Origin of the sequence: Cupriavidus oxalaticus (assembly GCF_004768545.1) — a bacterium.
GTDB classification, from domain to species: Bacteria; Pseudomonadota; Gammaproteobacteria; order Burkholderiales; family Burkholderiaceae; genus Cupriavidus; species Cupriavidus oxalaticus_A.
In genome coordinates this window covers 3,418,187-3,474,637 of sequence record NZ_CP038635.1, presented here as the reverse complement: position 1 = coordinate 3,474,637, position 56,451 = coordinate 3,418,187, and the positions used below count along the sequence as shown (strand labels likewise).

The 56,451-nt window shown below is 65.6% G+C and carries 48 protein-coding genes, 6 tRNA genes and 3 rRNA genes (2 of these 57 only partly in view); 29 read left to right on the top strand and 28 right to left on the bottom strand.

The genetic code is table 11. The annotated features are described in order from the left end of the window. A protein-coding gene (locus tag E0W60_RS26925) for a hypothetical protein (RefSeq protein ID WP_371704901.1) crosses the window boundary here: on the bottom strand, positions 1-174 show its 5' portion. It extends 165 nt beyond the left edge of the window; the window shows 174 of its 339 coding nt (coding positions 1-174); the start codon lies at positions 172-174; its stop codon lies off the left edge, out of view. A gap of 281 nt (positions 175-455) precedes the next feature. Between E0W60_RS26925 and E0W60_RS26920 the strand changes: the two genes are divergently transcribed. After that, a complete protein-coding gene (locus tag E0W60_RS26920) occupies positions 456-1,340 on the top strand; it encodes a DODA-type extradiol aromatic ring-opening family dioxygenase (protein ID WP_135706094.1) in 885 nt (294 codons plus the stop codon). Positions 1,341-1,358: 18 nt separating this feature from the next. Here the strand turns inward: E0W60_RS26920 and E0W60_RS37085 are convergent, their stop codons facing one another. The 4 genes from E0W60_RS37085 to E0W60_RS26900 all read right to left on the bottom strand — a co-directional run bounded on the left by E0W60_RS37085 (position 1,359) and on the right by E0W60_RS26900 (position 3,932). Then, positions 1,359-1,499, bottom strand: coding sequence for a hypothetical protein (locus E0W60_RS37085; RefSeq protein ID WP_165971588.1), 141 nt, complete (start codon positions 1,497-1,499; stop codon positions 1,359-1,361). Between the two features lie 251 nt (positions 1,500-1,750). Further along, positions 1,751-3,046, bottom strand: coding sequence for an MFS transporter (locus tag E0W60_RS26910; RefSeq protein ID WP_133097753.1), 1,296 nt, complete (start codon positions 3,044-3,046; stop codon positions 1,751-1,753). Positions 3,047-3,154: 108 nt separating this feature from the next. After that, a complete protein-coding gene (locus E0W60_RS26905) occupies positions 3,155-3,574 on the bottom strand; it encodes a VOC family protein (RefSeq protein WP_133097752.1) in 420 nt (139 codons plus the stop codon). A 7-nt stretch (positions 3,575-3,581) separates the two neighbouring features. Further along, the gene (locus tag E0W60_RS26900; protein ID WP_133097751.1) at positions 3,582-3,932 is read right to left on the bottom strand and encodes a GFA family protein; all 351 of its coding nucleotides are present in this window, start codon (positions 3,930-3,932) and stop codon (positions 3,582-3,584) included. Positions 3,933-4,106: 174 nt separating this feature from the next. On the opposite strand from E0W60_RS26900, the gene E0W60_RS26895 reads away from it, so the two are divergent. After that, positions 4,107-4,718, top strand: a complete 612-nt coding sequence (locus E0W60_RS26895; protein WP_135706093.1) for an HD domain-containing protein — start codon at positions 4,107-4,109, stop codon at positions 4,716-4,718. 89 nt (positions 4,719-4,807) lie between these two features. On the opposite strand, the gene E0W60_RS26890 is transcribed toward E0W60_RS26895, so the two are convergent. Then, positions 4,808-8,401 (bottom strand): indolepyruvate ferredoxin oxidoreductase family protein, encoded by a 3,594-nt coding sequence (locus E0W60_RS26890; RefSeq protein ID WP_135706092.1) that lies wholly within the window; start codon positions 8,399-8,401, stop codon positions 4,808-4,810. 338 nt (positions 8,402-8,739) lie between these two features. Here E0W60_RS26890 and E0W60_RS26885 point away from each other — a divergent pair, with 338 nt between their 5' ends. Beyond that, entirely contained in the window at positions 8,740-10,023 is a 1,284-nt protein-coding gene (locus E0W60_RS26885) for an NYN domain-containing protein (protein WP_135706091.1), read from the top strand. A 95-nt stretch (positions 10,024-10,118) separates the two neighbouring features. Here the strand turns inward: E0W60_RS26885 and gspF are convergent, their stop codons facing one another. The 11 genes from gspF to gspG all read right to left on the bottom strand — a co-directional run bounded on the left by gspF (position 10,119) and on the right by gspG (position 21,656). Then, a complete protein-coding gene (gspF, locus tag E0W60_RS26880; protein ID WP_133097747.1) occupies positions 10,119-11,336 on the bottom strand; it encodes a type II secretion system inner membrane protein GspF in 1,218 nt (405 codons plus the stop codon). Between the two features lie 17 nt (positions 11,337-11,353). Then, complete coding sequence (gene gspE / locus E0W60_RS26875) at positions 11,354-12,895, bottom strand: type II secretion system ATPase GspE (protein WP_135706090.1); 1,542 nt, start codon at positions 12,893-12,895, stop codon at positions 11,354-11,356. 8 nt (positions 12,896-12,903) lie between these two features. Beyond that, the gene (gene gspD, locus E0W60_RS26870; protein WP_135706325.1) at positions 12,904-15,345 is read right to left on the bottom strand and encodes a type II secretion system secretin GspD; all 2,442 of its coding nucleotides are present in this window, start codon (positions 15,343-15,345) and stop codon (positions 12,904-12,906) included. 34 nt (positions 15,346-15,379) lie between these two features. Then, the gene (gene gspN, locus E0W60_RS26865; protein ID WP_133097745.1) at positions 15,380-16,234 is read right to left on the bottom strand and encodes a type II secretion system protein N; all 855 of its coding nucleotides are present in this window, start codon (positions 16,232-16,234) and stop codon (positions 15,380-15,382) included. Continuing rightward, complete coding sequence (locus E0W60_RS26860) at positions 16,234-16,842, bottom strand: type II secretion system protein M (RefSeq protein ID WP_133097744.1); 609 nt, start codon at positions 16,840-16,842, stop codon at positions 16,234-16,236. The genes gspN and E0W60_RS26860 overlap by 1 nt, the downstream gene beginning before the upstream one ends. A 19-nt stretch (positions 16,843-16,861) precedes the next feature. Beyond that, entirely contained in the window at positions 16,862-18,340 is a 1,479-nt protein-coding gene (gspL, locus tag E0W60_RS26855; protein ID WP_135706089.1) for a type II secretion system protein GspL, read from the bottom strand. 209 nt (positions 18,341-18,549) lie between these two features. Beyond that, a complete protein-coding gene (gspK, locus tag E0W60_RS26850) occupies positions 18,550-19,581 on the bottom strand; it encodes a type II secretion system minor pseudopilin GspK (protein WP_133097742.1) in 1,032 nt (343 codons plus the stop codon). Then, on the bottom strand, positions 19,578-20,285 hold the full coding sequence (locus E0W60_RS26845; RefSeq protein WP_133097741.1) for a PulJ/GspJ family protein: 708 nt from the start codon (positions 20,283-20,285) through the stop codon (positions 19,578-19,580). Before E0W60_RS26845 ends, gspK begins: the two co-directional genes overlap by 4 nt. Then, a complete protein-coding gene (gspI, locus tag E0W60_RS26840) occupies positions 20,263-20,667 on the bottom strand; it encodes a type II secretion system minor pseudopilin GspI (protein ID WP_133097740.1) in 405 nt (134 codons plus the stop codon). The genes E0W60_RS26845 and gspI overlap by 23 nt, the downstream gene beginning before the upstream one ends. Next, positions 20,664-21,161 carry a prepilin-type N-terminal cleavage/methylation domain-containing protein gene (locus tag E0W60_RS26835; protein WP_133097739.1) on the bottom strand — a complete coding sequence of 166 codons (498 nt, stop codon included), beginning with the start codon at positions 21,159-21,161 and terminating at the stop codon, positions 20,664-20,666. The genes gspI and E0W60_RS26835 overlap by 4 nt, the downstream gene beginning before the upstream one ends. Positions 21,162-21,188: 27 nt before the next feature. Continuing rightward, positions 21,189-21,656, bottom strand: coding sequence for a type II secretion system major pseudopilin GspG (gene gspG, locus E0W60_RS26830; RefSeq protein WP_135706088.1), 468 nt, complete (start codon positions 21,654-21,656; stop codon positions 21,189-21,191). A gap of 206 nt (positions 21,657-21,862) precedes the next feature. Here gspG and E0W60_RS26825 point away from each other — a divergent pair, with 206 nt between their 5' ends. From E0W60_RS26825 to E0W60_RS26805, 5 genes are all read left to right on the top strand, one after another. Next, on the top strand, positions 21,863-22,315 hold the full coding sequence (locus tag E0W60_RS26825; protein WP_133097737.1) for an RrF2 family transcriptional regulator: 453 nt from the start codon (positions 21,863-21,865) through the stop codon (positions 22,313-22,315). Between the two features lie 94 nt (positions 22,316-22,409). Further along, complete coding sequence (locus E0W60_RS26820) at positions 22,410-23,630, top strand: globin domain-containing protein (protein WP_135706087.1); 1,221 nt, start codon at positions 22,410-22,412, stop codon at positions 23,628-23,630. Between the two features lie 88 nt (positions 23,631-23,718). Then, complete coding sequence (locus E0W60_RS26815; RefSeq protein ID WP_135706086.1) at positions 23,719-24,450, top strand: type II secretion system protein N; 732 nt, start codon at positions 23,719-23,721, stop codon at positions 24,448-24,450. Between the two features lie 154 nt (positions 24,451-24,604). Further along, positions 24,605-25,201, top strand: coding sequence for an EF-hand domain-containing protein (locus tag E0W60_RS26810; RefSeq protein WP_135706085.1), 597 nt, complete (start codon positions 24,605-24,607; stop codon positions 25,199-25,201). 418 nt (positions 25,202-25,619) lie between these two features. Then, entirely contained in the window at positions 25,620-26,114 is a 495-nt protein-coding gene (locus tag E0W60_RS26805; RefSeq protein ID WP_010813460.1) for an Lrp/AsnC family transcriptional regulator, read from the top strand. Between the two features lie 83 nt (positions 26,115-26,197). On the opposite strand, the gene E0W60_RS26800 is transcribed toward E0W60_RS26805, so the two are convergent. Beyond that, entirely contained in the window at positions 26,198-26,896 is a 699-nt protein-coding gene (locus tag E0W60_RS26800) for a GNAT family N-acetyltransferase (protein WP_133097733.1), read from the bottom strand. 333 nt (positions 26,897-27,229) lie between these two features. Here E0W60_RS26800 and E0W60_RS26795 point away from each other — a divergent pair, with 333 nt between their 5' ends. Together E0W60_RS26795 and kefC are read left to right on the top strand one after the other, a co-directional pair. Next, the gene (locus E0W60_RS26795) at positions 27,230-27,784 is read left to right on the top strand and encodes an NAD(P)H-dependent oxidoreductase (protein WP_135706084.1); all 555 of its coding nucleotides are present in this window, start codon (positions 27,230-27,232) and stop codon (positions 27,782-27,784) included. Next, on the top strand, positions 27,781-29,595 hold the full coding sequence (kefC, locus tag E0W60_RS26790) for a glutathione-regulated potassium-efflux system protein KefC (RefSeq protein WP_135706083.1): 1,815 nt from the start codon (positions 27,781-27,783) through the stop codon (positions 29,593-29,595). Before E0W60_RS26795 ends, kefC begins: the two co-directional genes overlap by 4 nt. A 36-nt stretch (positions 29,596-29,631) precedes the next feature. Here kefC and E0W60_RS26785 read toward each other — a convergent pair whose 3' ends face one another. The 7 genes from E0W60_RS26785 to paaA form a co-directional block, all read right to left on the bottom strand. Further along, entirely contained in the window at positions 29,632-30,249 is a 618-nt protein-coding gene (locus tag E0W60_RS26785; RefSeq protein ID WP_133097731.1) for a TetR/AcrR family transcriptional regulator, read from the bottom strand. Between the two features lie 11 nt (positions 30,250-30,260). Next, positions 30,261-31,055: a DUF1835 domain-containing protein gene (locus E0W60_RS26780; RefSeq protein ID WP_133097730.1), complete on the bottom strand. Its 795-nt coding sequence runs from the start codon at positions 31,053-31,055 to the stop codon at positions 30,261-30,263. 252 nt (positions 31,056-31,307) lie between these two features. After that, positions 31,308-32,396: a 1,2-phenylacetyl-CoA epoxidase subunit PaaE gene (gene paaE, locus E0W60_RS26775; protein ID WP_133097729.1), complete on the bottom strand. Its 1,089-nt coding sequence runs from the start codon at positions 32,394-32,396 to the stop codon at positions 31,308-31,310. Between the two features lie 27 nt (positions 32,397-32,423). Beyond that, positions 32,424-32,984 (bottom strand): 1,2-phenylacetyl-CoA epoxidase subunit PaaD, encoded by a 561-nt coding sequence (paaD, locus tag E0W60_RS26770; RefSeq protein WP_133097728.1) that lies wholly within the window; start codon positions 32,982-32,984, stop codon positions 32,424-32,426. Between the two features lie 31 nt (positions 32,985-33,015). Continuing rightward, a complete protein-coding gene (gene paaC, locus E0W60_RS26765; protein ID WP_133097727.1) occupies positions 33,016-33,858 on the bottom strand; it encodes a 1,2-phenylacetyl-CoA epoxidase subunit PaaC in 843 nt (280 codons plus the stop codon). A 12-nt stretch (positions 33,859-33,870) separates the two neighbouring features. Beyond that, on the bottom strand, positions 33,871-34,158 hold the full coding sequence (paaB, locus tag E0W60_RS26760) for a 1,2-phenylacetyl-CoA epoxidase subunit PaaB (RefSeq protein WP_022536879.1): 288 nt from the start codon (positions 34,156-34,158) through the stop codon (positions 33,871-33,873). A 52-nt stretch (positions 34,159-34,210) separates the two neighbouring features. After that, positions 34,211-35,236, bottom strand: a complete 1,026-nt coding sequence (gene paaA, locus E0W60_RS26755; RefSeq protein ID WP_135706082.1) for a 1,2-phenylacetyl-CoA epoxidase subunit PaaA — start codon at positions 35,234-35,236, stop codon at positions 34,211-34,213. A 227-nt stretch (positions 35,237-35,463) separates the two neighbouring features. On the opposite strand from paaA, the gene E0W60_RS26750 reads away from it, so the two are divergent. Beyond that, positions 35,464-35,934: a universal stress protein gene (locus tag E0W60_RS26750; RefSeq protein ID WP_135706081.1), complete on the top strand. Its 471-nt coding sequence runs from the start codon at positions 35,464-35,466 to the stop codon at positions 35,932-35,934. Between the two features lie 66 nt (positions 35,935-36,000). On the opposite strand, the gene E0W60_RS26745 is transcribed toward E0W60_RS26750, so the two are convergent. From E0W60_RS26745 to E0W60_RS26735, 3 genes are all read right to left on the bottom strand, one after another. Beyond that, the gene (locus E0W60_RS26745; RefSeq protein ID WP_029046679.1) at positions 36,001-36,279 is read right to left on the bottom strand and encodes a DUF1488 domain-containing protein; all 279 of its coding nucleotides are present in this window, start codon (positions 36,277-36,279) and stop codon (positions 36,001-36,003) included. Positions 36,280-36,753: 474 nt separating this feature from the next. Next, a complete protein-coding gene (locus tag E0W60_RS26740) occupies positions 36,754-37,998 on the bottom strand; it encodes a nucleoside recognition domain-containing protein (protein ID WP_135706080.1) in 1,245 nt (414 codons plus the stop codon). A 55-nt stretch (positions 37,999-38,053) separates the two neighbouring features. Next, positions 38,054-38,440: a DUF488 domain-containing protein gene (locus E0W60_RS26735; RefSeq protein WP_133097723.1), complete on the bottom strand. Its 387-nt coding sequence runs from the start codon at positions 38,438-38,440 to the stop codon at positions 38,054-38,056. A gap of 632 nt (positions 38,441-39,072) precedes the next feature. Between E0W60_RS26735 and E0W60_RS26730 the strand changes: the two genes are divergently transcribed. From E0W60_RS26730 to rpoC, 18 genes are all read left to right on the top strand, one after another. Then, positions 39,073-40,604: ribosomal RNA gene (locus tag E0W60_RS26730) — 16S ribosomal RNA — on the top strand. Positions 40,605-40,666: 62 nt separating this feature from the next. Next, positions 40,667-40,743: transfer RNA gene (locus E0W60_RS26725), tRNA-Ile, on the top strand. A gap of 11 nt (positions 40,744-40,754) precedes the next feature. Further along, positions 40,755-40,830 (top strand) — tRNA-Ala (locus tag E0W60_RS26720). A 306-nt stretch (positions 40,831-41,136) separates the two neighbouring features. Continuing rightward, positions 41,137-44,015, top strand: a 23S ribosomal RNA gene (locus E0W60_RS26715). Positions 44,016-44,130: 115 nt separating this feature from the next. Next, positions 44,131-44,244 (top strand): 5S ribosomal RNA (gene rrf / locus E0W60_RS26710). The 16S, 23S and 5S rRNA genes sit together here with 5 tRNA genes alongside, the layout of an rRNA operon. Before the next feature lie 294 nt (positions 44,245-44,538). After that, positions 44,539-44,624 (top strand) — tRNA-Tyr (locus E0W60_RS26705). Between the two features lie 51 nt (positions 44,625-44,675). Then, positions 44,676-44,749 (top strand) — tRNA-Gly (locus E0W60_RS26700). Between the two features lie 39 nt (positions 44,750-44,788). After that, positions 44,789-44,863: transfer RNA gene (locus tag E0W60_RS26695), tRNA-Thr, on the top strand. Positions 44,864-44,909: 46 nt separating this feature from the next. After that, on the top strand, positions 44,910-46,100 hold the full coding sequence (gene tuf / locus E0W60_RS26690; RefSeq protein WP_133098639.1) for an elongation factor Tu: 1,191 nt from the start codon (positions 44,910-44,912) through the stop codon (positions 46,098-46,100). Positions 46,101-46,183: 83 nt separating this feature from the next. Continuing rightward, a tRNA-Trp gene (locus E0W60_RS26685) sits at positions 46,184-46,259 on the top strand. 59 nt (positions 46,260-46,318) lie between these two features. After that, entirely contained in the window at positions 46,319-46,699 is a 381-nt protein-coding gene (secE, locus tag E0W60_RS26680; RefSeq protein ID WP_135706079.1) for a preprotein translocase subunit SecE, read from the top strand. A 10-nt stretch (positions 46,700-46,709) separates the two neighbouring features. After that, positions 46,710-47,291: a transcription termination/antitermination protein NusG gene (gene nusG / locus E0W60_RS26675; protein ID WP_010810468.1), complete on the top strand. Its 582-nt coding sequence runs from the start codon at positions 46,710-46,712 to the stop codon at positions 47,289-47,291. A 162-nt stretch (positions 47,292-47,453) separates the two neighbouring features. Then, the gene (gene rplK / locus E0W60_RS26670; protein ID WP_010810467.1) at positions 47,454-47,885 is read left to right on the top strand and encodes a 50S ribosomal protein L11; all 432 of its coding nucleotides are present in this window, start codon (positions 47,454-47,456) and stop codon (positions 47,883-47,885) included. After that, positions 47,886-48,581: a 50S ribosomal protein L1 gene (gene rplA, locus E0W60_RS26665; protein WP_029049799.1), complete on the top strand. Its 696-nt coding sequence runs from the start codon at positions 47,886-47,888 to the stop codon at positions 48,579-48,581. 407 nt (positions 48,582-48,988) lie between these two features. Further along, on the top strand, positions 48,989-49,510 hold the full coding sequence (gene rplJ / locus E0W60_RS26660; protein ID WP_115660927.1) for a 50S ribosomal protein L10: 522 nt from the start codon (positions 48,989-48,991) through the stop codon (positions 49,508-49,510). Between the two features lie 69 nt (positions 49,511-49,579). Further along, positions 49,580-49,954 carry a 50S ribosomal protein L7/L12 gene (rplL, locus tag E0W60_RS26655; RefSeq protein ID WP_010810464.1) on the top strand — a complete coding sequence of 125 codons (375 nt, stop codon included), beginning with the start codon at positions 49,580-49,582 and terminating at the stop codon, positions 49,952-49,954. Between the two features lie 428 nt (positions 49,955-50,382). Further along, complete coding sequence (gene rpoB / locus E0W60_RS26650) at positions 50,383-54,489, top strand: DNA-directed RNA polymerase subunit beta (protein WP_133098469.1); 4,107 nt, start codon at positions 50,383-50,385, stop codon at positions 54,487-54,489. A 115-nt stretch (positions 54,490-54,604) separates the two neighbouring features. Further along, positions 54,605-56,451: the start of a DNA-directed RNA polymerase subunit beta' gene (gene rpoC, locus E0W60_RS26645; RefSeq protein WP_135706078.1), read on the top strand. Its footprint extends 2,401 nt past the window's final position; only the first 1,847 of its 4,248 coding nucleotides appear in the window; its start codon is at positions 54,605-54,607; the stop codon falls past the right edge of the window.

Here is a 56,451-nt window from a genome sequence, read left to right as displayed (position 1 = left end):
GTTCAGCCACTCGCCGGCATCCGGCTGGCCAGCGAGCGACCACAGCCACTGCGCCGGCAGCCTGGCCGCGATCCACAGCGCGACCGCCGGTGCGCTGCCGTAGACGCCCGGCTGCCACCAATGGGTGGGAAGGGGAAGGCGCCAGCCGGGGCGGCGCAGCGGGTTCGGTACCACGATGTCTCCGGCCACCCGGCACGCTTGGCGTGCTGGCGGCGTCATGCGTTGGCCGAGGGCTTGCCCGGGTACGGCACTTGCCCTCGGCTGCATCATAGGGTGCAGTGCGCGGCGGCGTCCCGGCACGCCTGCGGCGGTGTGTGGCCCAGCCCACGTGGCGCGCGCCGGTTCAGTTTTTTTGCATGAAAGATGCGCAAAAGCGGGGCGTGCCAGGGGCCGATCTTTGCCAAACTCAATAGCAAGCACACAGATCAATGAGCAGAACAATGAGACCCGACGCCATGCTTCCCGCACTGTTTATCTCGCACGGTTCGCCCATGCTCGCCGTCGACCCCGGTCCCACCGGTGCGGCCTTCGATGCACTTGGCGAGCGCCTGCGGGCGCTGCCGCCACGCGCGGTGCTGGTGGTATCGGCGCACTGGATCTACAGCACGCTGGCGGTGAGCAGCCGCGAGCGCCAGGAAGCCTGGCACGACTTCGGCGGCTTCCCGCGCGACCTGTACGCGCTGCGCTACGATGCCCCGGGCTCGCCGGCGCTGGCCGCGCGCGTCAAGGCGCTGGTCGAGGCCGCGGCCATTCCCGGCGCCGGGTTTGTCGGCGAGGACGACGAACGGCCGCTCGACCACGGCGCCTGGATGCCGATGCGGCACTTTTTCCCGGATGCCGACGTACCGGTGGTGCAACTGGCGCTGAATCCTTACCTGCCGCCCGCCCTCCAGATCGAGATCGGCCGTGCGCTGGCGCCGCTGCGCGAGGAAGGCGTGCTGGTGCTGGCTTCGGGCAGCTTTACGCACAACCTGCAGGAAGTGTTCGGCAGCGGCGGCCGCCTTGAACAGCACGGGCCGCAGGCCGAGCCCTATGTCGAGGCCTTCCGCGGCTGGATGGGCGACGCGCTGGACGAGGCGCTGGCCACCGGCGACACCGGCCGCATTGCCAACTACCGCGCCGAGGCCCCGTACGCCCGCCGCGCGCACCCGACCGACGAGCACCTGCTGCCGTTCTACGTGGCGCTGGGCGCGGCGCTGGGGCCGCGGAGCGCAGCGGCGGGTACGCCGCCGGCCAGCGTGGCCCGGGTGGCAGACGAGGTTACCTACGGCGTGCTGGCGATGGACAGCTTTGTGTTCGAGGGGATCGGCGCCGGCACGCCGCTGCGCGCGGCCGCCTGAGCTGGCTTCAGCCGCGGCTCAGCGGCCATCCTTGCGCGGCGGCAGGTAGCGCCGCGCCGAGCGCGCGCCCGCCAGCGCGATCCAGCCCATGGTGAGCGCCACCACGGCCAGCCCCATGCGCAGGTCGGCCAGGTGCGCCACGCCGCCGATCAGCACCATGCAGCGCCGACATCACCAGGCGCGGGCGGCTGGCCTCCACCGTGGCGGCTTGCGCGTTCATGGCCACGTCGAAGCCGGCATTGGCCATGCCGAACGCCACCAGCGCGGGCAGCAGCCACCAGAACGAAGGCATGGCCAGGATCGCCACCGTGGCCAGCGGACATCGTGATGCGGGGGGGCGCGGCCGGCGCGTCGGCCCGGCCGCAAAAGCCCCTATTGTCGTGCATCCGCGCGACCGGGGCATGGCAGCGCTACGGCGCGGCACCCGCCACGCGCAACAGGCCGCGCCGGTGCAGTGCGTAGCCGAACGCCAGCAGCGCGCCCAGCGCCAGCGCCAGCATGACCCACAGCATCAGCCAGTAGCCGCCCGCGGCCCGCCATAGCAGCGCGCCCAGCCACGGCGCGGCGGCCTGCATCAGCAGCACCGGCGTCATCATCAGGCCGTTCAGCGTGGCGTAGTGGTGGCGCGAGATCAGCTCGGGCATGGCCATCGCGCGCAGCATCGTGTTGACGCCGTTGGCGCAGCCATACAGCACCGCGGCCACCATCAGCCAGGCGCCATGGCCCAGCGCGAAGCAAAGCAGTCCAGCGCTCATCAGCAGATAGACCGGCAGCGACAGCCGCACCGGGTGGCGCACTGCCGCGCGCATCATCAGCATGCGGCCCGCAACCTGCGCCGGGCCGATCAGCGCCGCCACCACCAGTTGCTGCGACACCGGCAGGCCCTTCTCGGTCAGCATCGGGATCAGGTGCGCGCCCAGCAGCGAGGCCACCACCGCGGTCGCGGTGAAGGCCAGCACCACGGCCCAGAACACCGGCTGGCGCAGCGTGGTGCGCGCGATGCCGGTGCTGCCCGCGTCGGCGCCTGCGGTCGGCGTGCCGCTGTAGGTGGGATGCATGGCGTAGCGCATGCGCGCGTGCAACGGCGCGCAGACCAGCAGGTTAAGCACTGCAAAGCCGACCAGCGTGGGCCGCCAGCCGGCATGCAGCACCAGCCATTGCGCCAGCGGCACGAAGATCGTGCTGGCAAAGCCGGCCATCAGCGTGACGATCATGATCGGCTTCTGGTACTGGTCGCCATAGGCCTGGCGCAGCACCACGAAGGCCGGCTCGTACAGCGTGGTGGCCATGGCCAGCCCGATCGGCACCCACATCAGCAGGAACATCGCGGGGGAGGGCGACCACGCCCACAGCAGCAGCCCCAGGCCGGCCAGCACCGAACCGGCACCCATCACCCTGCGCGCGGGTGCGCGGTCCAGCAACCGGCCCACCGCGAACGAGCACATCGCCCACACCAGCAGCCCCAGCGAATAGCCGCCTGCGAGGAATGGCCTGGACCAGCCAGTGCTGCGGATCATCGGCTCGATGAAGACGGTGAAGGCAAAAAACAGCGTGCCCCAGGAGATGGTCTCGGTCAGGCCGAGGATCCAGACCAGCCGGCGTGGCGGCGTGGCCGGTTGCGCGGGGCCGGCGCGTGCCGGGCTGGCGTCTGCGGGAGAATCGGTACTGGCGGCGTCCGTGTCGGAGCTGGCTTCTAGCGATGTCATGGCGGGCCCCGGCGAGGGGTGACGCCATGGCTGGCGGCGCGCGGGACCAGCGGGAAATTGTAGCGATCCTGCGCGCACCCCGCGCATCGGCACGACCTTTGCGGCGCTTTACTGTGCGGTCACCGGCGCAGGCGGACCCTTCAGTTCCACCACGTTGCCGTCCGGGTCGCTGACATAGAGCGACGGGCCCTTGCCTTCGGCCCCGAAGCGCTGCGCGACCTCGCTGGCCTCTACGCCGTGCCCGGACAGCCACGCGCGCAGCGCGGGCTCGTCAAACGGCTCGATGCGCAGGCAGAAATGGTCGAGGTTGCGGCCCTCGGCGCCAGGGCCCGCGCCGCCGGCACGGCCCAGCGGGCCGTCCAGCGAGACCAGGTCGATCAGCGCGCTGCCCGCGCGCAGCTGCGTCAGGCCGAAGTCGGGCTGCTCGCGCTCGACGCTGCAGCCCAGCACGTCTACATAGAACCGTCGCAGCGCGTCGGCATCGGCGGTACGCAGCACCAGGTGGTCGAGATCGAGAATGCGGAACATGGCGGTCTCAGTGGTGCAGGCCGTCGTAATCGATGACCTTCAGGCTGTCCAGGTCGACATTGTCCAGGCAACGCACGTTCACCGCCGCCATCGGCTTGCCGTCCTTGTCCTGGCCATCGGCATAAGGGCCGCAGCCGCACACCGGGCAGAAGCGGTGCGCGATCTTCATGGTGTTGAAGCGGTACGTCGACGCATTGCTCTCCGGCGTATCCAGCTTGAAGGTGGCGCGTGGCACGAACCATAACAGGTGGCCGCGCCGCCGGCAGATCGAGCAATTGCAGCGGATCACGCTCGGGATGCTTTCGGCCTCGACCTCGAAAGCAATGTTGCCGCAGTGGCAGCTTCCGTGGAACGTCATGTCGTCTCCTTGATCGTCAGTCTGTTGCTGCCGGGAACCGGTGGTGCGCCGCAATATGCCGGCACATTGTTAGCTTTTTGACAGTGTAGCGCCGCTGCGGGTGCCACAATGCCGGCACAACATGACGAGCGGATGTGCGGCCCTCGCACACCCTCCCCACAAAAGGAGACCAGCATGAGCGACACCTACGCGCCCGCGCGCGCGAGCTTCAGCCATATGGAACACGGCACCCGCGAGGACTGGGCCGCGATTTCCGCCGAGTTCATGCCGTATGCGCGGGCGCTGCCCGACCGCGTGCTGGCGCACCTGCGGCTGCTCGATGGCGATTGCGGCGGCTTCCCGGTGGACCGGCTCACGCATTCGCTGCAGACCGCGACGCTGGCGCACCGGGACGGGCAGGACGAGGAATACGTGGTCTGCGCGCTGCTCCACGATATCGGCGATACGCTCGGCAGCTTCAACCATCCCGATATCGCGGCGGCGATCCTGAGGCCCTTTGTCAGCGCAGAGAACCTGTGGATGGTGGAAAAGCATGGCGTGTTCCAGGGCTATTACTTCTTCCATCACCTCGGGCTCGACCGCAACCTGCGCGAGCAGTATCGCAACCAGCCGGAGCTGTTCGAGCGCACTGCCGAGTTCTGCCGCAAGTACGATGCGGCGGCGTTCATGACGGATTACGACACGCTGCCGTTGTCGTTCTTCGAGCCGATGGTGCGTCGGGTGTTGTCGCAGCCGAAAAACTCGATGTATGTGAAGCCGGGGGAAAAGGAGCTGGCGCGGCCGTAGGGCACATTGCGCCTCGTTGACCGATCGTATTTTCCTCTCCCCTCACGGGGAGAGGGGACGAACAGCGCGGAGATTTAAAGGCTCTTGCCTTACGCTGCCCGCTGCGCCGTTTCCGGATGCCTGAACTGCTCCAGCAGTTTTTGCCAGCGCCCACGCACCGCCTTCAGGTTGTTTTCCTTCACGTGCCCGAAGCCCCGGATATCATCCGGCAGGTTGGCCAGCGTCACCGCGGTGTCATAGTTGGCGGCATTCAGTCCCGCCACCAGCTCATCCAGCAAGGCACGGTATTCGCCGATCAGCGCGCGCTCGGTACGGCGTTCCCCGGTCTTGCCAAAGACATCGAACATGCCGCCGCGCAGGCCCTTCATCTTCGCCAGCACGCGGAACAGCGTCATCGTCGACGGACCGAATCTGCGCTTGACCAGATGACCCTTGTCGTCGCGCTTGGCCGTCGTCGGCGGCGCCAGCCAGAAGTTGAGCTGGTAGTCCTTGCCCGGTTCGCCTTCGAACTGCGCGCGCAGCTTGTCGAGGAAGACGGGATCGGTATAGAGCCGCGCCACCTCGTACTCGTCCTTGTACGCCATCAGCTTGGCCAGGTTGCGCGCCGCGGCCTCGGTCAGCGGCAGCGGCTTGCCGCCGCCTGCCAGCGCGCTTTCGGCCGCGCGCACGCGGTCGATGGCTTCGCGGTAGGTGCGCGCGTAGGCGGCGTCCTGGTAGGCCGTCAGGTGTTCCATGCGGCGCGCGACCAGCTTCTCCAGCATCGCGCCGGTCGAGCTTGGCAGCTTGACCACTTCCGCGCCTTCGGCAGTGTTCTGCAGCTTGCCGGTCAGCGACAGCACGTGCTCCGGGTCGTGCGCCATATGGCGGCCCCAGTCGAACGCGGCCTTGTTCTTCTCGACGGCCACGCCGTTGAGTTCGATCGCGCGCTCCAGTGCCTGCAGCGTCAGCGGGATCCAGCCCTTTTGCCACGCGTAGCCGAGCACCAGCGGGTTGGTGTAGATGGCATCGCCCAGCAGCGCCACGGCCAGGCCGCTGGCGTTGATGAAGTCGCACTTCTCGCCGACGGCGTTGCGCACGTCCTGTTCGGCCGACACGCCCGGGAACTGCCACTTGGGGTTCTTGATGAACTCGGCGGTGGGCGTCTGCGCGGTATTGACCACGGCGCGCGTGCGGCCTGCCTGGGTCTTGGAGATGACTTCGTCGGTGGCCGAAACGATGGCATCGCAGCCGATCACCAGGTCGGCTTCTCCCATCGCGATGCGCGTCGCGTGCAGGTCATCGGGGCGCGCGGCCAGCTGCACGTGCGATAGCACCGCGCCGCCTTTCTGCGCCAGGCCCGCCATGTCGAGCACGGTCACGCCCTTGTTTTCCAGGTGCGCCGCCATCCCCAGCAGGCCGCCGATGGTCACCACGCCGGTACCGCCCACGCCCGTCACCAGGATGCCGTAGGCACGGCGGATCGGCGGCAGCTCCGGCGCAGGCAGCGCGGGCAGGCTCTCCATCGACACGCCATGCTGCTCGGGCTTGCGCACCTGCGCACCTTCGGCCGAGACAAAGCTCGGGCAGAAGCCGTTCAGGCACGAGAAGTCCTTGTTGCACGACGACTGGTTGATCTGGCGCTTGGTGCCGAAATCCGTCTCCAGCGGCTCCACTGACAGGCAGTTCGACTTGACCGAGCAATCGCCGCAGCCTTCGCACACCGCGTCATTGATGAAGACGCGGCGTGCCGGGTCTTCCATCGTGCCGCGCTTGCGGCGGCGGCGCTTTTCGGTGGCGCAGGTCTGGTCGTAGATCAGGATGGTGCAGCCCGGCACTTCGCGCAGCTCGCGCTGCACGCTGTCGAGCTGGTCACGGTGATGGATGTCGATGCCCTGGGGCAGCTTGATCGCCGCGTTGTACTTCTCCGGCTGGTCGCTGACGATGACGATCTTCTTCGCGCCCTCGCTGTGCACCTGCCAGGCGATGTCCTGCACCGACAGCTGCCCGTCGACCGGCTGGCCGCCGGTCATCGCCACCGCGTCGTTGTACAGGATCTTGTAGGTGATGTTGACGCCCGCGGCGATCGACGCGCGGATCGCCAGCAGCCCGGAATGGAAGTAGGTGCCGTCGCCCAGGTTGGCGAACACATGCTTGTCGCCCGCGAACGGCGCCTGGCCGATCCACGCCACGCCTTCGCCGCCCATCTGGCTGAAGGTGCTGGTATTGCGGTCCATCCACACCGTCATGTAGTGGCAGCCGATGCCGGCCAGCGCGCGCGAGCCCTCCGGCACGTTGGTGGAGGTGTTGTGCGGGCAGCCCGAGCAGAACCACGGCTTGCGTTCCGCCGTCACGCGCGGGGTAGCCAACGCCTTTTCCTTGGCCTCGATGATGGCCAGCCGCGCGGTGATGCGCGCGCGCACGTCCATCGGCAGCTCGAACTTGTCCAGCCGCGTGGCGATGGCCTTGGCGATGATCGCGGGCGACAGTTCATAGTGCGCCGGCAGCAGCCAGTTGCTTTGCGGGATCGACCATTCGCCGCCGGCGTTGTCCTTCTCGTCGAACTTGCCGTAGACCCTGGGGCGCACGTCGTCGCGCCAGTTGTACAGCTCTTCCTTGAGCGCGTACTCCATGATCTGGCGCTTTTCTTCGACCACCAGGATTTCCTGCAGGCCCTCGGCAAACGCGCGCGCGCCATGCGCTTCCAGCGGCCAGACGCAGCCGACCTTGTACAGGCGGATGCCGATCTGCGCGCAGGTGGCATCGTCCAGCCCCAGGTCGGCCAGCGCCTGGCGCGTATCCAGGTAGGCCTTGCCGCCGGTCATGATGCCGAAGCGCGCGTGCGGCGAATCGATCTCGATGCGGTCCAGCTTGTTGGCCCGCACATAGGCCAGGCCCGCGTACCACTTGTAGTCGAGCAGGCGCGCTTCCTGTTCCAGCGGCGGATCGGGCCAGCGGATATTCAGGCCGCCCGGCGGCATGATGAAGTCGTCCGGCAGCGCGATCTGCACGCGGTGCGGGTCCAGCTCCACCGAGGCCGACGATTCCACCACGTCGGTCACGCACTTCATCGCCACCCACAGGCCGGAATAGCGGCTCATGGCCCAGCCGTGCAGGCCGTAGTCGAGATATTCCTGCACGTTAGACGGATACAGCACCGGCAGGCCGCAGGCCTTGAAGATGTGCTCGGACTGGTGCGCCAGTGTCGACGACTTGGCCGAATGGTCGTCACCCGCCAGCACCAGCACGCCGCCGTGCTTCGACGAGCCGGCCGAGTTGGCGTGCTTGAACACGTCGCCGGTGCGGTCCACGCCCGGCCCCTTGCCGTACCACATGCCGAATACGCCATCGAATTTGGCGTCGGGGTACATATTGACCTGCTGCGAGCCCCACACCGAGGTCGCGGCGAGATCCTCGTTCAGCCCCGCCTGGAACACGATGTTGTGCGCGGCCAGGTGCTTCTTGGCCTTCCATAGCGACTGGTCCAGCGCGCCCAGCGGCGACCCCCGGTAGCCGGAGATAAAACCGGCGGTGTTCAGCCCGGCGGCGCGATCGCGCTCCTGCTGCAGCATGGGCAGGCGTACCAGCGCCTGCGTGCCGCTGATGTAGATGCGGCCACGCTCCAGCGTGTATTTGTCGTCGAGGGAAACATTAGCGAGCGCGCGGTGGATGGCGTCGCTGACCGGCGGGGTCAGGGGGGCATTCATAGGTGCTCCTCTATGGGGCGTGTTGTCGGGATCACCGACACCTGCAGTTGTGGGCAGTCGCCTCGCGGCCTCTTGTGGAAGCGTTGGGCGGCTGTGTCTCTGCGCGGCATGGTAGCACCGCCGTGCGGTCGGCGGTACCTTGCAGCGCAGCACGAAACGTGCCCATGGCAACGGTGATTTCCCGTATGGACGGGGCTTCGCGTGTACACTGCGTTGCATCGAGAACGCCGGCGATGCCGCCCGCGATCCTCGACGCACCACATCTGCCGCGCCAGCCTGGTGCAACCTGATTTTCGATTGCCCGTCTCATGCACGGGCAAACCAGCGAATACCCGAACATGACCAATTCCCCCCGCCAGGGCACCGCGACCCTGGCCGTGCTGATCGACGCCGACAACGCGGCGCCCGCCATCGTCGAAGGCCTGCTGGCCGAAGTCGCCAAGTACGGCGTCGCGGCCGTCAAACGCATCTACGGCGACTGGACCCGTCCCAACCTGGCCGGCTGGAAAGAGCGGCTGCTGTCGCATTCGATCCAGCCGATCCAGCAGTTCCGCTACACCGTCGGCAAGAACGCCACCGACAGCGCCATGATCATCGACGCCATGGACCTGCTGTACACCGGGCGTTTCGACGGCTTCTGCATCGTCTCCAGCGACAGCGACTTCACCCGGCTGGCCTCGCGCATCCGCGAGCAGGGGCTGATCGTCTACGGCTTCGGCGAGCGCAAGACGCCCAAGCCCTTTGTCACCGCCTGCGACAAGTTCATCTACTCCGACGTGCTGCGCGCCGAAGCCGATACCGAAGGTGCTGACGAAGCCGCCGCGCCGACGCGCAAGCGCAGCACCGGCGAACTGCGCCAGGATTCGCGCCTGGTGCGCCTGCTGCAGAGCGCGGCGCAGGCCGTGTCCGACGAGGACGGCTGGCTGACGCTGGGCAGCATGGGCAACCACATCGCCAAGCAGGCGCCGGAATTCGACTCGCGCAACTATGGCTACGGCAAGCTCTCGGAGCTGGTGGCGGCCACTGGCCTGTTCGAGGTGGAAACGCGCAACGGCGGCAACAACAAGACCATCTGGATCCGGCTGAAGAAGCGCGGCAGGGGCGGCGGCGAGCAGCAACAGCGGCCGTCGCAGCAGCAACCCGCGCCTCAGCCCGAAGCGGCGCGCCGCAATCCCATCCCGGCGCCGGTGGAAAGCCCCGAGCCGGCCCCGGAACCGGCGGCTGTCCAGCCGGCATTCCTGGCCGACGACGCGCCCCCGTTCGTTGCTGCGGATGTCGTGCAGCCCGAGCCGGAACCGGTGCCACCGCTCGAAGCCGCGCCCCAGCCCGATCCCGAGCCCAAGCCCGATGCGGAACCCAAGTCGCGCAGCCGCAAACGCCCGGCGCGCCGTCCGGAAGTGACGCTCAACGAGACGCCGTGGCCGATCGACCAGTCGGTGTTTGCGGCGCCGGGAGCGACGGTGTTGACGGCGACGGTGGGGACGGAGCCGGACGTGGCGGCGGAACAGGAAGGAGTCGTCGAAGTGGTAGCCGAGGCGGTGGCCGAAGCCGCAGCTGCACCGGCGCCGGCACGGAAGCCGCGCAAGCGGCCTAGCAAGAAGACTGCACAAGCCGCGGAGTAACTGAGCGCGGCGGTTTGCTCCCCTCTCCCGCTTCGCAGGGTAGGGGAGCCTGTGCGAGCGGCGTCAGGCAAACAGACGCCACTGCCATATCCCACTTACCGCACCAGCTGATTGATCTCGATAATCGGCATCAACACCGCCAGCACGATCAACAGCACCACCACCCCCATCGTCAGGATCAGCAGCGGCTCCAGCAGGCTGGTCAGGAACAGCGTGCGCCGTTCCAGTTCCTGCGCCTCGCCCTGCGCAGCGCGGTCCAGCATTACCGGCAGATTGCCGGTCGCCTCGCCTGACCGGATCAAATGCACCAGCACCGGCGGAAACTGGTTCTGCGCCGCCAGCGCGCGCGCCAGCGACGCCCCTTCACGCACGCGCGTATTGGCATCCTCCACATTGGCACGCAGCGCCTCGTTGGTCAGTGTCTCGCCGGCCGCCTGCAGGCTGCGCAGGATCGGCACGCCCGCCGACACCAGGATCGCCAGCGTGCCGGCAAAGCGTGCGGTGTTATAGCCGCGGATCAGCTTGCCGAACAGGGGCGCGGTCAGCAGCCACCGGTGCCATTCCAGCCGCACCGCCGGCTGCTTCAGCAGGCTGCGGATCGCCAGCGCAACCACGGCGATGAACGCCAGCGCGGCCCACCACCAGTTGCGCACGAAATCCGACAGCCACAGCATGATGATGGTGAGCGTCGGCAGCTTCTGCTTGGTGTTCGCAAACACGCTCACCACCTGCGGCACCACGTATGACAGCAGGAAGATCACGATCGCGAATGCGACCACCGTGACGATAGCCGGATAGGTGAACGCGAGCCGGATCTTCGACGTCAGCGTATTGCGCGACTCGATATATCCCGCCAGCCGTTCCAGCACCAGCCCGAGATGGCCCGAATGCTCGCCAGCCGAAACCAGCGCGCGGTAGATATCGGGAAAGTCGCGCGGATGCTGCGCCAGCGCCACCGACAGCGAGCTGCCGCCCATCACCTCGGCGCGGATGCCGGCCAGCAGTTCGTGCACATACGGCCGTTCGGCCTGGTCGGCCAGCGCGCCGAGCGCTTCGTCCAGCGGCAGGCCGGCCACGATCAGGCTGGCGAGCTGGCGCGTGAACAACGCCTGCTCCTGCGTCGACAGCTTGCGCGCGAACAGCTGGCTGCCGCTGCGCGGGGCCAGCCCGGCACCGGCCAGCGCATCGACGGTCAGCGGCGTCAGCCCGCGCGCGCGCAGTTGCGAGCGCGCCTGGCGCGGGCTGTCGGCCTCGATGACGCCGCGGTCGGTCTTGCCGGCGGCGTCGGCGGCTTCATAGCGGAAGGCTGGCATCCGGTGTCTGCTCCGCCTCAGTCGCGCGTCACGCGCAACACTTCCTCAAGCGAGGTCGCGCCGCTGTCGATCCAGCGCTGCGCGTCGCTGCGCATGGTGTGCATGCCATGCGCCAGCGCTACCTGCTTGATCTCCGATTCCGGCGCCTGCCGGTGGATCATGGTGCGGATCTCGTCGCCGACGGTCAGCAGCTCGTAGACGCCCATGCGCCCCTGGTAACCCGACTGTCCGCACTTGTCGCAGCCGACCGGATGCCACACATGCTGCAGCGGCTTGCCCTGCGCCTGCAGCGCTTCGGCATCGGCAGCGGCTACTCCCTCAGGCAGCTCGATCACTTCCTCGCGCTTGCAGTGCGGGCACAGGCGCCGTACCAGCCGCTGCGCCAGCACGCCCAGCAGCGACGACGAGAGCAGGAACGGCTCGATCCCCATGTCGACCAGCCGCGTCACCGCCGAGGCCGAGTCGTTGGTGTGCAGCGTCGCCAGAACCAGGTGGCCGGTCAGCGAGGCCTGCACCGCGATCTGCGCGGTCTCCAGGTCGCGGATCTCGCCGATCATCACCACGTCCGGGTCCTGGCGCAGGATCGCGCGCAGGGCCTTGCCGAAGGTCATGTCGATACGCGCATTGACCTGGGTCTGGCCGATGCCGTCGAGGTCGTACTCGACCGGGTCTTCCACCGTCATGATGTTGGTGGTGCGCGCATCCAGCCGCGACAGCGCGGCATACAGCGTGGTGGTCTTGCCCGAGCCGGTCGGCCCGGTCACCAGCACGATGCCGTGTGGCTGCCGGATCAGGTGGTCGAAGCCGCGCAGCGTGTCGGGCGCCATGCCCAGCCTGGCCAGGTCGAGCCGGCCGGCTTCCTTGTCGAGCAGGCGCAGCACCGCGCGCTCGCCGTGGCCGGTGGGCAGCGTCGACACGCGCACATCCACCGGCCGCCCGCCCACGCGCAGCGTGATGCGGCCGTCCTGCGGCAGGCGCTTCTCGGCGATGTCGAGCTGCGCCATGATCTTGATGCGCGAGATCAGCGCGCCGTGCAGGGCCTTCTTCGGCCGCACCACGTCGCGCAGCGTGCCGTCCACGCGGAAGCGCACCACCGACGACGACTCGAACGGCTCGATGTGGATATCCGATGCGCCTTCGCGCGCCGCCTGCGTCAGCAGCGCGTTGATCATGCGGATGATCGGCGCGTCGTCCTCGGACTCGAGCAGGTCTTCCACGGCGGGAATGTCCTGCATCAGGCGCGACAGGTCGACCTCGCCCTCGACTTCGCCCACCACCTGCGCGGCGCTGCCGTCCTGGCGGTTATAGGCATCGGACATGGCGCGCTCGAGCGCCTCGGGCTCCAGCACGCGCAGCCGCAGCGCGCCGTGTACCCGGGCGATTTCCGCCAGGGCGGTCGGGGAGGTGGCGCGGCTGACCCATACCTCCAGTCCGTCGGGGCGCTGGTGCGCGATCAGCAGTGGCGCTTCGCGCGCAAAGCCGTACGGGACCAGCCGCGCCGCCATCGGCGAGGGCGGTTCGAGTGTATCGAGGAGAGGGGTCTGGACTTCGCTCGCCATGGCAGGCCTCAGTTCTGGACAGCGCCCGGCGTGGCGGCTTCGCCGCGCTGGCTCAGCGGCTGCTGCAAGGCCGCGGGCGGCGGCACCGCTTGCGGCTGTGCCGGCACGCCGGGCTGCTGCGGATTCTGCGGCAGCGTTTGCGGCAGAGGCAGCGGCGCCGGCACCGGGCCGTTTGCGCGCGGATCGACGAACGGCGTGGTCGGCGCGTCGGCCGGCGGCAGCAGCGGCGTGTTGGTGTCGCGCACCATGATGTTAGGCGATACAAAGCCCTGCTGCTGCGCGCGCATGTAGTCGTAGCGGTCCGCGGTCAGGCGGTCGGCTGCGCCCGTCGTGCGCATCACATACGGGCGCAGGAACACCAGCAGGTTGGTCTTGGAGCGGTTCTTGTTCTCGTAGCGGAACAGCCCGCCGATCAGCGGGATGTCGCCCAGCAGCGGCACCTTCTGCACGCCGTCGCCATACGAATCCTCGATCAGGCCGCCGAGCACGATGATCTGGCCGTCGTCGACCAGCACATTGGTTTCGATCGAGCGCACATTGGTGGTCGGGCCCTGCACCTGCGTCAGCGTGCCAGCCACCACCGACGACGATTCCTGGAAGATCTGCATCTTGACCAGCCCGCCGTCGGTGATCTGCGGCTTCACGCGCAGCGTGATGCCGACGTCCTTGCGGTCGAAAGTCTGGAACGGCGTCACCGAGGCCGCGCCGCCGGTCTGCGCATACGAGCCGGTGGTGATCGGGATGTTCTGGCCGATCAGGATCTTGGCTTCCTCGTTCTCCAGCGTGATCAGGTTCGGCGTGGACAGCAGGTTGACGCTGCCATTGGTGCCGAGCGCGCGCAGCAGCGCGCCCAGCCCCATCGCCTTGTTGACGATGCCCAGGTTCAGGCCGCCCACGTCCGGCACCAGCTGCTGCGCCGCGGCGATGCCGGCGGTGCGGTTGCTGTCGAACAGCGCACCGGCCAGGGTCAGGTTCAGGATGTTCTGCCCGCCGGTACCGAAGTTGGTGCCGGCAAAGACGTTGTTGTTGCCGCTCGAGGAACTGATCAGGCCCTGCCACTGGATGCCGAGCTCGCTCGCCTGCGTGGCGGTGACCTCAACGATCATCGACTCGATGTAGACCTGCGCGCGGCGCGCGTCGAGGTCGTCGATCACCCCGCGCAGGTTGCGGTAGACCGGCTCGCTGGCGGTGATGATCAGCGAGTTGGTCGACGGATCGGCCTGGATGATGCCGCCGGTGGTCGGTTGCGTACTGGTGCCAAACGACGCGGCAAAGGCCGAGTTGCCATAAGCGCCGCCGCCCGTGCCCGACGTGCCGCCGCGCATGCCGGTCTGCGTGCCGGTGGTGCCGCCGGTGAACTGGCCGCCGGCCGGCGTCGAGACATTGGTCAGGCCGCCCCCGCCGGCGATGCCGCCCGCGGCACCGGCGCCACCGGGCTGGGTCGCGGAGGCAAAGCTGCTGTCGGCCGCGACGATGGCGCGCAGCGTGGCGGCCAGCTTGACCGCATCGGCATTGCGCAGCGGCACCACCCAGATATTGCCGGGGCGGGCGTAGGGCTGGTCGAGCTTCTCGATCAGCTGGCGCGCCTGCTGCAGCCGCGCGCGGCTGGAGGCGCGGATCATCAGCGCGTTGCTGCGCGGCTCGGCCACCACGGAGGTGCGCAGCGTGGCGTCGACGCCTGGCGCGCCGCCACCGCCGGCCGCACCCGCGGCGCCGGGGTCGAGCAGCTTCTGCAGCACCTGCGCGGTGTCGCTGGCCAGCGCATGGCGCAGCGGTACCAGTTCGACCTCGCCCGAAGCGGGCGCGTCGATCGCGGCGATGATGCGCGCCAGCCGGCGCAGGTTGTCGGCGTAGTCGGTGATGACCAGCGTGTTGTTGGCCGGATAGGCGGTGATGGTGTTGTTGGGCGCGATCATCGGCCGCAGCACCGGCACCAGGTTGTTGGCCGACTCGTAGTTGAGCCGGAACACCTGCGTCACCACCTGGTCGCCGCGGCTCGGCGCCGCGCCGATCACCGTGGGCGAGCCCTGCAGCTTGGCGTCCGCTTCGGGCACGACCTTGGTGAAGCCGTTGCTCTCGACCATCGCATAGCCCTGCATGCGCAGCACCGAGCCCAGGGTCTGCAACGCCTGCGCGCGCGACACCGGCTGCTCGGTGACCAGGTTCACCGTGCCCTTCACGCGCGGGTCGATCACGAAGTTCTTGCCGGTGGCCTGCCCGACCGCCTTGATCACCGAGTCCAGGTCGGCATTGACGAAGTTGAGCACCACCTGATCGCGGTTGGCCGGCGTGACATCGGGCGGCGCCGGCGGCGTGCCCTGGGTGCGTGCGCCCGGCGCACCGGGCTGGGCCCACAGCGGCGCGGGCACCAGCAGCGAGAGCCCGCACAGCAGGGCCACGGCGCGGGCGCAGGCGGTCTGGAAAACAGGTCGGGTGGCATGGGTTGTCATAGTCATTTCCGTACGCTCCTGGCGCTGCCTGGCATCAGAAGCGCAGCCTTGTCACGTTGTTGTCTCGTCGTCCCAGCAGGCTCAGCAAGCTGGTCAGTTGCGTTTCCGCATCGGGCTCGGCATGCGCGGTGCCCTCGAAGCGCGCCTGCCGGCCAAGCGTGCCGCTGCCCTCCAGGTACAGCGGCCCGGCGATAGTACTCAGTTGCAGCTTGCCGCCGCCGGCGCCGCTCCAGTCGATCTCGGCGCGGTAGCTGCCCAGCGGGCGCAGCCGGCTGACCGCGGACGACACCTGCTCGATGCGCAGCGTGACATGGCCGCGCATGCCATTGCCATTTCCGCTGCCATTTCCGGCGTTATTTCCGCCACCTTTCTGGCCGGAAAAGCTGCCTTGCAGCGTCGACCAGTCCGCGCGCATCAGGCCATCCGGGCGCAGCGTATTGAACGGCGCGCCGATGCCTTCCAGCAGCGATGCCGGCAGCCGCATCGCGCCGGACTGCACGGTCCAGCCGCCCGGCGTCGCGGTGATCGTCACCGGCGCGGCCATGGCTTCGGTGTGCGTCACCACCGCGCGCGCGGTGCCGGCCAGCAGCGGCCAGAAGGCCAGCGTCCACTGCAGCCTGCCCGGCAGCACCGTGGCGGTCTGGCTGCCGGCGCCGGCCGACAGCGCCAGCGTGGCGCTGCCGCGCCACAGCGAGCCGCTGGCATCGGCCAGCAGCACCCGTCCCTGCGTCTGCGTGGCCACGCGCTCGGCGATCCACGTGGCCGGCAACATCGCCACCACCGTTGCCGCGGCGCTGGCCAGTCCCAGCGCGAGCCAGCGCAGGCCCCGCCATGCACCCGGCTGGCGCAGCTTGCGGCGCGGCAGCCGCAGCGTTTCCAGCCGTACCATCAGCTGCGGCCGCCCGGACCCTGCAGGGTCGCGCTGACATTGACCAGCGCCGTGGCGCCGACATAGACGATGCGGGCGTCGATCACTTTCATGCGCTGCTGCTGGCGCACGTCCTGCAGCCAGCTGCTGAACGCGCCGAAGGGCACCTTGTCGAGCTGCACCTGGACATTGTTGTCGGCGCCGGCGGCAAGCCGGGCCGCCTTCAGGCCATGCTGGCCCAGGCTGTCCTGCAGCGCCTGCGTCAGCGCGTCGCCGCGCAGCGCCGGTGCCGGCGTGGCCTTGAGGCCGCGCGCTTCCTGCGCCAGCGTTTCCATTTCGGCCAGGTCGGCGCGCATCTGCGGCAGGTTGCGCGCCAGGCGCTGGCGGCCTTCGGCGGCCGGCTCCCACAGCAGCGTGTAGCCGATCACCAGCACCATCACCGCGGCGCCGCCGGCCAGGATGGCCTGCTCGCGCGGGTTGCGCGCCGCCCAGAACGCGTTGAAGCGATCCTGCCAGGCTTGCGGCACGCGCGGACGCAGCCGCGCCAGGCGCGCGCGCAGGGCGGTAGTGCTTGCGGACCGGGCGGGGCGGGACGTGTGGTTTCGGGCGGAGTCTTTCATGGCATCCATGCGTATCGTGCTGCCGCGCTCACAGGCCCGGCCTGACGGTCCAGCGCGAGCCCGGCGTCACCGGCGTGGCGCCGCCCGTCGCGCCGCCCGCCGCACTGCCTGGTGCGCTACCTGCGCCGCCTGCCGCGCCACCGGTCTTGTCCTCTTCCATCTGCAGGCCGGCCTGGCGCGCGGCATTGCGCAGGCCGGCAATGTCCGTGCCCGGCTTGAGCGTCACCACCAGCATGCGGCCGCGGTATTCCAGCGCCTGCAGCGCATCCGGCGGCAGCCGGTGCGCGGCCTGGGCAAAGCGGTCGGCCAGCGGCAGGAAGTCTTCCGGCGTGCTGCGGCCGCTGGCGATGCGCAGCTGCTCGACCTGGCGCCGCATCTGCAGCGGCGCGTCCAGGATGGCCTGGGTCTGCGGGAAGGCGCTGCGCAAGGTCTGCTGCTGCGCGGCTTCCACGCGCTGCTGCTCGTTGCGCAGCAGCAGCCAGTGGATGTTCATGCCCAGCACCTGCACCAGGACGATGCCGGCCAGCAGCGCCAGCGGCACCCGCCATGCAGCCAGGTTCCAGCGGTCGGCGCGGCCTTGCGCGAACTCGAACTGCGCCAGGTCCAGTGCCGGATCGCGCAGGCACGCCTGCGCGCCCTCGATCCACAGCGGCCAGCCGGCGCGGGCGGCGCCGCGCAATGCGGGAACCGGCGCCGCGGCGGCGGCATCGGCGTCGGCGTACCAGTTGCCTTCGGGCGCCAGCGCCTGCCAGGCCGCGAGGGCGTCGTCGCCCAGCAGCAGGCCGTAGCCGGCGTGTGCGCCGGTGCGCACCGTCAGCTGCCACCGGCTGGCCAGTGCAGGGCCGGGCTCGGGGCCGCCGAGGGTGGCGCTGTCGAGCAGTTCGCCGCCGTCAGCCAGAGCGCTGGCGGCTGCCTCGACCACCAGCGTGGCCGGCTCGTCCGGTGCGGTGTTCTCCGCCGGCCGCAGTGTGGGCTCGGCACCGGGCGCCTCGGCGGCGGCAACCTCCGCCGCTGCCAGCGGCACGCACAACTGCGCCGGCAACACATGGCGGCGGCGATGGCGGTGTTCGGCAAAGGCGTCGAGCACGGCCCGCAGCCAGGCGCGGTCGGCCACCATCAGCAGCCGCCGGCGTGGGCCGCGAATTGCGGCGCTGCCGTCGAGCGCGGGCCCCACGCCGATATGGCAGGGCTGGGCGTCGGTGGCGAGCGCGTCTTCGATCAGGTTGGGCAGCGCCTGCTTCAAACGCGCCGGCGGCAGCGGCGGCACGCTAGCGGTGGTCAGCAGTACGTCGCTGGCCGCCAGGATCAGCACCAGGCGTTCGGCGGCGGGCAGGTCGGCGATGCGGGTGTGGCCTTCACGCAACACTTCAAAGGCCGTGCTGCCGGCCGCGCGCCGTGCGGCGTCGGTGCCGGTGCGCACCAGCGCGAACGGCAGGGCGCCGAACTGCCAGGGTTGCGGCTGATCGTGCGGCCGGTGCGGCAGGCGGACATAGAGGGTGGTGCTCAATTTTTCCTTAACGTGGCGTCAGTGGCGCCAATGGCGGGACGTGGGGGAAAAACCCGGGAAGGCGCATTGCCGCGTGGCGCCTCGCTCGCGCCAGCGTCGCAGCATACCTTGCCTGTGTGACTAAACCGCGTCAATACCGTTCCTCCCCGGTTGCCAATGCCTGCAAGCCGCGCCGACCGTGGATGCTCGGTACGCCTTGTATCAGACATTCAGCGCAGGTCCGGCAGCCGGTCGGCGTCCTGTATCCAGACCACCCGTGTCGTATTGGTGGCACCCAGCGGCTCGCCGCGGTAGATCAGCGAGACCTGCAGCCGGCTGGCGCGTTCGTGGCGAACCAGTCCGTAGACCAGGAAATAGTGCGAGCGTACGTCGATCATATTGGCCAGGCTGGCGCTGTCGGCCTGGGGCGCGACCGCGGCCAGCTGGGTCTGCACGTTGCCGACGTTGTTGAAGTAGGCGCGGTCGCGCTGGCGTACCAGTTCGCGGGCGCGTTCCAGCGGCAGCTTGTCGATCACGGCGGCCAGCACCTCGGCCTCGGCGGTATTGGCGTTGACCAGGGTGCGCTCGGGCAGCACGGTGACGAATGGCTCCAGCACGGCGATCATTTCCGGCGTATAGCCGGGCAGGGACAGCAGCCCCTGCACGCTGTCGAGCGGGCGCGGCGCCGCGCGGCCGCCGTCGCTGCCGCCTTGCGCCGCCTGCAGCATGGCGCGCGCGGTGGACTCGGCCAGTTGCGGGTTCAGGCCCACGGTCTGCAGCAAACGGCGGTAGGCGGCCTGGGCAGCGGGATCGACCGAAGCGGCGCGCCCCTGGCCGCCGGCGGTGGCGGTCCAGATCACCAGGTTGGCGAGATTGAAGCGCGCCTGCGCATCGAGAATGCGGCCGGACAGGAACGAGGTCTCGCCGGCCACGTCGGTGCGCAGCGAGGCCCCAAGGAAATCCGACAGCCGGGTTTCGGCGATCGGCACCGCCCAGGGCTCCCCGAGCTGGTCGACGTTGGTGCGGCGCTGGTCGTCACGCAGGATCAGCCGCGCCCAGTCGACCGCGGCGCGCTCGATCCAGGTCGCCTGCGCCAGCAGCCGCTGGTTCTCGATCGCACGGATCTGCACCTGCTGGCGCCACAGCATGCCGGACACCACCACCACGGCCAGCGTCACTATCAGCAGCGCGGTGACCACGGCGGCGCCGCGGGCGCGGCGCCTAGCGAAGGCCGGGCGGGAGCGGACGGGGGCGCGCCTCATAGCCCGGTCATGCAGATCTTCTGGAACTGCCGCGGCGCATCGCCGTCGCCCATGCGCGCGAACACGGTCAGTTCGACCGCGCGCACCGCGGTGTTGGGCAGCGCCGTGCCGACGTCCGAGGCGGCCACAGCACTGGCGGCATTGCCGGAGAACAGCACGTTGCGGATGCGCCCGGTATCGGCCTGCCAGCCGGCAGGCTCCACCCAGGCGCGCACGCTCATGCCGGCGACGTCGGGCAGCACGCGCCGCACCTGCGCCGCATTGTTGCCGCCCTGGCGCAGCGACAGCAGCGCCGACTGTAGCCCGGCCCGGTCCGCCACCGGCGGCGCGGCCACCCGCACCAGCGTATTGCCGTCGATCTGGTACGACAGCACCTGCCACGCCGGCGGCTGCCCCTCGTCGCGGCGGTCGCGCACCAGCAGCAGCCGGTCCTGGCCGACCTCGACCGGGCTGCCCTGCAGCAGCGCGGGGCTGGCCAGGTGCTCGCAGTCGGCCTGGAACTGCCCGTAGAGAATCTTCAACGCATCCAGGCGCGCATCGTGGTCGGTCAGGCGCTCGCGGCTGCGCGTCAGGCTGTCGAGCGCGCGCCAGCCGATCACCGCCATCACCGCCAGCAGCGTGATCGCGACCAGCATCTCCAGCAGCGTGAAGCCGCGGGTGCGCCGGCCTGGGCGTTGACGCTCAGAGCACGTTGCGGGCTTCATTGGGAACGATGGTGACCAGCCACGCCAGCCGCACTGACTTGTCGGTGGCGGACGGGTAGACCGCGATCTCGACGCGGCGGAAAACCGGATTGGGCGTGCCCGACACCGACTGCTCGCAGTACAGCGGGGTGCCGCCTTGCGGGCAGGCATAACCGCTGACGCCGGGCTCGGGCCAGGTCTTTGAAAGGCGCAGCGCGGCCAGGTGGTTCTCGGCGCTCCATTCGGCCAGCATGCGGGTCTGCAGCGCCGCGCCGGCATCGAGCATCGAGCCCATGGCGCGCATGGCCGCGGTGAGCGCGACCGCCAGGATGGTCAGCGCGACCAGCACCTCGATCAGCGTGAAGCCGGCGCGGCGGCGGCCATGCAAGGGGATGCGGGTCATGGCGTGCTGGCGAAGTAACGGCCGCTGCCGTCGCCGGCAACGTCCACGCGGATATCGCCGCGCACCAGCACCAGCCGCTGCGGCATATCGATCAGCTCGCGCCCGAATACCAGCCGCAGCGGGCCGCCGGTGCCGGTGGGCCGGCCGCCTTCGGCAACCACTACCTGGTCCAGCGCCAGCCGCCAGCGGCCCGGCGCGAACACGTCGGTACGCATGGGGATCCAGCCGTACGGGGTCGCTTCCAGGAAGCGCCAGCCGCCGGCGTCGCCTTCCCAGGCGATCGGGCGGGCGCCGAGCTGTGCCTCTTCCTGCGCCAGCTCGAACAGCCGCGCGATGCGCTGGCCGTCATCCAGCACGCGGCCGCGCTCGTTGGGCGAGGCGTTGATCGCCACCAGCGAAATCACGATGCCGGCGATCACCATGACCACCAGCAGCTCGAGCAGGGTAAAGCCCCGGCGCCGCAAGGGCGCGCTGTGGCGCGGCGCCGTGGTCATGGTCAGGGGATGCGGGCGCGCCGGGATTTATTCCCAGTTGCCGATATCGGCGTCGTTGCCGTTGCCGCCGGCCTGGCCGTCGGCGCCGAAGCTGAACACGTCGATCTCGCCGCGCACGCCCGGGTTCAGGTACTGGTACGGATGGCCCCAGGGATCCTTGGGCAGCTTCTCCAGGTAGCCGCCCCCCTTCCAGTTGTTCGGCACCGGCTCGGTGGCGGGCTTGGTCACCAGCGCGGCCAGGCCTTGCTCGGTGGTCGGGTAGCGGCTGTTATCGAGCCGGTACAGCTTGAGCGCCTGCATGATCGACGAGATGTCCTGGCGTGCCGCGACGATGCGCGCTTCGTCCGGACGGCTCATGATCTTGGGCACTACCAGCGCCGCCAGCACGCCAAGGATCACGATCACCACCATGATTTCGATCAGGGTGAAGCCGCGCGCGCGGCGGGCGCGTGCGGGCCGGGAACGGGCGGGGCTGGCGGTAGTGAAAATGCGCATCGTCTGTGAACCTCGTTGCTGGAATGGCTGAGCCCACGGCCGGGCTGGCGGCGGGCCGGTTTCGCCAGTCAGTATAACCGGCGCCACATGACTGTTTTATGGGGGTGGCGTCGGCGCCGCTGCAATGTGTGATGCAAAGCACAGCTGGTGCGCCAGGCCGGATTTAACTTGCATCCTGGATGCATATTTTTTAAGATGTCGCCACGATGCAACTGACCCGCTTTTCCGACTATGCACTGCGCCTGCTGATGTACGTCGCCCGTGGCGACGGCAGCCGGCCCATCACCATTGCGGAAGTGGGGCAGCAGTTCGATATCTCGCACAACCACCTGGTCAAGGTGGCGGCGCGGTTGTCGAAGCTGGGCTGGATCACCGCCACGCGCGGCCGCCACGGCGGGCTGCAGCTTGGGCCTGGTGCCGAACAGCTGACTATCGGCACGATCCTGCGCGAGCTGGAAGGCCACAAGGCCATCATCGACTGCGACAACCCGCCCTGTGCGCTGAACGGCAACTGCCGCCTGAAGCGCGCGCTGGACGTGGCCGAGCAGGCGTTCTACCGCGCGCTGGACGAGGTCACGCTGGCCGACGTCACCGGCAGCAAGACCGCCGAGTCGATCATCCAGCTGCATCGCGATTTCCTGAACCGGCGTTCGGCCTGAGTGGACGTAGTCCGCGCAGGCGCCGACGAGCGCCGGTTTTATTGTGCGATAAAACATGCATATAACATGCATGAATGAAACGGAGTGTTATTTGATGCTGTCCGCCGCTTCCCGCCCCTATATCGATGCGAGCGTCCCGGTGCTGCGCGAGCATGGCCTGGCCATCACCACCCACTTTTACCGCGAGATGTTCGCCGACCGGCCTGAACTCACGCAGATGTTCAACATGGGCAACCAGGCCAACGGCAGCCAGCAGCAATCGCTGGCGTCGGCCGTGTTCGCCTACGCCGCCAATATCGACAATGGCGCCGCGCTGGCGCCGGTGGTCGACCGCATCGTGCACAAGCATGCGGCAGTAGGCCTGACCGCCTCGCATTACCCGATCGTCGGCCGCCACCTGCTGGGCGCGATCAAGGCGGTGCTGGGCGATGCGGCCACGCCGCCGCTGATCGCCGCCTGGGACGAAGCCTACTGGCTGCTGGCCGGCGAGCTGATCGCCGCCGAGGCACGGCTGTACCAGCGCACCGGCGTTGCTGCCGGCGAGCTGACGGCGGTGCGCGTGGTGCGCCGCGAAGCGCAGGGCGAGCAGGTGGTGTCGCTGACGCTGGCCGCCGCCGACGGCGGCCCGCTGCGCGACTTCCGTCCCGGCCAGTACATCAGCGTCGAGGCGCATCTCGACAACGGCACGCGCCAGCTGCGCCAGTATTCGCTGTCGGGCGAGACCAGCCTGCCGACCTGGCGCATTTCGGTCAAGCGCGAAGACGGCGACCAGTCGACGCCGGCCGGCGCGGTCTCCAACTGGCTGCATGCCAACGCGCAGGAAGGCACCGAGCTGAAGGTGAGCGCGCCGTTCGGCGATTTCACCCCGGCGCTCGACGGCCATCGCCCGCTGGTGCTGCTGTCGGGCGGCATCGGCATCACGCCGATGCTGTCGGTGCTGCGCACGCTGGCCGCACAGGGTTCGCAGCGTCCGATCCTGTTCGCCCACGCCGCCCGCAACGGCCGCCACCATGCGCACCGCGCGGACCTGCAGTGGGCGCGCGAGCGGTTGCCGCAACTGGTGACGCATATCAGCTACGAAGCGCCCGAGGCCGCCGACGCCATCGGCCGCGACTACGACCATGCCGGCACCATGCCGATGGCCGAGTTGCTGGCGCGGCCGGAGCTGCAGCGCTTCATCGATGGCCGCTTCTACCTGTGCGGGCCGCTGGGCTTCATGCAGGCGCAGCGCCATGCGCTGGTCAGCGCCGGCGTGCCGGTGGCGCACATCGAGCGCGAAGTCTTCGGCCCGGACCTGCTCGACCACCTGCTCTGAGCCCGGCCAGCCGGGGGAGTGGCGACAGTGTCATGTGGCTCTGGTACGCTTGGCGCGATCGTTCATTTGCGTCAGGGGTACCGTTCCCGTGCAACTCTCCCTCCGGCCTGTCCTTCGCTTTAATGCCGCTGCGCCGTGGCTGCCGCGCCTGGCAGGCGTGGTGCTGTTTGTCGCGCTGTGCGCGCTGGCCACGTACTGGGCGCTGACCTTCAGCGCGATGCGCACCTTGCCGGTGCCGCAGAGCGCACGGGTTGCCCAGACCGAGGCGGTCGAGACCGGCGCCGTGGCGACGCTGTTCGGCGGCTCGGCCCAGGGCGGTCCGCGCGACGTGCAACTGCTCGGCGTGGTGGCCGAGGTCGATGGCGGCGCCGGCGCGGCGATCGTGTCGCTGGACGGCGGGCCGCCCAAGGCGGTGCGGTCCGGTGCTGAACTGTCGCAGCAGATCCGGCTGGTGGAGATCCGCCAGCGCTCGGTGGTGATCGAACGCAGCGGCGTGCGCCAGGAAATCGCATTGCCGGTGCAGCCGGGCGCCGCGCGCGCACCTGCCGCTGGTGCGCCGGCTCCCGCGCTGCCGACGCCGCCCGCTGGCGCCGCCGCGCCGATGGCGACGCCGATGCCGCCGCCGGCCCCACCGGCCCCGGTGACCAGCCAGCCGGCCCAACCGATCCAGCCGGCTCCGGGCCAGCCCCCGCAGGCGCAAATCCAGCCCCAGGTCCAGGCCCAACCCCAGGCCCAACCCCAGGCGCAGCCTGCCGCACCGCACCAGCCCATGATGGCGCCGCCACCCAGCCAGGACGGGATGCTGGTCCCCAAGAATTGAGCTGGCAAGGCCGCAAATATTCGCGTCCCGTTGCGTTCCCTTACGGGGCGCCAGCCTTTCTGTGAGGCGGGTAACATCGTATTAAAAGCGCCAACCCCCCTGCATCGTCTGCGTTCTAATCCGTACATGCCAACGTGATGACAAGGAGCAAGACATGCAACGCAATCACAAGCAGCAGATCCTGAAGCAATTCCTGGCCGCCTCGGCCGCCTTGCTGGTTGCCGGCGGCGCCTTCGCCCAGGCCAGCGCGCCCGCTGCACCGGCCGGCAAGGCCGGCCCCGGCCACCACCATATGGGCCATGGCGGCGGCTGGATGAAGGCGGTCGATACCGACAACGATGGTGCCATCTCGAAGGCGGAGGCCGACGCCTACTTCAACAAGCTCGACACCAACCGCGACGGCAAGATCGACAAGGCCGAGATGGACGCGCACCGCAAGGCCGTCATTGCCGAGCGCCACGCCCGTATGCAGGCCGCCTTCGATGAGAAATTCAAGGCCGCCGACAAGAACGGCGACGGCGCCCTGACCAAGGCCGAGGCCAATGCCGGCATGCCGCGGCTGGCCAAGCGCTTCGACCAGCTCGACGCCAACCGCGACGCCAAGCTGACCCGTGACGAAATCCGCGCCGGCATGGAGAAGATGGACCGCGACCACCATCGCCGTGGCCCGCAGGGCCAGGGTGCTCCGGGCGGCCAGCCTGCGCCCGCGAACCCGTCTGCACCGGGGGCCCCGTCCAGTAGCGGCGGCTGATGCCGCCGCAGGACGGCCATGGCCGTCCTGCCTGAAACCGCTGTTCAGCGCGCGTGCCTGCCGGCCGCGCGCTTTTGCTTTGGCGCGGTCCGTCATTGCGTCGGAGCGCGCGTTGACCAGGAAGTATCTGACCCCGGCGGCAAACGCCCGTAGAATGCCGCTTCCCTGTGCGGCCGGCCTTGGCACCATCCTTGCCTTCTCCCGGTCGCCGCGGGCGCGGCCGCAACCCCCGCAGCCGTGCCACCAGACAGGTTGCCCAGCCCGACCGGCTGCAGCACGAGTGACCTAAAAGGCTGTCGATTCGTCGGGAATCCGGCCTTCAGCGGGCGCAATTACACAAAAAATTGCGTATTTGTGCACGGCTTGCTAAATTTGCGCAAAAAAATTGCCAATAAACATATTGCGGAGCAACAATATCGTGAGCAAGGTGGAGTTGGACAAGATCGACCGGAAGATCCTGGAAGTGCTGCAGACCAACGGCCGGTTGACCAACCTGGAGGTGGCCGAGCGCGTCAACCTGTCGCCCAGCCCCTGCCTGCGCCGCATCCGGCGGCTGGAGGAGATCGGCGTGATCCGGCAGTACGCGGCGCTGCTGGAGCCGAACAAGATCGGGCTCGGCCTGCTGGCCTATATCAATGTCCGGCTGGAGAAGCATGGCGGCGCGCCCAAGGGCAAGGCGCCGCTGGACCTGTTCCGCGCCTCCATCGCGGTCTGGCCAGAGGTGGCGGCATGCCATGCCATGACCGGCGAGATGGACCTGCTGCTCAAGGTCTACGTCGAGGACATGGAGCATTTCGCGCGCTTCATGCAGGAGCAGCTGCTGGCCCATCCGTCGGTGATCGACGTGCGCTCCAGCTTTGCGCTGGAAAGCATCAAGGACACCACGGCGCTGCCGGTCGGCGGCGCGGCCTGAGCGGTCCGGGGGCGCATGCAAAAACGGCGCATCTTGCGATGCGCCGTGGCGGCCGTGGGCGGCGAAGCGGGCGAGCAGCCCGCTCAGGCGGTGTGTTTTTGCGGCACCATGGAGCGCCAGAAGCGCAGGCCGAAGCGGCGTGCGTCGCGCAGGTTGCGGCGCACCGCGTAGTCGAGGTCGGCCATCTGTTCGTCCAGCGCCTCGGTCAGGCGGCTGACGGTGTCCGCCGGCGGCAGTTCCAGGTAGGCGTCGGCCTCGCCATAGGCGTACTGGACCTTCATGCCGGCTTTCTTGGCGATGTGCATCATCGCGGCGTTGCGCGACAGGCAGTGCATGTACAGCGTGCGCACGCTGGTGTTGCGGCCATGCATGGCCGCACGCTCGAACAGCGCGCTGCCGATACCGCGGCCGCGGGCGCTGCGCGACACCGACACGCCGAATTCGGCCACCCGGCCCTGGGCATTGTCGCGCAGGTTGGCAAAGTGGCCCACGCCGATCAGCTCGAGCTTGTCGTCGTAGACGCCAAACACGGTGTCGTGGTCGAAGTCGATGCTGTCCACGTAGGCTTCGATCACGTGGTCGCCCACCGACTGGCCGAAACGGAGCAGGCGATCGTCCTCGCCCAGGGCGAGGAAATGCTTCAGCAAGCGCGAGCGATGATGGGCGGCCAGCTCGCGCACCAGAACGGTGGCACGGTGGGCGGCCTGCGTCGCTGCAGCTGCCTTGCGCAGATCTTCGTCGGTCAGTGCGCCGACAGCCTTGCTCAGTTCGAGCGGGTTCACGTTAAATCCTTCCTGGTGCAGTAACAGATAAAAATAGGCACTGCGGTGGTGTTTCGCCAGGCACTTTTTCCCTGGCTCGGTGCGAGATTCGGGGAAACACCATCTTGATGCAGCGTGAAAAGTATTGTAGTGGAATTGCCAGTCTGGCGTAAGCTTCCTGCGCCGCAGCAGCCGGCCGCACCGCCACATCGCTTTGAAAAATGCAATAAAATCAATAGCCTAAGAAAATGTGATGAATTGTTGCGCGACATCAACTGTGGATATGCTGCAACGCCGCAACCGGCCCATGCCCGCCACGATCCCGCCCGCCCTCGCCAAGCCGCCCCGTCTTCGATGACCGAGTCTCCCATTGCAGTGATCTACGCGCATCCCACGCCCAGCCGATCGCGCGTCAACCGGCCGCTGGCCGACGCCCTGGCCTCATTGCCGCAGGTACAGGTACGCGATCTTTACCGTTCCTATGTCGATTACGACATCGATGTCGTCGCCGAGCAGCGCGTGCTGGCGGTCGCGGACACCGTCGTGTTGCAGTTTCCGGTGCGCTGGTACAGCGTCCCCGCGTTGCTAAAGCTATGGCTGGATGAGGTGCTAGAGCACGGGTGGGCCTACGGCCCAGGCGGCACGGCACTGCGCGGCAAGTCGATGCTGGCGGTGGTCAGTACCGGCGGCAGCGCCGATGCCTACGGCCCCGACGGCAACCATGGCCATCCGATCAGTGAATTCCTGTTGCCGCTGGAGCAGACCGCGCTCCTGTGCGGCATGAACTGGCTGCCGCCGGTGGTGCTGCATGACGCCGACAACGCCGATGCGCAGGCGCTGGCCGACCATATTGCGCACGTCTGCGGGCGCCTGGGTGCCGACGCCATGCCCGCGGAGGTGCGCGCATGAACCAGCATGACTTCCTGATTGCGCTGCTGGTGTTCCTGGTTGCGGCGGTGGTGGCGGTGCCGCTGGCGCGGCGCAGCGGCCTGGGCGCCGTGCTGGGCTACCTGCTGGCGGGCGCGGCGATCGGCCCGTTTGCGCTGCGCCTGGTTACCGACGTCGAGTCGATCCTGCATTTCTCCGAGTTCGGCGTGGTGCTGATGATGTTCGTCATCGGCCTGGAACTGGAGCCGCGCAAGCTATGGGCGTTGCGGCGGAGCATCTTCGGCTACGGTGGCGCCCAGCTTGCCGCCTGCGCGCTGGTGATCGGCGGTGCGGCGGCGCTGGCGGGTGCGTCGTGGCAGGTGGCGCTGGTCGCGGGCCTGGGCCTGGCGCTGTCGTCCACCGCGATCGCGCTGGCGACGCTGACCGAGCGCAACCTGTTTGGCACGCCGGCCGGCGCCGCCAGCTTCGGCATCCTGCTGTTCCAGGATATTGCGGCCATCCCGATGATCGCGCTGTTGCCGCTGCTCGCCGTCGAGAGCGCCGAAGGCGCCGGTGCGGGCGCCGCCGGCTGGATGGCCGGCGTGAAGGCGGTGGCGGTGATCGGCGCTGTGGTGGTCGGCGGCCGCTACCTGGTGCGGCCGGCGCTGCGCTTTATCGCGCGCACCGACATGCGCGAGATGTTCACCGCGTTTGCGCTGCTGCTGGTGGTCGGCATCGCGCTGATGATGGACGCGGTCGGGCTGTCGATGGCGCTGGGCACCTTCCTCGCCGGCGTGCTGCTGGCCGATTCGGAATACCGCCATGCGCTGGAGGCCGACCTGGAGCCGTTCAAGGGGCTGCTGCTGGGCCTGTTCTTCATGGCGGTCGGGATGTCGATCGACTTTGCCGTGCTGGCACGCTCGCCGGGGCTGGTGCTCGGCCTGGTGGTTGCCTTCGTTGTGGCCAAGACCGGCGTGCTGGTGCTGCTGGCGCGCAGGTTCGCTATTGCGCGCGGCCAGCGGCTGCTGTTTGCGCTGCTGATCTCGCAGGGCGGCGAGTTCGCCTTCGTGGTGTTCGGTGTCGCCGGCGGCGCGGGCCTGCTGCCGCGCGAGACCGAGGCGTTGCTGGTGCTGGTGGTGGCGCTGTCGATGGTGGCCACGCCGTTGCTGCTGCTCGCCTATGACCAGCTGGTGGCGCCGCGGCTGGGCCGCGCCAGGGCGCGGCCGGACGAGGCCATCACGCCGCAGGACAACCCGGTGCTGATCGCCGGCTTCGGCCGGTTCGGGCAGATCATCGGGCGGCTGCTGTACAGCCAGGGCATCGGCGTCACGGTGCTCGATCACGATCCGGACCAGATCGAGTTCCTGCGCCAGTACGGCTTCAAGATCTTCTATGGCGATGCCACGCGGCTGGACCTGCTGGAAGCCGCCGGTATCGCCCGCGCGCGCATTTTGGTGGTGGCAATCGACGGCATGGACGACAGCCTGCAACTGATCGACCGTGTGCGCGAGCGCTATCCGGAGTTGCGGATCTATGCGCGGGCGCGGCATGTGTCGCATATCTACCAGCTCAAGGACCGCGGCGTGCAATTGTTCGAGCGCGAGATGTTCGAGGGTTCGCTGAGGATGGGACGGAGTGTCCTGGAAGGGCTGGGCTTCGACCCGGCCGAGGCGCGCAACGTGGCGCTGCGCTTCCGGCGGCACAATATCCAGGCGATCGACCGCTTCTACCCGCACTACACCGACCAGAAGAAGCTGGTCTCGCTGGCGCGCCAGGCCCGCGACGAGCTGGAGGAAATGTTCAGGCAAGACCGCGAGCAGCGCCGGCAGCGCGAAGAGGCAGAGTGGACCTGACGATGGCGGGGGCAGGCCGGGGCGGGTCCGCCTTCGTCAGCGGATCGCGGCGGCGCGGCCCGGCAGCCCGCCTTCGAGGAGGTCGAGCACCGTCTCGGCAAAGTCGGCGTACGAAAGCCGTCCGCCCGGCTTGAGCCAGGTGAAGGTCCAGTTGATCATGCCGAACACGGTCATGGTCAGCGCGGTCTGGTTATCGCGCGTGACACGCTCCGGGTAGGCCCGGCGCAGCAGGCGCGAGAAGGCCGCCACCACATCGCGCTCGCGGCCGAGGATCACGTCGCGCTGGCCTTCGGCGAGGAACTTGACGTCGTTGATCAGCGCGATATGGCGGGTCTGCGAGGTTTCGTACTCGGCCAGGAAGGCGCGGATCAGGTTGGCAAACGCGTCCTTGTCGGTGCGTGCGTGGCGCTCGGCGTCGGCTTCGACCTCGGTGACCAGCAGCATCAGCCGCCGCGTGTAGCGGTCCAGCAGGTCGAACAGGATCGCTTCCTTGCTCTCGTAATAGTGGTAGAGGCGCGCCTTGGACGTGCCGCAGGCGGCGGCCAGGTCGGCCATCGAGGTGCTGGGGTAGCTGCTGTTGGCGAAGGCAGCCGCGGCCAGGTCCAGGATCTGTTCGCGCTGCGCCTCGAAATCGGGTGCCTTGGTACGGGCCATGTGTATCGGGGTTACTCGCCACTGCCGCCGGCGCGGCGGCGCAGCTCGCAGGTCTCGAGCGAATCGGAGTTGCCGCGCAGCACCATCAGGCCCGAGGCGATCAGCTCGCGGCAGCGCCAGAACACGAACCAGTCGCTGGCCAGCAGGCCTTCGATCGCGCCCATCACGCTGCCCACCACCTGCACCGCGGGGGTCCATTCCGCCGGCGCGCGATCCATGATGATGTCGTCGATGGTGTGGTAGGCGGCCGGAACCAGCGTATTGCCCTTCCACAGGCGGACGTCGGCGTTCTCCTTGACGTTCTGCTGCCACTCGTAGCCGAGCCGTCCCAGCCGAAGCACCGAAACCGGCGCGATGGTGGAGAAGCGCCGCGCCAGCCGCGCCGGTGAATACATGCCGATGGCGGCCAGGTTGCCTTGCGCGGGCATCTCCAGCTCGCGCAGGTCCATCGCGACTTCATTGATCCGTTGCGGCGCCTGATACAGGTGGAACACAACCCGGCGCAGCATCAGCTGGTCGGCCGCGCTCTGGCCGTGCCAGATGGCTATTTCCAGTTCGTCCTGGCGCAGCCGCTGTAGCTGGTCCAGCGCCTGGCGCATCTCGGCGGCGAAATCGATGTCGGTGTGCGGGGCGACCCGCTGCCAGAAGCCGGAACGGATCAGCCCGGTGCTGTCGATGTCGGCCAGAGGCCCCACTGCCAGGTCGTCGCGCAGCACCACGACAGGGTCCGGCCGCGCGGCCTGCGCCAGCGCCTGGCGCAGGGTCGTGCCTGCTACATCACCGTTGACGACGTGGATATATTGCATGGCCGTGATTGTATATGGGTGGGACGGTTCGCTGGCACCGCGCGGCGCTGGCGCGACAGTCGGCGGGCGCCGCTGTGCAAGGCTGTGCGCCACCGCTGCCTATCGCCGCCGCAGCCCGCGCAATGCCCCTGCAAGCATCGCGCCAGGCCGCTGCCGGCCTGCCGCCATTGTAATCACGGCCCGGCCTGGCCAATCGCTGCGAGTGTCGGCACGCGTACGCGCCGCTGGCCGTCCCCGCGCGGCGTACCCGGATCAGCGCTCGTCGTAGCTGACCACTACCCGCGGCGTCAGCGCGCGCGCCTGGCAGGTGAGCACGAAGCCCTTTTCCATCTCCCACGGCTCGAGCGTGTAGTTCTTCTCCATCTCGACCTGGCCTTCCAGCACCTTGGCGCGGCAGGTGCAACAGACGCCGCCCTTGCAGGCGTACGGCAGGTCGAGCCCGGCGGCCAGCGCGGTATCGAGCACGTTGGCGTCTTCCATCGGCAGGCGCATGCTGTGCTGCTTGCCGTCGAGCACGACCACCAGCTCGGCGGTGCCCGCATGGTCGGCATGCGCGTGCGACGGCTTGGGCCTGGCCTGCGCGAGCGGCACGCCGAAGCGCTCGGCGTGGATACGGTGCGGATCCACGCCAGCGTCGCGCAGCGCCGCCTCGGCTTCGTCGATCATCGACGCAGGCCCGCAGATGAAGGCCGCATCGATGTCGTCCACCGGGATCAGGGTCCGCAGGAAGGCGGTGACGCGGTCGTGGTCAACCCGGCCGTGCAGCAGGTCGACCTCCTGCGGCTGGCGCGACAGCACGTGGTACAGCGTGAAGCGCGACAGGTACTGGTTTTTCAGGTCTTCCAGTGCCTCGGAAAAGATGATGCTGTCGACATTGCGGTTGCCGTAGACCAGCGTGAAGCGGCTGCGCGGCTCGGCCTGCAGCGTGGTGCGGATCAGCGACAGCACCGGCGTGATGCCGCTGCCCGCGGCAAAGGCGACATAGTGGCGCGCCGCCGCAGGATCCAGCGGCACGTTGAAGCGGCCATCTGGCGTCATCACGTCGATCACCTGGCCGGGTGCGATGGTGTCGTGGAGATGGGACGAAAACAGCCCGTCCTCGACCAGCTTCACCGCCACGCGCAGCTCGCCTTGTGCGTCATAGTCCTGCACCGCCGAGCAGATCGAATACGAGCGCCGCAAGTCCTTGCCGTCGACCGGCGCCTTCAGCGTCAGGAACTGGCCCTGGGTGAAGCGGTAGGCGTCGCGCAGCGTTTCCGGCACCTCGAACGCGATCGAGATGGTGTCGGCAGTCTCGGGGCGCACCTGCGCCACGCGCAGCGGGTGGAACTGTGGGGTCATGGCAGCCTGGCTTCGGCCCGGCGGGGCTCAGTAGGGTTTGAAATAATCGAACGGCTCGCGGCAGTCCAGGCAGCGGTACAGTGCCTTGCACGCCGTCGAGGCGAAGCGCGAGATTTCCTGCGTGTGCACGCTGCCGCAGCGCGGGCAGGCGACGCGGTCCGGGGCGCCGGCGCGCGCGGCACGCGGGACGAAGTGCAATGGTCGCGCCGTGGCTGGCGCGCCGCACTGGCCGGGCGGCGCGATGCCGAATTCGCGCAATCGCTCACGCGCGGCGGGGGTGATCCAGTCGGTGGTCCACGCCGGCGCCAGCACGGTGCGCAGGCGCCACGGTGCCAGGCCGGCGGCGTCGAGCGCATGGCCGATGTCCTCGGCGATCTGCGACATCGCCGGGCAGCCGGAGTAGGTGGGCGTGATGGTCACCTCCAGCGTGCCGTCGGCATCGGCGCTGATCCCGCGCAGGATGCCGAGGTCGCGGATCGACACCACCGGGATCTCCGGGTCGGGGACCGCTTCCAGCGCCGCCCATGCCTGCGCGACGCGCGCATCGGCGGCAGTGTTCGCCGGGCGGGGCAGGGTGGTGACGTTCATGCCAGTCATTCCTTTGCGGCGAAGCGGGCAATTACCATTGCGCGCCCGGATGGGCCCGCGCCAGCCCTTGCATCTCGCCCAGCAGGTAGCTCATGTGTTCAGAATGCACGCCGAGTTTGCCGGTGGAGACAAAGCTGCTCGCCGGCGGCAGCGCCAGCGTGGCGGCTTGCAGGGTTTCGGCGACGGTCGCGTCCCACGCAGTTCGCAGCGAAGCGGTGACGACGCCAATGCCCTGCGCAGCGGCTTCGGTTTCCACCGGGTCATCGGCAAAGCACTCATTCATATAGGGCAGCAGGTGGTCCAGGGCCCGCTGCATGCGGGCATGCGACGCTTCGGTGCCGTCGCCCAGGCGCACCACCCAGCCGGCGGCATGGTGCAGGTGGTAGCTCGCCTCCTTGACCGACTTGGCGGCGATGGCGGCGAGCTGCGCATCGCTGCTGGACTTCAGCGCTTGCCACAGCTCGACCATCAGCGCGCTGTACAGGAAGTTGCGCATGATGGTGACCGCGTAGTCGCGTTCCGCGGCGGCGGTGCCGGCCAGCGGGCCGCGGTGGGGCAGTTCCGCCAGCGTCCAGTTGCGGAAGTCGCGCTCGGCGCGCCAGTAGGCATAGTCGTCTTCATGCCGTGGCAGGCCGGTCAGCTCGCCTTCCAGTTCGCCGGCGCGCCCGTACAGCAGGCGTGCCTGGCCGATCAGGTCGAGGCTGATGTTGGCCAGCGCAATGTCTTCTTCCAGCACGGGGCCGTGGCCGCACCATTCGGCATTGCGCTGGCCGAGCACCAGCGCGTTGTCGGCCAGGCGCAGCACATAGCGCAGCGCGGCGGTGCGGGCCGGCGGCAAGTGATCCAGGGAAGCGGGTTGCGGGGACGCGGTCATCGTGCGTGGCCCTTACATATGGTTGACTTCGTCGGGCAGCTGGTAGAACGTCGGGTGCCGGTAGATCTTGTCGGCCATGGGGTCGAACAGTTCCGGCTTTTCCTCCGGCACGCTCGCCGTGATGGCGGCGGACGGCACTACCCAGATCGACACGCCTTCCTGGCGCCGCGTGTAGACATCGCGCGCCATGTGCAGCGCCTGCTGCGCGTCGGCGGCGTGCAGGCTGCCGCAGTGTTTGTGCTCCAGGCCTTGCTTGCTGCGCACGAACACCTCCCACAGCGGCCATTCCTTGCGGTTCATCGTTGTCTCCTCAGTCCTTGCGTGCTGGCTGCGGTTTGGGTTCAAGCAGGGATCAGGCAGCCGCGCGGCGCTCGCCCGCTTCGCGCTCGGCCTGCTTGGCCGCGTGGGCCAGTGCGGCTTCGCGGACCCAGGCGCCGTCCTCGTGCGCCTTGACGCGTGTGGCCAGGCGCTCCCGGTTGCAGGGGCCGTCGCCGTTGATCACGCGCCAGAACTCGTCCCAATCCAGCGGGCTGCAGTCATAGTGGGCGCGCTCGGCGTTCCATTGCAGTCCCGGGTCGGGCAGGGTCACGCCCAGTACCCGCGCCTGTTCCACCGTGGCATCGACGAACTTCTGGCGCAGGTCGTCATTCGAGATGCGCTTGATGCCCCAGGCCATGGTCTGCGCGCTGTTGGTCGAGGCCGCATCGGGCGGGCCGAACATCATCAGCACCGGGAACCACCAGCGGTTGACCGCGTCCTGCACCATCTCGCGCTGGGCGTCGGTGCCGCGCATCATCGCCAGCAGCGCGTCGAATCCCTGGCGTTGGTGAAACGACTCTTCCTTGCAGATGCGGATCATGGCGCGCGCATACGGGCCATACGAGCAGCGGCACAGCGGGATCTGGTTCATGATCGCCGCGCCGTCCACCAGCCAGCCGATCACGCCCACGTCGGCCCAGGTCAGCGTCGGGTAGTTGAAGATGGACGAGTACTTGGCCTTGCCGCTGTGCAGCGCGTCGACCAGCTCGTCGCGCGAAGCATCCAGCGTTTCGGCCGCGGAGTAGAGGTACAGGCCGTGGCCGCCTTCGTCCTGCACCTTGGCCAGCAGGATCGCCTTGCGCTTGAGTGACGGTGCGCGGCTGATCCAGTTGCCCTCGGGCAGCATGCCGACAATCTCGGAATGCGCGTGCTGGGAAATCTGCCGCACCAGTGTCTTGCGGTAGGCCGCCGGCATCCAGTCCTGCGGCTCGATCTTGCCGTCGGCGGACACGCGCGCGTCAAAAGCGGCCTGGCGGACCTCATCGTCCTGAGGGTCCTGAGGGGCAGCGATCTGGGCGGAGTCAGCTTGGCCGGGAACGTCCAGGCTTTGGGTGTACATAGCGCCTCCTCTGGCGGGGGGCCGCGGCTGGGTGGGTGACCGTTGGTGCGGCGGCTGGCCCTATTATATATAAGCCGACCGGTCGGTCAATTTAAGCCGCGCCGGGTTTGTGTTGGTCGTCGCCGGGGCAGCGACATCACGTGACGGCCGGGGCACGTGTAGTATCAGAGACGGAACGGCCTCGTGCTGTCCAACCCTTATTCCCTTTGTCTACGGAGGTAACGCAAATGGCAAGCGCGGCATACAGCAAGATCGTGGTGGCGGTGGATGGCAGCAACACGTCCGGACTGGCACTGGCCGAAGCCATCCGCGTAGCGGCGCCGGGCGGTGCCACGGTGCTGGCGCTCTATGTCGTCGACACGGGTACGCCGATGTTCGACGTGGGCTACTACGATCCGAGCCAGCTGCAGAAGGCATTCGAGGAAAGCGGCCAACGCGCGCTGCAGGACGCCGCGCAGCAACTGTCAGCGGCCGGCGTGCCGCATGAAACCCGGCTGGTCACCGAGGCGCCGGTGCCCGGCGATATCGGTGCATCGATCAACGAAGCCGCGCGTCAGTGGGGTGCGGACCTGCTGGTAATCGGCACGCACGGGCGGCGGGGTGTGCGCCGGCTGGTGCTGGGCAGCGTGGCGGAAGCGGTGATCCGGCAGTCGACTACGCCGGTGCTGCTGGTGCGCGGCGAAGCCAAGGCCGACTAAGCATGCGAAAGACGCCGGACTGGCCCGGCGTCTCGGTTTGGACGCGGTCGTCAATCGCGACAGGGGTCATCCGGCGAAGCGGAAATGGCCGCTGCGCAGCACGATCTCGCGCGCCTGGGTCAGCTCGAACAGGCTTTCGGCGAGGCTTTCGATGCGCTGGCGATTACTGGTGAAGGCGGCAACCAGATCTTCCTCGCGCGGCGAGCGCGCACCGAAGTGGGCCTCAAGGGCTTCCGCGGTGACGGAATACTGAGTCGGACTGCCATTGACCGTAGCGGGGCAGGACAGCGTGAGGCTGGCTGCGCAGTAGGTCGGGACGCTGCGAGGGAACGTGATCTCAGGCATGGCGTGCCTCGTGCTGGCGACGGACGTATTCAATCATTCTAGGTCACCACGGCCTGCCGTAAAGGGTCCGGAAAGGACTTCGGCGCACCGATTGCCGATGCCATATGGCGCCTGGCTGGCGTCACCAATGCGTTGCCACTCTGCAACATGGATGTTGCAATGCAGCAAAGAAGGGCGAGTAACCGCGCTTCCATGCGATCCCCTGCTCGGGCGCAACAAAAGACTTCTGTGCTGCGCCATGGCCAAGGTGTAGCCCTTGCCAGGGCTTGGTGTGCAACGGGTGTTGCAATGGCCGGCATCAGGGCAAAAAAAAAACCCACGCAGGTTGTGCGTGGGTTGGAATCCACCGAGGTGGTGGAGGAGACAGACTTCACTATACATGGCTTGTTGCGTCGCACCAAGTGCAGTTGTGTCAATGTCTTGCGATGCGCACAATGCTGTTGTGTGGGTACAACAAAAAATCGAAATGCTGCCCTAGCGGAATAGATAAGCGGCGCCAACAGCACAAAAAATACCGGCAGCATCTGCAACCAGGGCGCAGCCCAGCGCGTGCCGCGTATTTCGCACATTGATGCTGCCGAAGTAGACCGCCAACACATAGAAAGTAGTTTCCGTCGACCCCTGAATGATGGCCGCAAGGCGACCCTGGAACGAGTCGACCCCATAAGTCGTCATCACATCGACCATCAACCCGCGCGCACCGGCGCCTGACAGGATCTTCATCAGGCCCACCGGCAGGGCCGGGACAAAATCGGTATTGATGCCGAGATGCGCAAAGCCCAGCGTCAGCCAGCCCATCAGCACGTCCATGCACCCGGTCGCCCGGAACAAGCCGATCGCAACCAGGATGGCGACAAGATAAGGAATGATCTGCACGGCCACGCCGAAGCCTTCCTTGGCGCCATCGATAAAGGCTTCGTAGACGTTGACCCGCCGCAGGGCACCGCAGGCCAGGAACAGCGTGATAAGCGACAGGATGACGCCCGCGCCCGCCAATGCCGTCACGCTGCCGACCTGCCCGGGCGGCGCATGCTTCAGCCAGGCGAACATGCCGCCGAGCGCCGCGGCAGCCATGCCGAATGCGGCCAGCACCGCGGGCCGCAGCAGATTGAGCCGCTGTACCCAGGCGACAGCCAGCAGGCCGGCAAGGCACGAGCCACCGGTAGCCAGCAGCGTCGGCAGGAAAATATCTGCCGCATTGAAGCCCACCAGCCCCTGCTTGACGGCGATTGCCTGTCGGATCGCGATGACCGAGGTCGGGATCAAAGTCAGCCCGGCCGTATTCAGCACGATGAACATGATCTGCGCATCGGTGGCCACGTCCGGGCGACGGTTCAGCGTCTGCAGCTCGCGCATCGCATTCAGCCCGAGAGGCGTCGCGGCGTTATCCAGGCCCAGCAGGTTGGCCGACACGTTCATCATCATGGCGCCTTGCGCCGGATGGCCCTGCGGCACGCCGGGAAAGAAATGTCGCAACAACGGGTTCACCAGCCGGGCAAAGGCGTCGACGACTCCGGCGCGTTCGCCGATGCGCATGATGCCCAGCCACAGGCTCATCACGCCCGCCAGCCCTAGTGCAATTTCGAAGGCTGTGCGGGCGCTGTCGAACAGGCTCGACAGCATGGCGGGGAAGACGGCCAGGTCGCCGCTGGCGAGGCGGAAGCATGCGGCGACAAAGGAAACCAGAAAAAAACCGAGCCAGACAACGTTCAGGGCCATCGGATTGCGCAAGCAAAAAGGTCAAGGCGGAACTCTCCCGCCGGGCAGGGGCGGCTCAACCGATCTTGGCGCCGCGCTCGGCCAGCAGTTCGCGCAGCACCGACCTGTGGCAGTGCGCTTCGTCTTCGCAATAGCAGCCAAGTGAGAAATTGGTCTGGTGCGACAGCGCAGCCAGCAGGTCGAGCGTGCGGCTGCGCTCCGGCTCGGCCATTTCCTTGCGGAAATGCCGGACGAATGCTCGCCATGCCTTGTCGTCAGCCGCGCCCTGCGCCTGCGCAACCAGTTCTGGGGTAGGGGACAGGTCGGGGTACCAGACGTCGTAGTAGTCACGGCTGGCGAACTCGGACTTGGGCACGCCGCGTGGCGGCCGCCGCACAGTACCGATACGCAGTCCTTCGTCAGCTGCGCGTGGCGTTCCCAGTCTTACGATTCGGATGGTCATGGAGGATCCCGCGTTCCGGACTGCCCGCGCGACTGCGCCAGGCTGAAGCCCAGATCATGAATCAACGGGTCGTGCATGACAAACATCTGCACCTTTCTGTGACATCCCTACCCTATAAGTAGAAGAGGGCGCTGGCGCCGCCAGAAAAGAGCGGTTTGCGTTATTTTTAGGCTGGATCCGAATTATTTCCGGAAACCTCTTGCCAAGCACCTCCGGGTCCCTTAATATTCGCCCCCTCGCAACACAACGCGGCGCTGTAAAGCAGGCGCAGCAAGGGTTGCGGGGTCGACCGCAAGGTTGGCGCAGCGAAGTTGGCAGCGCTGGCCGCAGCAAAAAAAGATTGCTGCAACGGTTGACGAAACGAAGAAAGCTCTGCATAATCTCGTTTCTCTGCTGCAGACAACGCAGCGCGCTGAACGGCAAAGCCGGGAAGCGAAGTTCTTTAACAAACAAACAACCGATAAGTGTGGGCGCTGGGTAGCGGACGCCGCTGTCTTCGGACAGTGTTGCTTCACAAGTTATACAGTGCTCGCACAGCAAAACGTGACCGGGTCTTCGGATCTGGTCAGTCAGTTTTCTGAGAGTGAGCGACCGCTCGAAAGAGCGAGGGTCTTCGGACCCATACAGAGATTGAACTGAAGAGTTTGATCCTGGCTCAGATTGAACGCTGGCGGCATGCCTTACACATGCAAGTCGAACGGCAGCACGGGCTTCGGCCTGGTGGCGAGTGGCGAACGGGTGAGTAATACATCGGAACGTGCCCTGTAGTGGGGGATAACTAGTCGAAAGATTAGCTAATACCGCATACGACCTGAGGGTGAAAGCGGGGGACCGTAAGGCCTCGCGCTACAGGAGCGGCCGATGTCTGATTAGCTAGTTGGTGGGGTAAGAGCCTACCAAGGCGACGATCAGTAGCTGGTCTGAGAGGACGATCAGCCACACTGGGACTGAGACACGGCCCAGACTCCTACGGGAGGCAGCAGTGGGGAATTTTGGACAATGGGGGCAACCCTGATCCAGCAATGCCGCGTGTGTGAAGAAGGCCTTCGGGTTGTAAAGCACTTTTGTCCGGAAAGAAATCGCGCTGGTTAATACCTGGCGTGGATGACGGTACCGGAAGAATAAGCACCGGCTAACTACGTGCCAGCAGCCGCGGTAATACGTAGGGTGCGAGCGTTAATCGGAATTACTGGGCGTAAAGCGTGCGCAGGCGGTTTGATAAGACAGGCGTGAAATCCCCGAGCTTAACTTGGGAATGGCGCTTGTGACTGTCAGGCTAGAGTATGTCAGAGGGGGGTAGAATTCCACGTGTAGCAGTGAAATGCGTAGAGATGTGGAGGAATACCGATGGCGAAGGCAGCCCCCTGGGACGTCACTGACGCTCATGCACGAAAGCGTGGGGAGCAAACAGGATTAGATACCCTGGTAGTCCACGCCCTAAACGATGTCAACTAGTTGTTGGGGATTCATTTCTTCAGTAACGTAGCTAACGCGTGAAGTTGACCGCCTGGGGAGTACGGTCGCAAGATTAAAACTCAAAGGAATTGACGGGGACCCGCACAAGCGGTGGATGATGTGGATTAATTCGATGCAACGCGAAAAACCTTACCTACCCTTGACATGCCACTAACGAAGCAGAGATGCCTTAGGTGCCCGAAAGGGAAAGTGGACACAGGTGCTGCATGGCTGTCGTCAGCTCGTGTCGTGAGATGTTGGGTTAAGTCCCGCAACGAGCGCAACCCTTGTCTCTAGTTGCTACGCAAGAGCACTCTAGAGAGACTGCCGGTGACAAACCGGAGGAAGGTGGGGATGACGTCAAGTCCTCATGGCCCTTATGGGTAGGGCTTCACACGTCATACAATGGTGCGTACAGAGGGTTGCCAACCCGCGAGGGGGAGCTAATCCCAGAAAACGCATCGTAGTCCGGATCGTAGTCTGCAACTCGACTACGTGAAGCTGGAATCGCTAGTAATCGCGGATCAGCATGCCGCGGTGAATACGTTCCCGGGTCTTGTACACACCGCCCGTCACACCATGGGAGTGGGTTTTGCCAGAAGTAGTTAGCCTAACCGCAAGGAGGGCGATTACCACGGCAGGGTTCATGACTGGGGTGAAGTCGTAACAAGGTAGCCGTATCGGAAGGTGCGGCTGGATCACCTCCTTTCCAGAGGCTTGTGTCTCAAGCCTAGCGTTCACACTTATCGGTTTGTTTGCTGTTACAGCCAAGGGTCTGTAGCTCAGGTGGTTAGAGCACCGTCTTGATAAGGCGGGGGTCGTAGGTTCAAGTCCTACCAGACCCACCAAGTTATCCGAGGGGGGATTAGCTCAGCTGGGAGAGCACCTGCTTTGCAAGCAGGGGGTCGTCGGTTCGATCCCGTCATCCTCCACCATCACCTGGTACCTTGGATTGGTTGTCAAATGAAAGCGCATCGCGACGATGAGGTGGCGAGTGTTTTCATTTGGCATTGCCAAGCGATCGCAAGATCGGCTGTTCTTTAACAATATGGGATGTAGTAAAGGTGTCGCGCGAGCGTTGATGAGACGCTGCAGTAGCAAACGCGATACCGGGTTGTGATTGTATCAACCAAAATGTATTTAAAGTGATCGAAAGATGACTTGGAATACGGCACAAATGCGAGAACTCAACCTGTAGTGAGCGGTGTCATGAGCGCAAGCTTGAGACACACTTGTTATAGGGTCAAGCGAACAAGTGCATGTGGTGGATGCCTTGGCGATCACAGGCGATGAAGGACGCGGTAGCCTGCGAAAAGCTTCGGGGAGCTGGCAAACAAGCTTTGATCCGGAGATGTCCGAATGGGGAAACCCGGCCCGTATGGGTCATCCCACACTGAATCCATAGGTGTGGGAAGCGAACGCGGCGAACTGAAACATCTAAGTAGCTGCAGGAACAGAAATCAACCGAGATTCCCAAAGTAGTGGCGAACGAAATGGGAACAGCCTTGTACTCTTTAGCAGTGTTGTTAGCAGAACGGGATGGAAAGCCCGGCCCTAGCAGGTGATAGCCCTGTATGCGAAAACAGCGTTGTGGAACTAGGTGTACGACAAGTAGGGCGGGACACGTGAAATCCTGTCTGAAGATGGGGGGACCATCCTCCAAGGCTAAATACTCGTGATCGACCGATAGTGAACCAGTACCGTGAGGGAAAGGCGAAAAGAACCCCGGGAGGGGAGTGAAATAGATCCTGAAACCGCATGCATACAAACAGTCGGAGCCTGGAAACGGGTGACGGCGTACCTTTTGTATAATGGGTCAGCGACTTACATTCAGTGGCAAGCTTAACCGATTAGGGCAGGCGTAGCGAAAGCGAGTCCGAACAGGGCGTTGAGTCGCTGGGTGTAGACCCGAAACCAGATGATCTATCCATGGCCAGGTTGAAGGTGCGGTAACACGTACTGGAGGACCGAACCCACTAACGTTGAAAAGTTAGGGGATGAGCTGTGGATAGGGGTGAAAGGCTAAACAAATCTGGAAATAGCTGGTTCTCTCCGAAAACTATTTAGGTAGTGCCTCGTGTCTCACCTTCGGGGGTAGAGCACTGTCATGGTTGGGGGGTCTATTGCTGATTACCCCGCCATAGCAAACTCCGAATACCGAAGAGTGCAATCACGGGAGACAGACATCGGGTGCTAACGTCCGGTGTCAAGAGGGAAACAACCCAGACCGCCAGCTAAGGTCCCCAAATATAGCTAAGTGGGAAACGAAGTGGGAAGGCTAAAACAGTCAGGAGGTTGGCTTAGAAGCAGCCACCCTTTAAAGAAAGCGTAATAGCTCACTGATCGAGTCGTCCTGCGCGGAAGATGTAACGGGGCTAAGCTATATACCGAAGCTGCGGACGCACGCAAGTGCGTGGTAGGAGAGCGTTCTGTAAGCCTGTGAAGGCGTCTTGTAAAGGATGCTGGAGGTATCAGAAGTGCGAATGCTGACATGAGTAGCGATAAAGGGGGTGAAAGGCCCCCTCGCCGTAAGCCCAAGGTTTCCTACGCAACGTTCATCGGCGTAGGGTGAGTCGGCCCCTAAGGCGAGGCAGAGATGCGTAGCTGATGGGAAGCAGGTTAATATTCCTGCACCGTCGTATGATGCGATGGGGGGACGGATCGCGGAAGGTTGTCCGGGTGTTGGAAGTCCCGGTCCCTGCATTGGAGAAGGCGCTCAGGCAAATCCGGGCGCGGGATTCAAGGATGTGGGGCGAGCGGCCTAGTGCTGCGAAGCAATTGGAAGTGGTTCCAAGAAAAGCCTCTAAGCTTCAGTCATACGAGACCGTACCGCAAACCGACACAGGTGGGCGAGATGAGTATTCTAAGGCGCTTGAGAGAACTCGGGAGAAGGAACTCGGCAAATTGGTACCGTAACTTCGGGATAAGGTACGCCCTGGTAGCTTGACTGGCCTGCGCCAGAAGGGTGAAGGGGTTGCAATAAAATGGTGGCTGCGACTGTTTAATAAAAACACAGCACTCTGCAAACACGAAAGTGGACGTATAGGGTGTGACGCCTGCCCGGTGCCGGAAGATTAAATGATGGGGTGCAAGCTCTTGATTGAAGTCCCGGTAAACGGCGGCCGTAACTATAACGGTCCTAAGGTAGCGAAATTCCTTGTCGGGTAAGTTCCGACCTGCACGAATGGCGTAACGATGGCCACACTGTCTCCTCCCGAGACTCAGCGAAGTTGAAGTGTTTGTGATGATGCAATCTCCCCGCGGCTAGACGGAAAGACCCCATGAACCTTTACTGTAGCTTTGCATTGGACTTTGAACCGATCTGTGTAGGATAGGTGGGAGGCTTTGAAGCGTGGACGCCAGTTCACGTGGAGCCGTCCTTGAAATACCACCCTGGTTTGTTTGAGGTTCTAACCTTGGCCCGTGAATCCGGGTCGGGGACAGTGCATGGTAGGCAGTTTGACTGGGGCGGTCTCCTCCCAAAGTGTAACGGAGGAGTTCGAAGGTACGCTTGGTACGGTCGGACATCGTACCTAAAGTGCAATGGCAAAAGCGTGCTTAACTGCGAGACCGACAAGTCGAGCAGGTGCGAAAGCAGGACATAGTGATCCGGTGGTTCTGAATGGAAGGGCCATCGCTCAACGGATAAAAGGTACTCTGGGGATAACAGGCTGATACCGCCCAAGAGTTCATATCGACGGCGGTGTTTGGCACCTCGATGTCGGCTCATCTCATCCTGGGGCTGTAGCCGGTCCCAAGGGTATGGCTGTTCGCCATTTAAAGAGGTACGTGAGCTGGGTTTAAAACGTCGTGAGACAGTTTGGTCCCTATCTGCCGTGGGCGTTGGAATCTTGACGGGGGCTGCTCCTAGTACGAGAGGACCGGAGTGGACGTACCGCTGGTGTACCTGTTGTCTCGCCAGAGGCATCGCAGGGTAGCTATGTACGGAAGAGATAACCGCTGAAAGCATCTAAGCGGGAAACTCGCCTGAAGATGAGGATTCCCTGGAGGCTTGACCTCCTTGAAGGGTCGTTCGAGACCAGGACGTTGATAGGCTGGGTGTGGAAGCGCAGTAATGCGTTAAGCTAACCAGTACTAATTGCCCGTAAGGCTTGATCCTATAACCAGTGTGTTTCACCTGGTGTGTGTGATCGTGTCTGTGCCAGATACGCACAACCCCAACTACATCCCGATTCGTGACGCTGGCTTGAACCCCAGCGCCACAACCCCTCATGCCTGGTGACCATAGCGAGCTGGAACCACCCCTTCCCATCCCGAACAGGACCGTGAAACAGCTCCGCGCCGATGATAGTGCGGATTACCCGTGTGAAAGTAGGTCATCGCCAGGCTCTTATTGTGCAAAACCCCTCGACAGCGTGTGCTGCGAGGGGTTTTTGCTTTTCCGCTCGGCTGATTGCGTGTCGCCCCACAGCGCGACGAGGCAGCTCCAGAGCCTCCAGGAGCCGTTTTGCGAAGCCCCTATAGGGTGAGAACGTAGAAATCTAATCTACGCTTGTGGGAGCGATCAGGCGGCATCAAGCGCCACGCTGGAACGCCTTCCCTGGCCTGAAACAAGTACAGCATCCGCAACGGAAAGTGCTTGACAGGCGAGGTGAACAGCCCCATAATCGATAGTTCTCTGCGGAGAGGTGCCCGAGTGGCTAAAGGGGGCAGACTGTAAATCTGTTGGCTTACGCCTACGCTGGTTCGAATCCAGCCCTCTCCACCAGAATGCAAGACAGCAGCCGGCAATGCCGGTGAAGAAGCAGGAAAGAACCGGGCGGGTGTAGCTCAATGGTAGAGCAGAAGCCTTCCAAGCTTACGACGAGGGTTCGATTCCCTTCACCCGCTCCAGTCGCGCGGTTGTTGTCATAAAGTAGTACGTCTAGTTTCGCCCATGTGGCTCAGTGGTAGAGCACTCCCTTGGTAAGGGAGAGGTCGGCAGTTCGATCCTGCCCATGGGCACCAAACACCACCGCACTGGCATCATCGCTACCGAGACAGGAGTCGCGCAATGGCAAAGGAAAAGTTCGAGCGGACCAAGCCGCACGTGAACGTTGGTACGATTGGTCACGTTGACCATGGCAAGACCACGCTGACCGCAGCGATCGCCACGGTGCTGGCTGCCAAGTTCGGCGGTGCCGCCAAGAAGTACGACGAAATCGACGCAGCGCCGGAAGAGAAGGCACGCGGTATTACCATCAATACCGCCCACGTCGAGTACGAGACGGCCAACCGCCACTACGCGCACGTTGACTGCCCGGGCCACGCCGACTACGTGAAGAACATGATCACGGGTGCCGCCCAGATGGACGGCGCGATCCTGGTGTGCTCGGCCGCTGACGGCCCGATGCCGCAGACGCGCGAGCACATCCTGCTGGCCCGTCAGGTTGGCGTGCCGTACATCATCGTGTTCCTGAACAAGTGCGACATGGTGGACGACGCTGAACTGCTCGAGCTGGTCGAGATGGAAGTTCGCGAGCTGCTGAGCAAGTACGAGTTCCCCGGCGACGACACCCCGATCATCAAGGGTTCGGCCAAGCTGGCCCTGGAAGGCGACAAGGGCGACCTGGGCGAAGAAGCCATCATGCGCCTGGCCGACGCGCTGGACACCTACATCCCGACGCCGGAGCGTGCCGTTGACGGTACCTTCCTGATGCCGGTGGAAGACGTGTTCTCGATCTCGGGTCGCGGCACCGTGGTGACCGGCCGTATCGAGCGCGGCATCATCAAGGTCGGCGAAGAAATCGAAATCGTCGGTATCCGCCCGACCGTGAAGACCACCTGCACCGGCGTGGAAATGTTCCGCAAGCTGCTGGACCAGGGCCAGGCTGGCGACAACGTCGGTCTGCTGCTGCGCGGCACCAAGCGTGAAGACGTCGAGCGCGGCCAGGTGCTGTGCAAGCCGGGTTCGATCAAGCCGCACACGCACTTCACCGGCGAGGTGTACATCCTGTCGAAGGACGAAGGCGGCCGTCACACCCCGTTCTTCAACAACTACCGCCCGCAGTTCTACTTCCGTACGACCGACGTGACCGGCTCGATCGAGCTGCCGAAGGACAAGGAAATGGTCATGCCGGGTGACAACGTGTCGATCACCGTCAAGCTGATCGCCCCGATCGCCATGGAAGAAGGCCTGCGCTTCGCTATCCGCGAAGGTGGCCGTACCGTCGGCGCCGGCGTCGTGGCAAAGATCCTCGACTAAGTTGTTCGATTGCGAACGCGGCACCAACCGGCCGCGTTCGTTGCCAGAAAGGGTTGGCGCTAGCGTCAGCTCTCAGTAGTTTTAGGGGTATAGCTCAACTGGCAGAGCGTCGGTCTCCAAAACCGAAGGTTGGGGGTTCGATTCCCTCTGCCCCTGCCAAATCAATCAGCCGCGTCGCGAGGAGCAATCGTGACGCGGCTTAGTCTCGTTTGCGAAACATGGCCAATCCCAATGTTGAAACCGTGAACGCCAACAGCGGCAAGTGGATGCTCGGCGTCGCGGTGCTGCTGGTGGTTGCCGGCGTCATCGGTTTCTATGCACTCGCACAGCAACCGTCTTATGTACGTGGCGCTGCGCTGTTCGGCGGTATTGCACTGGGTGTCGTCGTTGCACTGGTGTCGGCACCGGGCAAGGACTTCATTGGGTTCGCCAAGGAATCGTATCGGGAAGTTCGCAAGGTCGTCTGGCCGACGCGCAAGGAAGCCGGACAGATGACGGGCCTGGTGTTTGTCTTCGTCGTAGTGATGGCACTGTTCTTGTGGTCGGCGGACAAGCTCATCGAGTGGGTTGTGTTCTCGCTCGTGCTGGGCTGGAAATAAGAGGTAGCACATGACCGATAACGCTCAGCAGGAAACCACCGCGCCGGAATCGCCTTCGTCGAAGAAGCGCTGGTATGTCGTGCATGCCTACTCCGGCATGGAGAAGAGCGTGCAGCGCGCGCTGCAGGAGCGCATCGAGCGCGCCGAGATGCAGGACAAGTTTGGCCGCATCCTGGTGCCGTCCGAAGAAGTCGTGGAAATCAAGGGCGGCCACAAGTCGGTCACCGAGCGTCGTTTCTTCCCGGGCTACGTGCTGGTGGAAATGGAAATGACCGACGAAACCTGGCACCTGGTGAAGAACACCAGCAAGGTCACTGGTTTCGTGGGCGGCGCACGCAACCGCCCGAGCCCGATTTCGCAGCGCGAAGTCGACAAGATCATGACCCAGATGCAGGAAGGGGTCGAGAAGCCGCGTCCCAAGACGCTGTTCGAAGTGGGCGAAATGGTGCGCGTCAAGGACGGCCCGTTCACCGATTTCAACGGCAACGTGGAAGAAGTGAACTACGAGAAATCGCGCCTGCGCGTCTCGGTCACCATCTTCGGACGTGCAACGCCGGTCGAACTCGAATTCGGCCAGGTCGAGAAGGTTTAAGGAATTTGCCGGTTGTCGGCCGAGAGGGCGGCAACTGGCAACGGCAGTGTCCCAGGGCGTTGCCAAAGAGGAGCGTGAGGCCGTGCCACCGGTGCGGCGACAGCGCGTTACGACTCAACAGGATCGTCTTCCCCGAGTGGAGCGATCCGGATTGGAGTAGAGATGGCCAAGAAGATCATTGGCTTTATCAAGCTGCAGATTCCGGCTGGTAAGGCAAATCCCTCCCCGCCCGTTGGTCCCGCACTGGGTCAGCGTGGTCTGAACATCATGGAGTTCTGCAAGGCGTTCAATGCCCAGACCCAAGGCATGGAGCCTGGTCTGCCGGTGCCGGTGGTGATTACCGCCTTCGCCGACAAGAGCTTCACCTTCGTGATGAAGTCGCCGCCTGCGACCGTGCTGATCAAGAAGGCAGCCGGCATCACCAAGGGTTCGCCGAAGCCCCATACCGATAAGGTTGGCAAGATCACCCGCGCCCAAGCTGAAGAAATCGCCAAGGCCAAGAACGCTGACCTGACCGCCGCCGACCTGGACGCCGCCGTGCGTACCATCGCCGGTTCGGCTCGTTCGATGGGCATCACCGTGGAGGGTCTGTAAATGGCTAAGGTTTCCAAGCGCGTCGCCGCCAACAAGGCGAAGATCGAGCGTACCAAGTTCTACCCGATCGACGAGGCCCTGGGCCTGGTGAAGGGCTGCGCCTCGGCGAAGTTCGACGAGTCGATCGACGTGGCCGTGCAACTGGGTATCGACGCCAAAAAGTCGGACCAGGTGGTTCGTGGTTCCGTGGTGCTGCCCGCCGGTACCGGCAAGTCGGTGCGCGTGGCTGTGTTCGCCCAGGGCGACAAGGCCGAGGCCGCCAAGGCCGCCGGTGCCGATATCGTCGGCATGGAAGATCTGGCCGAGCAAGTCAAGGCTGGCAACCTGAACTTCGACGTCGTGATCGCTTCGCCGGACACGATGCGTATCGTCGGTACGCTGGGCCAGATCCTGGGCCCGCGCGGCCTGATGCCGAACCCGAAGGTCGGTACCGTGACCCCCGACGTGGCCCAGGCCGTGAAGAACGCCAAGGCCGGTCAGGTCCAGTTCCGTGTCGACAAGGCCGGTATCATCCACGCCACCATCGGCCGCCGTTCGTTCGAAGACGCCGCGCTGAAGAGCAACCTGTCGGCGCTGCTGGACGCGCTGGTCAAGGCCAAGCCGGCCACCAGCAAGGGCGTGTACCTGCGCAAGATCGCTGTTTCGTCGACCATGGGCGTCGGCGTGCGTGTCGACCAGGCTACGCTGGCTGCCTGAGCTGACGGCAAATTGCTGACCGGCACCCGATAACACCGGTCGGCAAAAAGAATTGAAGACCCTGGCCAATGGCGAGGGTCGTCTCCGGACCGCAAGGGATGGAGCATGGCTTTGGGCAGCGGTGCTCGCTGGATGCGCAAGCATCGGCAGGCATCGCTGGTTATCAAAGACCGCTGGTGTCCTTGTCCGCGGCAGTGATGCGGAAAGGGCTTAATCGGTCGGAACGTGCGGCAAGGCTTCATGCCTGAGCGACGTCTTCCGGCCAGCCAGCGCAGATGGCGCACCCGAAGGGATTGAAGCAACCGGGCACTGACCCGGGTGATTCGGGCCAATCGGACGCCGTTCGTTTGTGCTGACGTGAAGGCTCCGGTATAGCCGGAGACCCAGCGTCATTTTGGAGCTTAACCGTGCCACTCAATATTGAAGATAAGAAGGCCGTCGTTGCTGAGGTCTCGGCGCAAGTCGCCAAGGCCCAGACCATCGTCGTCGCCGAATATCGCGGCATTGCGGTTGGCGATCTGACCAAGCTGCGTGCTGCCGCTCGCCAGCAAGGCGTGTACCTGCGTGTTCTGAAGAACACGCTGGCTCGCCGTGCCGTCGAAGGTACGCCGTTTGCAGGCCTCGCAGAGCAGATGACCGGTCCGCTGATCTACGGTATTTCCGAAGATGCAGTGGCCTCGGCCAAGGTTCTGAACGACTTCGCCAAGACCAACGACAAGCTGGTCCTGCGCGCCGGGTCGTATGACGGCAAGGTTCTCGACGCTGCCGCCGTGAAGGCGCTGGCCTCGATCCCGACCCGCGACGAACTGATTGCTCAGCTGCTGGGCGTGATGCAGGCACCGGTGTCGGGCTTCGCCCGTCTGCTGGCTGCCCTGGCCGCCAAGAAGGAAGAAGGCGCTCCCGCGGAAGCGGAAGCCGCCGGCGCCTAAGGCAATCCAGGCCGCGCATCGAAAGATCGCATTACCGATACCGAATCAAATCTAGTAGGAGTATTTCAAATGGCAATCACCAAAGACGACATCCTGGAAGCCGTTGGCGCGATGTCCGTGATGGAACTGAACGACCTGGTCAAGGCGTTCGAAGAGAAGTTTGGCGTGTCGGCTGCTGCCATGGCCGTGGCTGCTGCTCCGGGCGCTGGCGGTGCCGCCGCTGCTGAAGAGCAGACCGAGTTCAACGTGATCCTGGCCGAAGTCGGCGCCAACAAGGTTGGCGTGATCAAGGCCGTTCGCGAAATCACCGGTCTGGGCCTGAAGGAAGCCAAGGACCTGGTCGATGGCGCACCGAAGCCCGTCAAGGAAGGCGTGGACAAGGCCGCTGCTGCCGAAGCCAAGAAGAAGCTGGAAGACGCCGGCGCCAAGGTCGACGTCAAGTAATGTTGTACTCGCGTGCCCTTGCGGCACGCGAATGGGGCTGGCAAAGGGAAATTCCCGGCGCCAGCCTTTTTGCGCTTGTGCGATTGTGTTTTAGTCACCACTCGGCACAGCGGCAAAGTTACAAAATGTGATGTTTGCGGGTCCCGGCACCACTTCATTTGCCGGCAACTCAGCAGAGGCCAAACATCAGTGGCACACTAAGTGGTTGCTGCTGATGTTTGTCTTCTGAACCGACTGCAGAAGACAAGTTTGGTCGGGTGTCCCCCGGGCGAGTGCAGGCGTTGCGCTGATGCGACGACCACACCGCCCGCAGCGTGCGGACACCGTCAGCCAGAGGTTGGTAGCGGCCAACCGCCAAATCCCCTCCCAGTCGCTGAACACCTCAGGCGCGGCCAGGTCCAGCCGTCCTGCGATGATTCGGAGATCCCATGGCGTACAGCTTCACCGAAAAGAAGCGCATTCGCAAAAGTTTTGCGAAGCGCGCGACGGTACATCAGGTTCCATTCCTGCTTGCCACTCAGATTGAATCCTACACCCAGTTCTTGCAAGCGGAAACGCCGACCGCGCGTCGCAAGAGCGAAGGCCTCCAGGCCGCATTCAACGCAATCTTCCCGATCTCTTCGCATAACGGGCTCGCCCGTATGGAGTTCGTCTCGTATCACCTGTCCAACCCGCCGTTCGACGTCAAGGAATGTCAGCAGCGTGGCCTGACCTTCCACTCGGCCCTGCGCGCCAAGGTTCGCCTGATCATCAACGATCGCGAGAACCCGGGCAAGGTCAAGGAAGTGAAGGAGCAGGAAGTCTACATGGGTGAGATCCCCCTGATGACTTCCACCGGTTCGTTCGTGATCAACGGCACCGAGCGTGTCATCGTCTCGCAGCTGCACCGCTCGCCGGGCGTGTTCTTCGAGCACGACAAGGGCAAGACCCACAGCTCGGGCAAGCTGCTGTTCTCGGCCCGTATCATCCCCTACCGCGGTTCGTGGCTGGACTTCGAGTTCGACCCGAAGGACATCCTGTACTTCCGCGTCGACCGCCGCCGCAAGATGCCGGTGACGATCCTGCTGAAGTCGATCGGCCTGACCCCGGAACAGATCCTCGCGCACTTCTTCGTGTTCGACAACTTCACGCTGCAGTCGGAAGGCGCGCAGCTGGAGTTCGTGCCCGAGCGCCTGCGCGGTGAAGTCGCGCGCTTCGACATCGCCGACAAGAACGGCCGCGTGGTGGTCGAGAAGGACAAGCGGATCAACGCCAAGCATATCCGCGACCTGGACTCGGCCGGCACCAAGCTGATCAGCGTGCCGGAAGACTACCTGCTGGGCCGCGTGCTGGCCAAGAACATCATCGACCCGGATACCGGCGAGGTGATTGCCAACGCCAACGACGAGCTGACCGAAACGCTGCTGGAAAACCTGCGCGAAGCCGGTGTCAAGCAGATCCAGACCCTGTACACCAACGATCTGGACCAGGGCCCGTACATGTCGCAGACCCTGCGCGTGGACGAGACCGCCGACCAGACCGCTGCGCGTATCGCGATCTACCGCATGATGCGCCCGGGCGAGCCGCCGACCGAAGAAGCCGTGGAAGCGCTGTTCCAGCGCCTGTTCTACAGCGAAGAATCGTACGACCTGTCGCGCGTTGGCCGCATGAAGGTCAACAGCCGCCTGGGCCGCCCCAGCGGTGAAGGCGCCATGGTGCTGCAGGACGAGGACATCCTCGAGACCATCAAGATCCTGGTCAACCTGCGCAACGGCAAGGGCGAGGTCGATGACATCGACCACCTGGGCAACCGTCGCGTGCGTTGCGTCGGCGAACTGGCCGAAAACCAGTTCCGCGCCGGCCTGTCGCGTGTGGAGCGCGCCGTCAAGGAACGTCTGGGCCAGGCCGAGACCGAGAACCTGATGCCGCACGACCTGATCAACTCGAAGCCGATCTCGTCGGCGATCCGCGAGTTCTTCGGTTCGTCGCAGCTGTCACAGTTCATGGACCAGACCAACCCGCTGTCCGAGATCACGCACAAGCGCCGTGTCTCCGCACTGGGCCCGGGCGGTCTGACCCGCGAGCGCGCAGGCTTTGAAGTCCGCGACGTGCACCCGACCCACTACGGCCGCGTGTGCCCGATCGAAACGCCGGAAGGTCCGAACATTGGCCTGATCAACTCGCTGGCACTTTACGCGCGCCTGAACGAGTATGGCTTCCTGGAAACCCCGTACCGCAAGGTCGAGAACAGCAAGCTGACCGACCAGGTCGACTACCTGTCCGCGATCGAGGAAGGCAAGTACGTGGTGGCGCAGGCCAACGCGACCGTCGACGCCGACGGCAACCTGACCGACGAACTGGTGTCGGCGCGCGAAGGCTCCGAGCGTGAAACCCGTATGGTGACGCCGGACCGCGTGCAGTACATCGACGTGGCGCCGTCGCAGATCGTGTCGGCCGCTGCCTCGCTGGTGCCGTTCCTGGAACACGATGACGCGAACCGTGCACTGATGGGCGCGAACATGCAGCGTCAGGCCGTGCCTTGCCTGCGTCCGGACAAGCCGCTGGTCGGTACCGGTATCGAGCGCACCGTGGCGGTCGACTCGGGTACGGCCGTGCAGGCGATGCGTGGCGGCGTGGTCGACTACGTCGACGCGATGCGTATCGTGATCCGCGTGAACGACGACGAAGCCGTGGCCGGTGAAGTCGGCGTGGACATCTACAACCTGATCAAGTACACGCGCTCGAACCAGAACACCAACATCAACCAGCGTCCGATGGTGAAGGTCGGCGACCACGTTGCCCGCGGCGACGTGATTGCCGACGGCGCCTCGACCGACCTGGGCGAGCTGGCACTGGGCCAGAACATGCTGGTGGCGTTCATGCCGTGGAACGGCTACAACTTCGAGGATTCGATCCTGATCTCGGAGCGTGTGGTGGCCGAAGACCGCTATACCTCGATCCACATCGAGGAACTGTCGGTCGTTGCCCGCGACACCAAGCTGGGACCTGAGGAAATCACGCGCGATATCTCGAACCTGGCCGAAGCCCAGCTGGCTCGCCTGGACGAGTCGGGCATCACCTACATCGGCGCCGAGGTTGAAGCCGGCGACGTGCTGGTGGGCAAGGTCACGCCGAAGGGCGAGACCCAGCTGACCCCGGAAGAGAAGCTGCTGCGCGCGATCTTCGGCGAGAAGGCATCGGACGTGAAGGACACCTCGCTGCGCGTGCCGTCGGGCATGAGCGGCATCGTGATCGACGTCCAGGTGTTCACCCGCGAAGGCGTGACCCGCGACAAGCGCGCCCAGTCGATCATCGACGACGAGCTGAAGCGCTACCGCCTGGACCTGAACGACCAGCTGCGTATCGTGGAAGGCGATGCCTTCCAGCGTCTGGAGCGCCTGCTGATCGACAAGACCGTCAACGGCGGTCCGAAGAAGCTGGCCAAGGGCGCCAAGATCACCAAGGAATACCTGGCTGACGTCGACAAGTACCACTGGTTCGACATCCGTCCGGCCGACGAGGAACTGGCTGCCCAGCTGGAAGCCGTCAAGGAAGCCATCGAGCAGAAGCGCCACGAGTTCGACCTGGCCTTCGAAGAGAAGCGCAAGAAGCTGACGCAGGGCGACGAACTGCCGCCGGGCGTGATCAAGATGGTCAAGGTCTACCTGGCCGTCAAGCGCCGCCTGCAGCCTGGCGACAAGATGGCAGGCCGTCACGGTAACAAGGGTGTGGTGTCGAAGATCGTCCCGATCGAAGACATGCCGTACATGGCGGACGGTACCCCGGCCGACATCGTGCTGAACCCGCTGGGCGTGCCGTCGCGGATGAACGTGGGCCAGATCCTGGAAACCCACCTGGGCTGGGCCGCGCGCGGCCTGGGCCAGCGCATCGGCGACATGCTCAAGGCCTCGGCCAAGGCGCAGGAACTGCGCACGCTGCTCTCGCAGATCTACAACGAGAGCGGCAAGCCGGAAGACCTGGACAGCCTGAGCGACGCCGAAGTGCTGGAACTGGCGCACAACCTGAAGAAGGGCGTGCCGTTCGCGACGCCGGTGTTCGACGGTGCGCACGAGAAGGAAATCAAGCGCATGCTCGACCTGGCCTACCCGGACGAGATCGCCGCCGAGAAGGGCCTGACGGCTTCCAAGCAGCAGGTCACGCTGCACGACGGCCGCACCGGCGAAGCGTTCGAGCGTCCGGTCACGCTGGGTGTGATGCACATGCTGAAGCTGCACCACCTGGTCGACGACAAGATGCACGCACGTTCCACCGGCCCGTACTCGCTGGTGACGCAGCAGCCGCTGGGCGGTAAGGCCCAGTTCGGTGGCCAGCGTTTCGGTGAGATGGAAGTGTGGGCACTGGAAGCCTACGGCGCGTCCTACGTGCTGCAGGAAATGCTGACGGTCAAGTCCGATGACGTGAACGGCCGTACCAAGGTGTACGAGAACATCGTCAAGGGCGAGCACTCGATCGATGCCGGCATGCCGGAATCGTTCAACGTGCTGGTGAAGGAAATTCGCTCGCTGGGTATCGACATCGACCTCGATCGCTACTGATCGAGACGATGCGGGTGCCAGCCACGGCGGGCACCCACCAGCGCAGGATTTCCCACAGGATTGAATGCCGCGGCACCGGACAGACTCCGGAGCGGCGGCGAAACAAGGAGTTGCAATGAAAGCATTGCTCGATCTCTTTAAGCAGGTACAGCAGGAAGAGCAGTTCGACGCGATCAAGATCGGCCTGGCCTCGCCCGAGAAGATCCGTTCGTGGTCGTACGGCGAAGTGAAGAAGCCGGAAACGATCAACTACCGTACGTTCAAGCCGGAACGCGACGGCTTGTTCTGCGCCAAGATCTTTGGCCCGATCAAGGACTACGAGTGCCTGTGCGGCAAGTACAAGCGCCTGAAGCACCGCGGCGTGATCTGCGAGAAGTGCGGCGTTGAAGTGACGCTGGCCAAGGTGCGCCGCGAGCGCATGGGCCACATCGAACTGGCCGCGCCGACCGCGCACATCTGGTTCCTGAAGTCGCTGCCGTCGCGCCTGGGCATGGTCCTGGACATGACGCTGCGCGACATCGAGCGCGTACTGTACTTCGAAGCATTCGTGGTGCTCGAGCCCGGCATGACCCCGCTCAAGAAGAGCCAGATCATGTCGGAAGACGACTACCTGGCGAAGTGCGACGAGTACGGCGAGGGCGAGTTCGTCGCCATGATGGGTGCCGAGGGCATCCGTGAACTGCTGCGCGGCATCGACATCGAGAAGCAGATCGAACAGATCCGCGCCGAGCTGCAGGCCACCGGTTCCGAAGCCAAGATCAAGAAATTCGCCAAGCGCCTGAAGGTGCTCGAGGCCTTCCAGCGTTCGGGCATCAAGCCCGAGTGGATGATCCTCGAAGTGCTGCCGGTGCTGCCGCCCGAGCTGCGTCCGCTGGTGCCGCTGGACGGCGGCCGCTTCGCGACCTCGGACCTGAACGACCTGTATCGCCGCGTCATCAACCGTAACAACCGCCTGAAGCGCCTGCTGGAGCTGAAGGCGCCTGAGATCATCGTGCGCAACGAAAAGCGCATGCTGCAGGAAGCGGTTGACTCGCTGCTGGACAACGGCCGTCGCGGCAAGGCGATGACCGGCGCCAACAAGCGTCCGCTGAAGTCCCTGGCCGAAATGATCAAGGGCAAGGGCGGCCGTTTCCGTCAGAACCTGCTGGGCAAGCGCGTCGACTACTCGGGCCGTTCGGTCATCGTGGTGGGCCCGACGCTCAAGCTGCACCAGTGCGGCCTGCCCAAGCTGATGGCGCTCGAGCTGTTCAAGCCCTTCATCTTCCACAAGCTGGAAACGATGGGCATCGCCACCACCATCAAGGCGGCGAAGAAGGAAGTCGAAAGCCAGACCCCGGTGGTGTGGGACATCCTCGAAGAGGTGATCCGCGAGCACCCGGTGATGCTGAACCGGGCGCCGACGCTGCACCGCCTGGGTATCCAGGCGTTCGAGCCGGTGCTGATCGAAGGCAAGGCCATCCAGCTGCACCCGCTGGTCTGCGCGGCGTTCAACGCTGACTTCGACGGTGACCAGATGGCTGTCCACGTCCCGCTGTCGCTGGAAGCGCAGATGGAAGCCCGCACCCTGATGCTGGCCTCCAACAACGTGCTGTTCCCGGCCAACGGCGACCCGTCGATCGTGCCGTCGCAAGACGTGGTGCTGGGTCTGTACTACACGACCCGCGACAAGATCAACGGCCGCGGCGAGGGCATGACCTTTGCCGACATCAGCGAAGTGATCCGCGCCTACGAGAACAAGGAAGTCGAGCTGGCTTCCCGCGTGAACGTGCGTATCACCGAGTATGAGCTTGTCGACAAGGACGCCGAAGGCGACGCCCGTTTCGCACCCAAGATCACGCTGCAGGCCACCACGGTCGGCCGCGCGATCCTGTCCGAGATCCTGCCGAAGGGCCTGCCGTTCTCGGTGCTGAACAAGCCGCTCAAGAAGAAGGAAATCTCGCGCCTGATCAACACGGCGTTCCG

What these genes read in the sequence shown, in the direction of transcription:
- E0W60_RS26750 (WP_135706081.1), top strand. Translation starts at nt 35,464, where the DNA reads ATGGCAAGCGCGGCATACAGCAAGATCGTGGTGGCGGTGGATGGCAGC.
- E0W60_RS26795 (WP_135706084.1), top strand. Translation starts at nt 27,230, where the DNA reads ATGACCGAGTCTCCCATTGCAGTGATCTACGCGCATCCCACGCCCAGC.
- E0W60_RS37085 (WP_165971588.1), bottom strand. Translation starts at nt 1,499, where the DNA reads ATGGTGCTGATCGGCGGCGTGGCGCACCTGGCCGACCTGCGCATGGGG.
- gspK (WP_133097742.1), bottom strand. Translation starts at nt 19,581, where the DNA reads ATGAGGCGCGCCCCCGTCCGCTCCCGCCCGGCCTTCGCTAGGCGCCGC.
- gspD (WP_135706325.1), bottom strand. Translation starts at nt 15,345, where the DNA reads ATGACAACCCATGCCACCCGACCTGTTTTCCAGACCGCCTGCGCCCGC.
- E0W60_RS26885 (WP_135706091.1), top strand. Translation starts at nt 8,740, where the DNA reads ATGACCAATTCCCCCCGCCAGGGCACCGCGACCCTGGCCGTGCTGATC.
- gspF (WP_133097747.1), bottom strand. Translation starts at nt 11,336, where the DNA reads ATGCCAGCCTTCCGCTATGAAGCCGCCGACGCCGCCGGCAAGACCGAC.
- rplA (WP_029049799.1), top strand. Translation starts at nt 47,886, where the DNA reads ATGGCTAAGGTTTCCAAGCGCGTCGCCGCCAACAAGGCGAAGATCGAG.
- paaB (WP_022536879.1), bottom strand. Translation starts at nt 34,158, where the DNA reads ATGAACCGCAAGGAATGGCCGCTGTGGGAGGTGTTCGTGCGCAGCAAG.
- E0W60_RS26780 (WP_133097730.1), bottom strand. Translation starts at nt 31,055, where the DNA reads ATGCAATATATCCACGTCGTCAACGGTGATGTAGCAGGCACGACCCTG.
- secE (WP_135706079.1), top strand. Translation starts at nt 46,319, where the DNA reads ATGGCCAATCCCAATGTTGAAACCGTGAACGCCAACAGCGGCAAGTGG.
- E0W60_RS26825 (WP_133097737.1), top strand. Translation starts at nt 21,863, where the DNA reads ATGCAACTGACCCGCTTTTCCGACTATGCACTGCGCCTGCTGATGTAC.
- E0W60_RS26845 (WP_133097741.1), bottom strand. Translation starts at nt 20,285, where the DNA reads ATGAAGCCCGCAACGTGCTCTGAGCGTCAACGCCCAGGCCGGCGCACC.
- E0W60_RS26895 (WP_135706093.1), top strand. Translation starts at nt 4,107, where the DNA reads ATGAGCGACACCTACGCGCCCGCGCGCGCGAGCTTCAGCCATATGGAA.
- gspG (WP_135706088.1), bottom strand. Translation starts at nt 21,656, where the DNA reads ATGCGCATTTTCACTACCGCCAGCCCCGCCCGTTCCCGGCCCGCACGC.
- rplL (WP_010810464.1), top strand. Translation starts at nt 49,580, where the DNA reads ATGGCAATCACCAAAGACGACATCCTGGAAGCCGTTGGCGCGATGTCC.
- tuf (WP_133098639.1), top strand. Translation starts at nt 44,910, where the DNA reads ATGGCAAAGGAAAAGTTCGAGCGGACCAAGCCGCACGTGAACGTTGGT.
- E0W60_RS26905 (WP_133097752.1), bottom strand. Translation starts at nt 3,574, where the DNA reads ATGTTCCGCATTCTCGATCTCGACCACCTGGTGCTGCGTACCGCCGAT.
- E0W60_RS26785 (WP_133097731.1), bottom strand. Translation starts at nt 30,249, where the DNA reads ATGGCCCGTACCAAGGCACCCGATTTCGAGGCGCAGCGCGAACAGATC.
- rplK (WP_010810467.1), top strand. Translation starts at nt 47,454, where the DNA reads ATGGCCAAGAAGATCATTGGCTTTATCAAGCTGCAGATTCCGGCTGGT.
- gspI (WP_133097740.1), bottom strand. Translation starts at nt 20,667, where the DNA reads ATGACCCGCATCCCCTTGCATGGCCGCCGCCGCGCCGGCTTCACGCTG.
- E0W60_RS26890 (WP_135706092.1), bottom strand. Translation starts at nt 8,401, where the DNA reads ATGAATGCCCCCCTGACCCCGCCGGTCAGCGACGCCATCCACCGCGCG.
- paaC (WP_133097727.1), bottom strand. Translation starts at nt 33,858, where the DNA reads ATGACCGCGTCCCCGCAACCCGCTTCCCTGGATCACTTGCCGCCGGCC.
- paaE (WP_133097729.1), bottom strand. Translation starts at nt 32,396, where the DNA reads ATGACCCCACAGTTCCACCCGCTGCGCGTGGCGCAGGTGCGCCCCGAG.
- gspE (WP_135706090.1), bottom strand. Translation starts at nt 12,895, where the DNA reads ATGGCGAGCGAAGTCCAGACCCCTCTCCTCGATACACTCGAACCGCCC.
- E0W60_RS26740 (WP_135706080.1), bottom strand. Translation starts at nt 37,998, where the DNA reads ATGGCCCTGAACGTTGTCTGGCTCGGTTTTTTTCTGGTTTCCTTTGTC.
- E0W60_RS26835 (WP_133097739.1), bottom strand. Translation starts at nt 21,161, where the DNA reads ATGACCACGGCGCCGCGCCACAGCGCGCCCTTGCGGCGCCGGGGCTTT.
- E0W60_RS26735 (WP_133097723.1), bottom strand. Translation starts at nt 38,440, where the DNA reads ATGACCATCCGAATCGTAAGACTGGGAACGCCACGCGCAGCTGACGAA.
- paaA (WP_135706082.1), bottom strand. Translation starts at nt 35,236, where the DNA reads ATGTACACCCAAAGCCTGGACGTTCCCGGCCAAGCTGACTCCGCCCAG.
- E0W60_RS26820 (WP_135706087.1), top strand. Translation starts at nt 22,410, where the DNA reads ATGCTGTCCGCCGCTTCCCGCCCCTATATCGATGCGAGCGTCCCGGTG.
- nusG (WP_010810468.1), top strand. Translation starts at nt 46,710, where the DNA reads ATGACCGATAACGCTCAGCAGGAAACCACCGCGCCGGAATCGCCTTCG.
- gspN (WP_133097745.1), bottom strand. Translation starts at nt 16,234, where the DNA reads ATGGTACGGCTGGAAACGCTGCGGCTGCCGCGCCGCAAGCTGCGCCAG.
- E0W60_RS26900 (WP_133097751.1), bottom strand. Translation starts at nt 3,932, where the DNA reads ATGACGTTCCACGGAAGCTGCCACTGCGGCAACATTGCTTTCGAGGTC.
- E0W60_RS26910 (WP_133097753.1), bottom strand. Translation starts at nt 3,046, where the DNA reads ATGACATCGCTAGAAGCCAGCTCCGACACGGACGCCGCCAGTACCGAT.
- E0W60_RS26860 (WP_133097744.1), bottom strand. Translation starts at nt 16,842, where the DNA reads ATGGATGCCATGAAAGACTCCGCCCGAAACCACACGTCCCGCCCCGCC.
- E0W60_RS26745 (WP_029046679.1), bottom strand. Translation starts at nt 36,279, where the DNA reads ATGCCTGAGATCACGTTCCCTCGCAGCGTCCCGACCTACTGCGCAGCC.
- E0W60_RS26810 (WP_135706085.1), top strand. Translation starts at nt 24,605, where the DNA reads ATGCAACGCAATCACAAGCAGCAGATCCTGAAGCAATTCCTGGCCGCC.
- E0W60_RS26920 (WP_135706094.1), top strand. Translation starts at nt 456, where the DNA reads ATGCTTCCCGCACTGTTTATCTCGCACGGTTCGCCCATGCTCGCCGTC.
- kefC (WP_135706083.1), top strand. Translation starts at nt 27,781, where the DNA reads ATGAACCAGCATGACTTCCTGATTGCGCTGCTGGTGTTCCTGGTTGCG.
- rpoB (WP_133098469.1), top strand. Translation starts at nt 50,383, where the DNA reads ATGGCGTACAGCTTCACCGAAAAGAAGCGCATTCGCAAAAGTTTTGCG.
- paaD (WP_133097728.1), bottom strand. Translation starts at nt 32,984, where the DNA reads ATGAACGTCACCACCCTGCCCCGCCCGGCGAACACTGCCGCCGATGCG.